Origin of the sequence: Endozoicomonas sp. ISHI1 (assembly GCF_024606225.1) — a bacterium.
In the GTDB taxonomy this organism is placed as follows: domain Bacteria; phylum Pseudomonadota; class Gammaproteobacteria; order Pseudomonadales; family Endozoicomonadaceae; genus Endozoicomonas_A.
Genome location: NZ_JAGRPU010000015.1, coordinates 1 through 57,671, shown reverse-complemented (window position 1 = coordinate 57,671; position 57,671 = coordinate 1). Strand labels below are relative to the sequence as shown.

47 protein-coding genes, 1 tRNA gene and 3 pseudogenes (1 of these 51 running past the window's edge) are annotated in these 57,671 nt (G+C 48.0%); 20 read left to right on the top strand and 31 right to left on the bottom strand.

Going from position 1 to position 57,671, the window contains the following annotated elements:
* The 3 genes from KBW69_RS11315 to KBW69_RS11305 form a co-directional block, all read left to right on the top strand.
* A protein-coding gene (locus KBW69_RS11315) for a hypothetical protein (RefSeq protein ID WP_257280918.1) crosses the window boundary here: on the top strand, window positions 1–220 show its final stretch. It extends 3,863 nt beyond the left edge of the window; the window shows 220 of its 4,083 coding nt (coding positions 3,864–4,083); the start codon falls outside the window, past its left edge; its stop codon occupies window positions 218–220.
* 262 nt (window positions 221–482) lie between these two features.
* Window positions 483–2,714 carry a hypothetical protein gene (locus KBW69_RS11310; RefSeq protein WP_257280916.1) on the top strand — a complete coding sequence of 744 codons (2,232 nt, stop codon included), beginning with the start codon at window positions 483–485 and terminating at the stop codon, window positions 2,712–2,714.
* A gap of 653 nt (window positions 2,715–3,367) precedes the next feature.
* Window positions 3,368–6,862 carry a WD40 repeat domain-containing protein gene (locus KBW69_RS11305; RefSeq protein ID WP_257280915.1) on the top strand — a complete coding sequence of 1,165 codons (3,495 nt, stop codon included), beginning with the start codon at window positions 3,368–3,370 and terminating at the stop codon, window positions 6,860–6,862.
* Between the two features lie 176 nt (window positions 6,863–7,038).
* On the opposite strand, the gene KBW69_RS11300 is transcribed toward KBW69_RS11305, so the two are convergent.
* The gene (locus KBW69_RS11300; RefSeq protein ID WP_257280914.1) at window positions 7,039–7,491 is read right to left on the bottom strand and encodes a hypothetical protein; all 453 of its coding nucleotides are present in this window, start codon (window positions 7,489–7,491) and stop codon (window positions 7,039–7,041) included.
* Window positions 7,492–7,565: 74 nt separating this feature from the next.
* On the opposite strand from KBW69_RS11300, the gene KBW69_RS11295 reads away from it, so the two are divergent.
* Together KBW69_RS11295 and KBW69_RS11290 are read left to right on the top strand one after the other, a co-directional pair.
* Entirely contained in the window at window positions 7,566–7,997 is a 432-nt protein-coding gene (locus tag KBW69_RS11295) for a secondary thiamine-phosphate synthase enzyme YjbQ (RefSeq protein WP_257276384.1), read from the top strand.
* A 166-nt stretch (window positions 7,998–8,163) separates the two neighbouring features.
* Complete coding sequence (locus KBW69_RS11290; RefSeq protein WP_257276385.1) at window positions 8,164–8,409, top strand: hypothetical protein; 246 nt, start codon at window positions 8,164–8,166, stop codon at window positions 8,407–8,409.
* Window positions 8,410–8,455: 46 nt separating this feature from the next.
* On the opposite strand, the gene selD is transcribed toward KBW69_RS11290, so the two are convergent.
* From selD to KBW69_RS11265, 5 genes are all read right to left on the bottom strand, one after another.
* On the bottom strand, window positions 8,456–9,508 hold the full coding sequence (gene selD / locus KBW69_RS11285; protein WP_257280913.1) for a selenide, water dikinase SelD: 1,053 nt from the start codon (window positions 9,506–9,508) through the stop codon (window positions 8,456–8,458).
* 325 nt (window positions 9,509–9,833) lie between these two features.
* Window positions 9,834–10,160: a hypothetical protein gene (locus KBW69_RS11280; protein WP_257280912.1), complete on the bottom strand. Its 327-nt coding sequence runs from the start codon at window positions 10,158–10,160 to the stop codon at window positions 9,834–9,836.
* Window positions 10,161–10,376: 216 nt separating this feature from the next.
* Window positions 10,377–10,862, bottom strand: coding sequence for a hypothetical protein (locus KBW69_RS11275; protein ID WP_257280911.1), 486 nt, complete (start codon window positions 10,860–10,862; stop codon window positions 10,377–10,379).
* A gap of 210 nt (window positions 10,863–11,072) precedes the next feature.
* A complete protein-coding gene (locus KBW69_RS11270) occupies window positions 11,073–11,597 on the bottom strand; it encodes a DUF2878 domain-containing protein (RefSeq protein ID WP_257276389.1) in 525 nt (174 codons plus the stop codon).
* Between the two features lie 24 nt (window positions 11,598–11,621).
* Complete coding sequence (locus KBW69_RS11265; protein ID WP_257276390.1) at window positions 11,622–13,019, bottom strand: PLP-dependent aminotransferase family protein; 1,398 nt, start codon at window positions 13,017–13,019, stop codon at window positions 11,622–11,624.
* Window positions 13,020–13,300: 281 nt separating this feature from the next.
* Between KBW69_RS11265 and KBW69_RS11260 the strand changes: the two genes are divergently transcribed.
* From KBW69_RS11260 to KBW69_RS11250, 3 genes are read left to right on the top strand one after another with little or no spacing between them, the layout of a single operon-like run.
* Entirely contained in the window at window positions 13,301–14,107 is an 807-nt protein-coding gene (locus KBW69_RS11260) for a PhzF family phenazine biosynthesis protein (RefSeq protein WP_257276391.1), read from the top strand.
* Window positions 14,107–14,724 (top strand): LysE family translocator, encoded by a 618-nt coding sequence (locus tag KBW69_RS11255; RefSeq protein ID WP_257276392.1) that lies wholly within the window; start codon window positions 14,107–14,109, stop codon window positions 14,722–14,724. Before KBW69_RS11260 ends, KBW69_RS11255 begins: the two co-directional genes overlap by 1 nt.
* A 10-nt stretch (window positions 14,725–14,734) precedes the next feature.
* On the top strand, window positions 14,735–15,673 hold the full coding sequence (locus KBW69_RS11250) for a universal stress protein (RefSeq protein WP_257276393.1): 939 nt from the start codon (window positions 14,735–14,737) through the stop codon (window positions 15,671–15,673).
* A gap of 22 nt (window positions 15,674–15,695) precedes the next feature.
* Here KBW69_RS11250 and KBW69_RS11245 read toward each other — a convergent pair whose 3' ends face one another.
* From KBW69_RS11245 to KBW69_RS23780, 3 genes and pseudogenes are all read right to left on the bottom strand, one after another.
* Window positions 15,696–16,145 carry a c-type cytochrome gene (locus KBW69_RS11245; protein ID WP_257280910.1) on the bottom strand — a complete coding sequence of 150 codons (450 nt, stop codon included), beginning with the start codon at window positions 16,143–16,145 and terminating at the stop codon, window positions 15,696–15,698.
* Between the two features lie 495 nt (window positions 16,146–16,640).
* Window positions 16,641–16,883: a hypothetical protein gene (locus KBW69_RS11240; RefSeq protein WP_257280909.1), complete on the bottom strand. Its 243-nt coding sequence runs from the start codon at window positions 16,881–16,883 to the stop codon at window positions 16,641–16,643.
* Window positions 16,884–17,000: 117 nt separating this feature from the next.
* Window positions 17,001–17,186: pseudogene (locus tag KBW69_RS23780) on the bottom strand (RING finger domain-containing protein); the annotation flags it as partial.
* 480 nt (window positions 17,187–17,666) lie between these two features.
* On the opposite strand from KBW69_RS23780, the gene KBW69_RS11235 reads away from it, so the two are divergent.
* Window positions 17,667–17,741: transfer RNA gene (locus tag KBW69_RS11235), tRNA-Arg, on the top strand.
* Between the two features lie 239 nt (window positions 17,742–17,980).
* Window positions 17,981–18,496 carry a hypothetical protein gene (locus KBW69_RS11230; RefSeq protein ID WP_257280908.1) on the top strand — a complete coding sequence of 172 codons (516 nt, stop codon included), beginning with the start codon at window positions 17,981–17,983 and terminating at the stop codon, window positions 18,494–18,496.
* 28 nt (window positions 18,497–18,524) lie between these two features.
* Here KBW69_RS11230 and KBW69_RS11225 read toward each other — a convergent pair whose 3' ends face one another.
* Window positions 18,525–20,180, bottom strand: a complete 1,656-nt coding sequence (locus KBW69_RS11225) for a VRR-NUC domain-containing protein (protein WP_257280907.1) — start codon at window positions 20,178–20,180, stop codon at window positions 18,525–18,527.
* Window positions 20,181–20,246: 66 nt separating this feature from the next.
* Here KBW69_RS11225 and KBW69_RS11220 point away from each other — a divergent pair, with 66 nt between their 5' ends.
* Complete coding sequence (locus KBW69_RS11220; RefSeq protein ID WP_257280906.1) at window positions 20,247–20,510, top strand: hypothetical protein; 264 nt, start codon at window positions 20,247–20,249, stop codon at window positions 20,508–20,510.
* A gap of 26 nt (window positions 20,511–20,536) precedes the next feature.
* Here KBW69_RS11220 and KBW69_RS11215 read toward each other — a convergent pair whose 3' ends face one another.
* On the bottom strand, window positions 20,537–21,031 hold the full coding sequence (locus tag KBW69_RS11215) for a threonine/serine exporter family protein (protein ID WP_257274858.1): 495 nt from the start codon (window positions 21,029–21,031) through the stop codon (window positions 20,537–20,539).
* Complete coding sequence (locus tag KBW69_RS11210; RefSeq protein ID WP_257280905.1) at window positions 21,028–21,819, bottom strand: threonine/serine exporter ThrE family protein; 792 nt, start codon at window positions 21,817–21,819, stop codon at window positions 21,028–21,030. The genes KBW69_RS11215 and KBW69_RS11210 overlap by 4 nt, the downstream gene beginning before the upstream one ends.
* Before the next feature lie 532 nt (window positions 21,820–22,351).
* Here KBW69_RS11210 and KBW69_RS11205 point away from each other — a divergent pair.
* The 3 genes and pseudogenes from KBW69_RS11205 to KBW69_RS23775 form a co-directional block, all read left to right on the top strand.
* Window positions 22,352–23,035, top strand: a complete 684-nt coding sequence (locus KBW69_RS11205; RefSeq protein ID WP_257275854.1) for a zinc metallopeptidase — start codon at window positions 22,352–22,354, stop codon at window positions 23,033–23,035.
* 142 nt (window positions 23,036–23,177) lie between these two features.
* A pseudogene (locus tag KBW69_RS11200) lies at window positions 23,178–24,221 on the top strand (UPF0149 family protein); the annotation flags it as partial.
* Window positions 24,222–24,443: 222 nt separating this feature from the next.
* Window positions 24,444–24,512: pseudogene (locus KBW69_RS23775) on the top strand (SEC-C metal-binding domain-containing protein); the annotation flags it as partial.
* Between the two features lie 87 nt (window positions 24,513–24,599).
* On the opposite strand, the gene KBW69_RS11195 reads toward KBW69_RS23775, so the two are convergent.
* Window positions 24,600–25,595 (bottom strand): GTP-binding protein, encoded by a 996-nt coding sequence (locus KBW69_RS11195; RefSeq protein ID WP_257280903.1) that lies wholly within the window; start codon window positions 25,593–25,595, stop codon window positions 24,600–24,602.
* A 156-nt stretch (window positions 25,596–25,751) separates the two neighbouring features.
* On the opposite strand from KBW69_RS11195, the gene KBW69_RS11190 reads away from it, so the two are divergent.
* Window positions 25,752–26,669: a hypothetical protein gene (locus KBW69_RS11190; protein WP_257280902.1), complete on the top strand. Its 918-nt coding sequence runs from the start codon at window positions 25,752–25,754 to the stop codon at window positions 26,667–26,669.
* On the opposite strand, the gene KBW69_RS11185 is transcribed toward KBW69_RS11190, so the two are convergent.
* Both KBW69_RS11185 and chrA read right to left on the bottom strand, forming a co-directional pair.
* Window positions 26,664–27,122, bottom strand: a complete 459-nt coding sequence (locus tag KBW69_RS11185) for a hypothetical protein (RefSeq protein WP_257275616.1) — start codon at window positions 27,120–27,122, stop codon at window positions 26,664–26,666. The two genes, KBW69_RS11190 and KBW69_RS11185, sit on opposite strands and share 6 nt — an antisense overlap.
* Before the next feature lie 81 nt (window positions 27,123–27,203).
* Window positions 27,204–28,379, bottom strand: a complete 1,176-nt coding sequence (chrA, locus tag KBW69_RS11180; RefSeq protein WP_257280901.1) for a chromate efflux transporter — start codon at window positions 28,377–28,379, stop codon at window positions 27,204–27,206.
* Between the two features lie 213 nt (window positions 28,380–28,592).
* On the opposite strand from chrA, the gene tatA reads away from it, so the two are divergent.
* Both tatA and tatC read left to right on the top strand, forming a co-directional pair.
* Window positions 28,593–28,808, top strand: coding sequence for a twin-arginine translocase TatA/TatE family subunit (tatA, locus tag KBW69_RS11175; RefSeq protein WP_257276486.1), 216 nt, complete (start codon window positions 28,593–28,595; stop codon window positions 28,806–28,808).
* 66 nt (window positions 28,809–28,874) lie between these two features.
* Entirely contained in the window at window positions 28,875–29,633 is a 759-nt protein-coding gene (tatC, locus tag KBW69_RS11170; protein WP_257280900.1) for a twin-arginine translocase subunit TatC, read from the top strand.
* A 12-nt stretch (window positions 29,634–29,645) separates the two neighbouring features.
* On the opposite strand, the gene KBW69_RS11165 is transcribed toward tatC, so the two are convergent.
* Window positions 29,646–30,200, bottom strand: coding sequence for a sugar O-acetyltransferase (locus KBW69_RS11165; protein ID WP_306671227.1), 555 nt, complete (start codon window positions 30,198–30,200; stop codon window positions 29,646–29,648).
* Between the two features lie 237 nt (window positions 30,201–30,437).
* Here KBW69_RS11165 and KBW69_RS11160 point away from each other — a divergent pair, with 237 nt between their 5' ends.
* The gene (locus tag KBW69_RS11160) at window positions 30,438–31,121 is read left to right on the top strand and encodes a YdcF family protein (RefSeq protein WP_257280899.1); all 684 of its coding nucleotides are present in this window, start codon (window positions 30,438–30,440) and stop codon (window positions 31,119–31,121) included.
* 21 nt (window positions 31,122–31,142) lie between these two features.
* Here the strand turns inward: KBW69_RS11160 and KBW69_RS11155 are convergent, their stop codons facing one another.
* Complete coding sequence (locus KBW69_RS11155; RefSeq protein WP_257280956.1) at window positions 31,143–32,546, bottom strand: aspartate ammonia-lyase; 1,404 nt, start codon at window positions 32,544–32,546, stop codon at window positions 31,143–31,145.
* A 277-nt stretch (window positions 32,547–32,823) separates the two neighbouring features.
* On the opposite strand from KBW69_RS11155, the gene KBW69_RS11150 reads away from it, so the two are divergent.
* Window positions 32,824–33,663: an isopenicillin N synthase family oxygenase gene (locus KBW69_RS11150; protein ID WP_257280898.1), complete on the top strand. Its 840-nt coding sequence runs from the start codon at window positions 32,824–32,826 to the stop codon at window positions 33,661–33,663.
* Window positions 33,664–33,704: 41 nt separating this feature from the next.
* On the opposite strand, the gene lnt is transcribed toward KBW69_RS11150, so the two are convergent.
* From lnt to KBW69_RS11115, 6 genes are all read right to left on the bottom strand, one after another.
* Window positions 33,705–35,249: an apolipoprotein N-acyltransferase gene (lnt, locus tag KBW69_RS11145; RefSeq protein WP_257280897.1), complete on the bottom strand. Its 1,545-nt coding sequence runs from the start codon at window positions 35,247–35,249 to the stop codon at window positions 33,705–33,707.
* Window positions 35,250–35,352: 103 nt separating this feature from the next.
* Entirely contained in the window at window positions 35,353–36,192 is an 840-nt protein-coding gene (locus tag KBW69_RS11140) for an HlyC/CorC family transporter (protein ID WP_257280896.1), read from the bottom strand.
* A gap of 61 nt (window positions 36,193–36,253) precedes the next feature.
* Window positions 36,254–36,733 carry an rRNA maturation RNase YbeY gene (ybeY, locus tag KBW69_RS11135; protein ID WP_257280895.1) on the bottom strand — a complete coding sequence of 160 codons (480 nt, stop codon included), beginning with the start codon at window positions 36,731–36,733 and terminating at the stop codon, window positions 36,254–36,256.
* On the bottom strand, window positions 36,733–37,755 hold the full coding sequence (locus KBW69_RS11130; protein ID WP_257276496.1) for a PhoH family protein: 1,023 nt from the start codon (window positions 37,753–37,755) through the stop codon (window positions 36,733–36,735). The genes ybeY and KBW69_RS11130 overlap by 1 nt, the downstream gene beginning before the upstream one ends.
* 214 nt (window positions 37,756–37,969) lie before the next feature.
* A complete protein-coding gene (gene dapB / locus KBW69_RS11125) occupies window positions 37,970–38,707 on the bottom strand; it encodes a 4-hydroxy-tetrahydrodipicolinate reductase (protein WP_257280894.1) in 738 nt (245 codons plus the stop codon).
* A gap of 490 nt (window positions 38,708–39,197) precedes the next feature.
* Complete coding sequence (locus tag KBW69_RS11115) at window positions 39,198–39,608, bottom strand: RING finger domain-containing protein (protein WP_257280893.1); 411 nt, start codon at window positions 39,606–39,608, stop codon at window positions 39,198–39,200.
* A 1,045-nt stretch (window positions 39,609–40,653) separates the two neighbouring features.
* Between KBW69_RS11115 and KBW69_RS11110 the strand changes: the two genes are divergently transcribed.
* Window positions 40,654–42,444: a hypothetical protein gene (locus KBW69_RS11110; RefSeq protein ID WP_257280892.1), complete on the top strand. Its 1,791-nt coding sequence runs from the start codon at window positions 40,654–40,656 to the stop codon at window positions 42,442–42,444.
* A 152-nt stretch (window positions 42,445–42,596) separates the two neighbouring features.
* Here the strand turns inward: KBW69_RS11110 and miaB are convergent, their stop codons facing one another.
* The 8 genes from miaB to KBW69_RS11070 all read right to left on the bottom strand — a co-directional run.
* Window positions 42,597–43,952: a tRNA (N6-isopentenyl adenosine(37)-C2)-methylthiotransferase MiaB gene (miaB, locus tag KBW69_RS11105; protein WP_257280891.1), complete on the bottom strand. Its 1,356-nt coding sequence runs from the start codon at window positions 43,950–43,952 to the stop codon at window positions 42,597–42,599.
* A gap of 246 nt (window positions 43,953–44,198) precedes the next feature.
* Complete coding sequence (locus tag KBW69_RS11100; RefSeq protein ID WP_257274632.1) at window positions 44,199–45,374, bottom strand: hypothetical protein; 1,176 nt, start codon at window positions 45,372–45,374, stop codon at window positions 44,199–44,201.
* A gap of 257 nt (window positions 45,375–45,631) precedes the next feature.
* On the bottom strand, window positions 45,632–45,796 hold the full coding sequence (locus KBW69_RS11095; protein ID WP_257280889.1) for a hypothetical protein: 165 nt from the start codon (window positions 45,794–45,796) through the stop codon (window positions 45,632–45,634).
* A 141-nt stretch (window positions 45,797–45,937) separates the two neighbouring features.
* A complete protein-coding gene (locus KBW69_RS11090; RefSeq protein WP_257280888.1) occupies window positions 45,938–47,491 on the bottom strand; it encodes a zinc finger, RING-type domain-containing protein in 1,554 nt (517 codons plus the stop codon).
* A gap of 160 nt (window positions 47,492–47,651) precedes the next feature.
* Complete coding sequence (locus KBW69_RS11085; RefSeq protein WP_257280887.1) at window positions 47,652–48,986, bottom strand: TolC family outer membrane protein; 1,335 nt, start codon at window positions 48,984–48,986, stop codon at window positions 47,652–47,654.
* Window positions 48,987–49,037: 51 nt separating this feature from the next.
* The gene (locus KBW69_RS11080; protein WP_257275921.1) at window positions 49,038–50,363 is read right to left on the bottom strand and encodes an HlyD family type I secretion periplasmic adaptor subunit; all 1,326 of its coding nucleotides are present in this window, start codon (window positions 50,361–50,363) and stop codon (window positions 49,038–49,040) included.
* Window positions 50,360–52,543: a type I secretion system permease/ATPase gene (locus KBW69_RS11075; RefSeq protein WP_257280886.1), complete on the bottom strand. Its 2,184-nt coding sequence runs from the start codon at window positions 52,541–52,543 to the stop codon at window positions 50,360–50,362. Before KBW69_RS11075 ends, KBW69_RS11080 begins: the two co-directional genes overlap by 4 nt.
* A 74-nt stretch (window positions 52,544–52,617) precedes the next feature.
* A partial coding sequence (locus KBW69_RS11070; RefSeq protein ID WP_257280885.1) for a VCBS domain-containing protein occupies window positions 52,618–57,671 on the bottom strand: 5,054 nt, incomplete at its 5' end.

Sequence of the window (57,671 nt, the reverse complement as noted above, 5' to 3'; positions counted from 1 at the left end):
GAAGGGTATCCGGCATGTCCGGATGCAGGTGATTTCTCTGGGTCTTGACAACCTGCCGCCTTTATTGCGCGCAGAATTCCCGGATTGGGGTATTGGGCTTATTACAGCGGGTGCTGTGGTCATGGTTGCTGCGGTTTCAGCTATCGTAGCCGTTAAGAAGTTCAAGAGGAAACTACCCATTCCATTGGGTGATGCCGCAGATGGGAACGAGGAGTTATGATCATTAATAACCATCAAACACTCTGGTAACCAGATCAACTCGCTGATGATCCTCTGGCTGGCTTGCTGCAACAACATCAACATGCCACCAGCCCAATACCCGGGAACCTCAACCACCTTGACTTGGTTGCCGCTGACCGACAGCGGCAGGCATCTCAAATCTTTCCCTGTTTTTTAACAGGACGGCAGTGAATTTTGTGTCCATTTTCACTGCCTCAGATCACCAGGTGAAGAATCCAAAGCCGGAATTCTGGAGAGTGGTTATGGGCATTGCAAAGGGCTGGTCTATTGCGGGTTTGGTTATCCTGTTGGCAGCAAGCTTTCTGCAGGCAGTTGCTCAAACGTCTGTTACTGCCCTGCCAACAACGTCTGGTAATGCGACCGTGGGCCCTCTATTGATCCATGTGATTAATATGGATCCGAACATGTTGCCGGTAACGGCCGCTCCAACACCCACAGGCGGCGTTGTCCCACCAAGACATTGTCGGCCCTACTGGGCTACGAGTGTCTCATGGAATATGAACAGTATGCTGATGGCTGTGGGAATGGCTTCCGGCAAAGGCAATTCCGGATGTCCTTTTTCAGGGCCCGTACAAATCTTTAATATGAGTGACCCGGCGAGGCCCAGACTCCTGCACACGCTGAACAATTCTAAAGATTGGGTGAGGACTGTTGCTTTCAACCACGACGGCACCTGGCTGGCAGTCGGGGGGGATGATAAAAAGGTCAGGCTTTATGACCCAGTGAACCCGTCTACCCCCCTTGCCACCCTGTCAGATGCGACAGGCTTGATCATGAGCATTGACTTCAATCGCGACGACACCTGGCACGCCGTTGGGTCGAGTGATGATCGGGTTAAGATATATGACGTGTTGAATCTACCTGGCGTTATGTACAACATCACCGATGCGACAAAAGCCATACGGAGCGTTGCCTACAACCACGATGGCACCCTGCTGGCAGTTGGGGCGGAAGATGAAAAGGTCAGGATTTATCGGGTCGGTATAAGAGTGTCAGCGACAACATCGTCATCTGCACGTCTCTCAACCAGTAAACTTACCACTGCTTCGTCATTTGCACGCCTCTCAACCAGTAAACTCGCCACTACTTCTACAACCATTTCGCGAGCTCCATCAGTAAATTCAACGCTGATCAAACATTCATCGTCGTATAAAGCCCTGCCTGACAATACAGAAGCGCCCAGCCTGTCGGGTAGCTGCCCGCCACCAGAAGGGATACCCCTGTTTCAAGCGTATGATGCGAAAAATGAGCAGATATACGTTGTCATTCAGCCTGAGTCGCATTCCAAAAAGGTTAATCTGGCACGTTATAAAGGCTCTGAACTGGATAAACAATTTGGTCTGTGTGGCATCGTGACTTACACAACCTCTGACAGCCGTTTAAAAATGCTGGCCTCCTACCAGTCTCTGACTGGGCAGGTTATTCACGATACAACAGGCTCTCAGCTTGTCATTGTTGCAACGGCAACGTCCGGAGAAACGGTTCTGGTGGAGTTCCCCTTAGTTGCTATCAAGGGGGGACGGGCAGGATTAAGCGTAAATCACAATGTATTCCCCGGAGGGGTCCAAATTAATGATACCGCTCATCATCAGGGTGTCATGTACTTTACAGGAACAATCAATAACAAACTGTTGTTTAGTAGTTACCATAAAAAACGACTCCGGTTTCCTAAAAAATATTACAAAAATGATGAGGAAACAGGACTTCGCATAAGGGTCTCCCCAGATGGCGAAAAGCTCTATGTGACAGGCATAAGCAGTGATAAAAATGTCTCCTATCCTTTCTTTATCAGACAGTACGAAAAAAAGGAACTAAACCCCGCTGCCTCTTTTGGAGACAATGGCAGAGGGATCCTGATCGCTACAGACATGGGCACTGACAACATTCTGCAAGACATTCTGATTCAAAAGAACCATGTTTATGTTGCCGTATTCAACCCTGAGTCAGAGAAGCTTTCTATTCGCCGGTTCGCCACTGACAATGGACAGATGGATGGCGCTTTTATTATTGACGATACGATTCGTTTTTCTTCAGGCACATCGGGTACGTTTTTAACCGTTAGACTGGTGACTGCGAAAAATTATTTGTACACCATTATTTACAACAGTAATGGGCAACTGTCTTTCGTTACTTATGAAAACCAGGCCAATGTCCATCAATTTGACGCTGCATTCAAGACCCCGGCGACAAGGTCAATGCGCCCGGTTTTTGTGGGCAATAAAGCCTATCTGGCAGTTGCAGACGCTGATGTTGAGAAGGGTATCCGGCATGTCCGGATGCAGGTGATTTTTCTGAATTTTGAATACCTGCCGCCTATATCCCATCCAGAATTCCCAGACTGGGGTATTGGGCTTATTACAGCGGGTGTTGTGGTCTTGATTGCCGTGGTTTCAGCTATCGTAGCCGTTAAGAAGTTCAAGAGGAAACCACCCGTTCCCGTAAGTGATGCCACGAATGCGTACCAAGGGTTATGATCATTAATAACCACCAAACATTCAGGCAACCAGATCAACCCGCTGATGATCCTCTGGGATTAACGAGAAGACACCTAATATTCCTGTGCAGCGTATTAAAGCCCGGTATCAGCAAATAGGGCCAGCAACGCTTCCACATGAAATCGTATATATTTATCCATACCGATAATGGTGGTTTTTTTGAAGAATGTGCTTACGAGGAGCCAGTAATCTCAGTGCAGCGGCATTAACATCAGGGAATGAATGGAATTTCAGGTTGCAATGCAGTGGCTACTCAGATGATCCTTGTGTTCAGTAGTTTGCTCATATCCATCGTCAGTGACATGAAATTTTCAGCCATGATCTTGTTCAGTCTTCAAGCGATGAATGAATGGATTGATAGCTAACTACCTGAAAGTCGTCGTAAGATGCAGCTTTTAGCGGCAGATGATGAAGAGCTGATTGAATCGCCAACACCCACTGAGACTCACGTCTATTGTTCCTGTTTTCTGAAATAACAGTCTCGACAACTGTTATTTTACCGCTGATCGACAGCGACAGGCATCTCGAATCTTTCCCTGTTTTTTAACCGGACGGCAGTGAATTTTGTGTCCATTTTCACTGCCTCAGATCACCAAGTGAAGAATCCAAAGCCAGAATTCTGGAGAGAGGTTATGGGCATTGCGAAGGGCTGGTCTATTGCGGGTTTGGTTATCCTGTTGGCAGCAAGCTTTCTGCAGGCAGTTGCTCAGACGTCTGTTACTGCCCAGCCAACAACGTCTGGTAATGCAACCGTGAACCTTCTGTTGATCCATGTGATTAATATGGATCCGAACATGTTACCGGTAACGGCTGCTCCAACACCTACAGGAGGCGTTGTCCCTCCAAGACATTGTCGGCCCTACTGGGCTACGAGTGTCTCATGGAATATGAACACTATGCTGATGGCCGTGGGAATGGGCTCCGGCGAAGGCTATTCCGGATGTCCTTTTTCAGGCCCTGTACAAATCTTTAATATGAGTGACCCGGCGAGGCCCAGACTCCTGCACACCCTGAACGTTTCTAAAGACTGGGTGAGGACTGTTGCTTTTAACCACGACGGCACCTGGCTGGCAGTCGGGGGCGATGATAACAAGGTCAGGCTTTATGACCCGGTGAACCCGTCCACCCCCCTTGCCACCCTGTCAGATGCAACAGGCTGGATCATGAGTATTGACTTCAATCGCGACGACACCCGGCTCGCCGTTGGGTCGAGTGATGATCAGGTCAGGATATATGACATGTTGAATCTACCTGGCGTTACCTACAATATCTCCAATGCGACAAGAGCCAAACGGAGCGTTGCCTACAACCACTATGGCACCCTGCTGGCAGTTGGGGGTGAAGATGAAAAGGTCAGGATTTATCGGATCGGTATAAGAGCGTCAGCGACAACATCGTCATCTGCACGTCCCTCAACCATTAAACTTGCCACTGCTTCTACAACCATTTCGAAATTTCCATCAGGAAATTCAACGCTGATCAGGCATTCATCGTCGTATACAACCCAGCCAATAACGTCTGCTACTGCTCAGCCAACAACGCCTGGTATTACAAACGTGCGTCCTCTATTGATCCATGTGATTAATATAGATCCGAACGTATTGCCGGTTACGACCGCTCCAACACCCACAGGAGGCTTTGTTCCACCGAGACATTGTGGGCCCCACAGGGTTATGAGTGTCTCATGGAATATAAACAGTATGCTTATGGCCGTTGGAATAGCTTCCGGCAGAGCAGATCCCGGATGCCCTCATTCAGGCTCCGTACAAATCTTTGATATGAGTGACCCGGAGAGTCCCAGACTCCTGCATACCCTGAACGATTCTAAAGACTGGGTGAGGACTGTTGACTTCAACCACGACGGGACCCGGCTGGCAGTCGGGGGGCAAGATAAAAAGGTCAGGATTTATGACCCGGTGAACCCGTCCACCCCCCTTGTGACCCTGTCTGATGCGGCACGAGCGGTACGCAGCGTTAAATACAATCACGGCGGCTCTCAGCTGGCAGTCGGAGCACAAGATAACACGGTCAGGATTTATGACCCAAGGGATCTGTACATTCTACTGACAAATCTGACCAATCCATATGGTTGGGTAATGGACATTGACTACAACCACGACGATACCTTGATGGCAGTGGCAGCGAGAGATGGTTGGCTCAGGGTTTATGAGAAGGATCTGTCCGTTGTCCCGCGAGCTCTGCACCATTGGAGAAGTCAGGTACGGAGTGTTAAATTCAGCCACGACGGCAAGCTGCTGTCAGCTGGGGGGTCTGATAGTAGCGCTTCGGGGGAAAGGGTTGCGGTTTATGACATAAAGAACCTGACCAGCCCGAAGTATACTCTGTGGGGTGCGAGAGACTGGATCATGAGCATTGATATCAATCGCGACAGCACCCGACTCGCCGCTGGGTCGGGTGATCGAAGGGTTAGGATATATGGCTTGTCGAATCTACCTGGCCTCCCGCCCACTAGACTGCCGCCGGTCACCCTGGCGCCCCGAGCGATAAATTTACCTCGCCTGCTGTACACTCTCTCCGATGCGAAAAAAGATGTACGGAGTGTTGAATACAACCACGACGGCACCCTGCTGGCAGCCGGGGCGGAAGATGGAAAGGTCAGGATTTATCGGGTCGGTATAAGAACGTCAGCTACAACATCGTCATCTACACGTCTCTCAACCAGTCAACTCACCACTGCTTCGTCGTCTGCACGTCTCTCAACCAGCAAACTCGCCACTACTTCTACAACCATTTCGGGAGCTCCATCAGTAAGTTCAACACTGATCAAACACTCATCGTCGTATAAATCCCTGCCTGATAATACAGAAGCGCCCAGCCTGCCGGGTAGCTGCCCGCCACCAGAAGGGATACCCCTGTTTCAAGCGTATGATGCGAAAAATGAGCAGATATACGTTGTCATTCAGCCTGAGTCGCATTCCAAAAAGGTTAATCTGGCACGTTATAAAGGCTCTGAACTGGATAAACAATTTGGTCTGTGTGGCATCGTGACTTACACAACCTCTGACAGTCGTTTAAAAATGCTGGCCTCCTACCAGTCTCTGACTGGGCAGGTTATTCACGATACAACAGGCTCTCAGCTTGTCATTGTTGCAACGGCAACGTCCGGAGAAACGGTTCTGGTGGAGTTCCCCTTGGTTGCTATCCGGGGGGGGCGGGCAGGATATAGCGTGCATAACAATGTATTCCCTGGAGGGGTCCAAATTAATGATACCGCTCACCATCAGGGTGTCATGTACTTTACAGGAACAATCAATAACAAACTGTTGTTTAGTAGTTACCACAAAAAACGACTCCGGTTTCCTAAAAAATATTACAAGAATGATGAGGAAAGAGGACTTCGTATAAGGGTCTCCCCTGATGGCGAAAAGCTCTATGTAACAGGCACAAGCAGTGATAAAAATGTCTCCTATCCTTTCTTTATCAGACAGTACGAAAAAGAGGAACTAAACCCCGCTGCCTCTTTTGGAGACGATGGCAAAGGGATACTGATCACCACAGACCCGGGCATTGACAACATTCTGCAAGACATTCTGATTCAAAAGAACCATGTTTATGTTGCCGTATTCAACCCTGAGTCAGAGAAGCTTTCTATTCGCCGGTTCGCCACTGACAATGGACAGATGGATGGCGCTTTTATTCTTGACGATACAGTTTGTTTTTCTTCAGGCACATCGGATAGGTTTTTAACTCTTAGACTGGTGACTGCGAAAAATTCTTTGCACACCATTATTTACAACAGTAATGGGCAATTGTCTGTCGTTACTTATGAAAACCAGGTCAATGTCCATCGTGTTGACACCGCATTCAAGGCTCCGGCACGTAGGTCAATGCGCCCGGTCTTTGTGGGCAATAAAGCCTATCTGGCAGTTGCAGACGCTGATGTTGAGAAGGGTGTCCGGCATGTGCGGATGCAAGTGATTTCTCTGGGTCTTGACAAACTGCCGCCTGTATTGAGTCCAAAATTTCCAGACTGGTGTATTGGGCTTATTACCGCGGGTGTTGTGGTCTTGGTTGCCGTGGTTTCAGCTATCGTAGCCGTTAAGAAGTTCAAGAGGAAACTACCCGTTCCATTAGGTGATGCCGCGGATGGGTATCAAGAGTTATGATCATTTCTGCTGCGACATAAAAGATTGGCATAGCCTGTTGGTAGCAGTCTTCGTGAGTGGCTTCATTTATCACTTAAAAGGCTTCTGGAAATGGGGCAGTGGATTCCTGAATGAAGCTAACTTCCGGAGCTTCGCAGGTTCCTGGAGCGAGATGGGACGTCTTCATAGCTTTCAGGTTAAAGGCTATTGCCTGACTCTTGATCATTACATGAATGGCTGGTGTAGAATCGGGCAGCCATTGGCAGGCTTAGCCGAAAGGCTTCATCTTCGAAGCTTCTGTCAAGATAATGTTTTTCGAACTCCTTGTTTTCGATAGAGCCTTCTTCCAGCTGCCGGACATGGACCAGTTCGTGAGCCATGGTGACTCTTATTTCGCTGGGTTCCAGGCCTTCTGCCAGGGCTATAAGGTACTTTTTCGGCCCGAGTTGTTGGGTAAAACCCTTTATCTCAGGCGTATCCATTTTTTGAGTCAGATGAATAATAACGACATCACTGACTCCCAGCTCCTCCATGTAAAAAGTCTGCATGTCGAGAAAATCACAACCAAACTTATTCAAATCGTTGGCGTAGGACGATGTGGCCAGAAAAGAGAGAAACAGTAAAAGATTGAGCCAATATCTCTGAATCATTAAGCAGGCCCGTTAAGCTGAGTAAAAGGCTTCAATGGCTCAATGCAGTTCGGCAAGACAGGAGAAGACTTTATATGGCCTGGTATCAGAAATTGATTCTACTATCGGAAAAAGACAGGGGCTTTCATCTTATAACTGATGAGTTAGAGTCAAAGCTTCCCGAGCTTTCGAAGTATCAGATGGGTTTGGCTCATATCTTTATTCAGCATACGTCCGCATCCCTCACTCTGAATGAGAATACAGATCCGGATGTTCGTCACGATATGGAAATGTTTTCCCTTCAAGCTATTCCGGATGATGCCGACTACTATCGCCATGTTCTTGGCGGGGCTGATGATATGCCGGCCCATATAAAGTCGAGCCTGTGGGGCGCTGGTGTCATGGTGCCCATCACTGAGGGCCGATTCAATCTGGGAACCCGGCAGGGGCTCTGGTTGGGAGAGCACAAAGAGCGCGGTGGAAAACGTCTATTGATTGTGACTTTACAAGGTAATCTATATAGGTAATTATAAATTCATTGATTTTTTTAATAGCAGTATATTGACGGAGGACTCAGACCGACTGGCGTTTTAACAACGCTGGACTATAACTTAAAAAAATCGGAACTAAAGTCTAAAAATATGGGTTGGAGCACAGATTGCTCCATTGACCAGTATCCAAGAGGAAATAGCTATGGCACGGAAAACGCCGAAAAAAGCTGCTGCTGGTTTTGACGGGGTTGATATCAGTTTTCTGGGGAGTCGAGACGAACCCGCTGATCAGCGCACAGTAGAGTCCCGGAAAAAACTCAGAGAGAGTCTCAACGCTCAGGTAGAGGCCTTTCTTGAATCCGGTGGTGAGATAGAAGAAGTCCCATCAAACGTTACCGCTGATCCGCCCAAAAAGCCTTCGAGCGAATACGGTAACCGTACAATCTAACCCAATTTTAAAGCCCGACACTTCCGTCGGGCTTTTTTTGGGCCGCTTAAATCTGAATCCTCACCAAAGGGCCTTGTGCATACTTTTCCAGCTCACCAATAGGCTCTAGTGAAAGGCCATACTGGCGGGTAAGGGTCAGAAACGCTTTTTCACTCTCTCTATCAACAGCTACCAGTAAGCCACCACTGGTCTGTGGGTCGCACAGGAGCTGTTTTTGCTCTTTTGTGACCGCCCCGGCCTTATGTCCATAACTGTCAAAATTGCGTAAAGTGCCCCCCGGAATGCAGTCTTGAAGTTGGTATTCACTGACGTGTGGGAGCAGTGGCAGACTGTTCATTTTGATAGTGGCCGCTACTTTGCTGCCTTCACAGACTTCAATCAGGTGACCCAGCAGGCCAAATCCTGTGACATCAGTTATGGCACTGATACCCGGTAATTGCGCCAGTTCTGCGCCAATCTTGTTAAGAGTACACATGGCGTCACGAGCCAGGTGGCGGTGTTCATCCTTGAGCAGCTTTTTCTTCTGAGCTGTAGTCAGAATGCCCACACCAAGAGGTTTGGTGAGGTAAAGCCTGCTCCCTGCCCGGGCCTGGTCATTGCGCTTGAGCTGCTCCAGCGGTACCTTGCCGGTGACCGCCAGTCCGAAAATGGGTTCGGGAGCATCAATGCTGTGTCCACCTGCCAGAGGAATGCGGGCATCTGCGCAGGCTTGGCGACCCCCATCTACAACTTTTGCGGCAATTTCAGGGTGCAGAATTTTCACTGGCCAGCCCAGTATGGCAATAGCCATCATCGGCGTACCTCCCATGGCATAGATATCACTGATCGCATTGGTGGCAGCAATTCGGCCAAAATCGAAGGGATCATCAACAATAGGCATGAAAAAGTCGGTGGTGCTGATCACTCCTTCACCATTTCCCATATCAAAAACAGCAGCATCATCCTTACTGGAATTGCCGACAATCAGCCCCGGGAAGTCAGGCAACTGAAGGTTAGTTTTCAGAATGCCGTCAAGAATCTGAGGCGATATCTTGCAGCCGCAACCTGCGCCACTGCTGTATTCAGTCAGCTTGATGTTGTTGATGTCTATAGAACTCATCGGGGTGCTCAAGAAAGATAAGCGAAAAAAATGCGCACTTTAGCACTAACAGAAGTAGAAGTAATTAGGGAATAATGGGGGTTCGGGGAGTTTAATGTCAGGCAACGGGTCACCAGGTTTATGTTGCTGCCATTGTTGACATTTTTAAATGCCCTGGGTTGTCTCTGCGGTGCAGAAAGTTTTTTAGGAAAGTGATGTCTCAACCATCGTTTTGACTAATAAGGGTATGATCTTATATTCGATTATATTGACATTGCTAATTTCTTTTTGGGGGAGGGAGGTCAAAGTCCCTTTTAGTTAATGCAGTAGATTTTATATGTTTTTGTTAATGGGTGGTTGGAATTACCGGCAGGATTTTGTTAATTCCATCGGGTTCAATATATCGAATGGATGAGTCTTGCTTAATAAGGGTTTCAGGATCCAACAGTGCATCGGACAGAAAAATAATTCCGCAGGAACCGAAGGGGCGCAACAGTGACAGCGTTGTCTCTGAAGAGAGGCCATTCAACTTTTCAATAAGACGTTGTGCATCGCAGCTGTTAACAAGGCCAGTGTCAAATACAGCAACCCAGCGATGAGTAAATTGACCGAATTCTGCGTATGAGAAGAACGACAGTGAAGCAGTGAAGAAAAACAGGAGTAGACGATGCATATTGTTCCTTCAAAAGTGTTAGATGGCAGGAAAAACTAAAGTACTAACCCCGCGTTTTCCAGACTAAGAAAGCCCTGTCTGTTTCTATTAAGTACTAGCAAATATTGTATACATAGCCGGAAATAAAAAGAAAGGAGCCTTTGGTTACGAATAACTCAAATCAGGCTCCGGTTCTCATTAGTAATACTGCATGTGTCACGTTAATGAAACAATCCTTCAGTCGTCAAGCTCAGAGGAAATCAGTTGTTTATAGGCAAAGACAATTTTGATGGAAGGTCTTTTCAGAATCTTTTGAATCCAGAAGCTGAACCACTGTTGTGCGTTCATACCCTCTTCATCACAGTCGAACACCATCGGCAGGTATTCAATCGGGTGGGCTCTATTTTCGTCATCAATGACTGAGAAAAGCAAACCAGGTGGGTTGGCTATACCGTCATTGCTTAACCAGGGCTGGCAGAAAAAGCTCATTTCAAGGTCTATCGACCAGAGCTTAAAGCTCTTACTGACGATCAGTTTGAAACGAGCCTTGTTTTTGGCTTTACCCTGGCTGGGTATATATTCAAGAGGCTCTGCACGAGCCGGCATTTTACGAACATTCAGGCCCTCTATGGGTTGAGTGCCGGACTCATACCAGCACCTGATATCAGTTGCCTTTTGATTCAGGAAGTCACTGGCGTTAACAGGGGATGCTGAGACGGTCATAAAATACGTTCCTTTATTATTGTGCGCGCACTAGTAGCACTCATCGCCTGGAAATGCTGTCAGGCTACACAGAAATGACGTTATCTTGCAATATTTTATGTAAGGAAAGTGATGCTTTTATGTAAGTGTATTTTATACTGGGCTCCTTTCGGAGCTGTTTTTGTCGAAGAAATCCAGTGGCGGTGATTTTTCTGCCTCAGCAATGAGCGATCATTCGGTAGTCTGTCGTTCATATTTTTCTAGCCAGATATCAGAAAATGTCAGAATAATATTAATAACTAGTGTTGCGAATATTGAAAGAATAGCCACTGCCTGCCATGTTGGCAGATGGGAGGTAACATAGGTGAACTGTAACAACAGGAAGTAATGTACTGCGGTCAAAATAATAACAAACAAGTTACCAGTCAGTCTGTTTTTACCAAGCCAATTGAGACTATGACGAATGGTCAACCCTAGCATTAGCCAGATACAAGCCAGCCATGAAGGAAGAATTCGACTCTCACCGGAAAACTGAAGAACACTTATATTGCTCATCACACTATCCAGGGCGCTACCCAGAATCAGGGTGATAACCAGAATCTCCCGCTCTTTTTTCCAGTAACCGGAGGTGGAGAAATGGATCATTAGAATGACTACCGTCGCGGCGACAGCCCAGCTTGACTGGGTCGTCATGCAGATCAGCCAGCCTGCTAAAGCCAGGACACCGTTAAACCAGGAAGTGTTCAATTGTTTCATCTAAAAAACCATTCAATAGGCTATTTAAAAGACAATGGGTCTTAAAACAGGGTTGGGTTCAGAGGCCAGCATTGCGCTGATAGTTTCCAGACCTCTTCTGAGTTGATCTCTTGATGATGGACTGCTGATGCAGATTCTGACGGCCTGAGGTGCAGCCGAGCTGCCAACCGCAAACACTTCAGAGTGCAGCACTTTAACATTTTTACTTTCCAGCTGTTGGACAAATGTTTCTGCCCGCCAGGGTTCCGGCAGCTTGAGCCAGGCATAAAAACTGTAAGGCTGTGACTGGATATCCAGATGCCCGATAGTTTCTTCCAAAATGTGCTGCCGGTACAGAATTTCTTCCCGCTGCCAGACTGTCAGTTGCCGGGCTTCTCCGGAGTCAATCCATTCTGTTACTACTTCTGACATCAGCGGGGGAGTGCTCCAGCAGTTGTTTTGCATGGCGATCCTGATTTTCTGGTTAAGGTCTTCCGGGCTGCAAATAAAACCGACTCTCAGCCCTCCTGCCAGAGATTTGGAAAAGCTCGTAGTATAAACCACCCGTTCCGGGGCAAGACTGTAGAGAGATGGTAACCGCTCTTCAGGCGGAATAAACTGCACATCGTCTTCCAGAATCACAAGATTATGCACAGCAGCAACGTCCAGAATTTCCTGACGTCTGGCCAGTGGCATCAAAGTGGCCGTTGGGTTCTGAAGGTTTGGCATCAGATAAAGAAGGCGCGGTTTGAATTGATGGCAACATTGGTCCAGCGACTGAGGCGTCAGACCATGCTGGTCCATGGCCAACCCGATATGGCGAAGCTGCCACTGTCTGGCAGCATTAATAAATCCGCGGTAGGTCAAATGTTCTGATGCGATAACATCTCCGGGCCTCAGCAGTCCCTGGAGAGTGAGCATATTGGCGTTCTGTCCACCGGATGTTATCAGAATGTTGTCTGATTCCGCTTCCATACCGTGATAGCGCATCCAGCGCACCATGGTTTCACGATGCCGGGAGATGCCCGTTTCCGGGTGGTAGTCCAGTAAAGATGAAAGTTGTTGCCATTTTTCGGCCACTGAACTCAGGCTATTGGCCAGAATCTGCTCTCGGCTGGCCGGGACAGGCAAACTGAGGCTGAGGTCGATCAGGTCGGATGGCCGGGGCTGCGGAATTGAGAAGTCTCTTTTATTCCAGACCTTACCAAGAACAAAAGTACCGCTTCCCACTCTTGCGGTAACAAGCCGTCGTCGTTCAGCTTCAGCGTAGCCACGTGTAATTGTCCCGACGGTGACGCCCAGTTGGTCAGACAGAGAGCGATGTGTGGGCAGTCGATCGCCACTATTCAGCTCTCCCCCTGTTATGGCCTCTTCTATGGCGTCAGCCAAAGCTTTGTATTTGGGTCCGGAAAATCGATCCAGATTTGGTTGCCAGTCGATCATAGATTTAGTTTTTTTGCATGATTGTCATGGTGACAATAAAAGAGTTGATCGATTCTAAGCACCCTCTACACTGCAATCAAATGGAAAAGTAAAATAAAAATAAAATTGTATGGTGACAATTTATGCGTGAATCATTGGAACTTTCAGCTATGCAGAAGCAAGCATACGACAATAATCGTTTAAAAAGGGTTGGTCAGGGCCGCCAACGTTGAAAGCAAAGGCAAGCAAAACAAGAGAGTGTAAATCGCTTTTCACCAGGCAACATAAGAAAGGAATGAACAATGAAAGTGCTTCCCATCTATCAGGTCGATGCTTTTACCAGTGAACTGTTCCGAGGTAATCCAGCTGCTATCTGCCCGGTCGAAGAGATGCTGTCTGATGAACTGATGCAAAGCATAGCTCTGGAAAATAACCTTTCAGAAACAGCCTTTATTGCTGGCGCGGATGGACGTTATTACATTCGCTGGTTCACACCGGGTGCAGAGGTCAGTCTGTGTGGGCATGCGACACTGGCAGCCAGTTATGTGATCCGACATGAGCTGGGAGATCAATCAGAAGAGTTATCTTTTGATAGTTTATCCGGCCTTTTAAACGTCAGATTCAAAGAAGACCTGATTGAACTGGATTTTCCGGCGGCTTCCTTTGCTCATGAGCCCATTCCAGAAGAAGTTGCAAAACAGCTTCCCTTTGAAGCGTTGGATTCCGGATTCAATAAAGATGATCTGTTAATTGTTGCTCCCAATGAAGAAACAGTAGCCAGTCTGAACCTGGACTTCACCGGCCTGAAGAACAGCAGGGTGCGCGGTGTGGTTATTTCTGCTCGTTCGGAAAGAGTGGGTGTGGATTTCGTCTCCCGCTGGTTTGGCGGACCTGAGGTCGCCATAAAAGAAGATCCGGTCACTGGATCAGCTCATACTATGCTAACTCCTTACTGGTCTGAACTATTGGGCAAAAGAACACTCAAAGCTGAACAAATTTCCCCGAGAACAGGGCAACTGGAGTGTGAATGGTGTGAGGACAGGGTTTTGCTGCGTGGTCGCGCTGTACTCTACCTGAAAGGCCTGATAAACGTTACAGGAGGCTTATGATGAGTGGTGAGTTAAGTGTTGTTTTGTGGCCCCTGCTGGCTTTTGCTTTTTCCAGTACGATTACCCCGGGACCCAATAATGTCATGATCATGACCTCAGGTATGAATTATGGTACCCGGCAGAGCATCCCTCACTTTTTAGGCATCTGTCTGGGCTTTCCTTTGATGGTGCTGTTTGTGGGGTTGGGGCTGGGGGCGGTGTTTGATCTTTTTCCGGTTCTGCACGATATCATCAAGGTTCTGGGTGTCGCTTATCTTCTGTACCTTGCCTGGCTCATTGCAAAGTCTTCACCTGTCGATCTCAATGGCGGCAGATCCAGACCACTGACTTTTATACAGTCAGCCCTGTTTCAATGGGTAAACCCGAAAGCATGGATTATGGCGACAGGTGCCGTGGCTGCTTACACAACGGTGTCCGGAGATGTGTTTCTGCAAGTGCTTGTCATTGCGCTGGCCTTTCTGGTCGCTGCGGTTCCCTGTGTAGGTGTATGGTTATTCTTCGGTGTTCGTCTGAATAAGATGTTGCAACAGTCGTCTTATCAAAGGGCGTTTAACATCGCTATGGCGCTTTTACTGGTGCTGTCTATTATTCCGGTTATTGGTGAGATGATCTTATGAGGGGTTGACAATGCATGCCTTCAAGACCGTTATGGTTGCCATCACCGGAAGCCATACCAGCGAACTCGAGTTAAGACAGGCCTTCAGGCTGGTAGCTGACAATAACGCCAGACTGATCATGGCCTTTTTTGATCAAAGCCTGGAAGTCATGCGCAAGCTTCAGTTTATCCCTCTGGAAGGCAAGCTTGAGGCCGTTATGAAAAAACAGCTGGAGCTGGATGCCGAAAAGCTCAGGCAGCTGGCATGGGAAGAAGGCATTGATGCTGAAGTTCATATTGTCGCTGGCAAGCCCAGACAGCTCATCGCGGGTTTGATTGAAGAGTTCGGTGTGGATTTGGTCATCAAACTCGCGGATCCTAGCGGGGCACTGGTTCGTAATCAGTTAACGGGTAATGATCTCGCATTGCTGAGAAAATGTCCGGTTCCCGTATTGATGATGGCCTGCAGGGATCAGTTACCTGATTTCACTGGTAGAATTCTGGTAGCGGTCGATGTTGGTGATCCGGACAGTGATGCATTGGCCCTCAATAGAAGTCTGCTCCTCCATGGCCATTACCTCAGCAGTCAGGAAGATGCGGAGCTGCATATAGTGTCGGTCTGGAATCTACCATTGAACCAACCTGCATTAAGGATGTTGGGTGACGAAGAGGTCTATGATCTTCAGGAGAGTACCCATCAGCGCTACCAGCAGAGACTGGATAAAACACTGCTGGACGCGGGCATTGATCCTGACTCTGACAAGGTAAAAGTACATCTCTTGAAAGGCAGCGCTGCCAGAGAAATACAGAATTTAGCCAATGAAATTAATGTGGATCTGATCGTAATGGGAACTCTGAGCCGTCATGCCCGGGGAATGCTGATGGGGAATACGGCTGAGAATATTCTGAACAATATCTACTGTTCAATTCTGGCAGTGAAGCCGGAGGGTTTCGTCAGTCCACTGGCCTGAAGGCCTGTGGACTGAAAGCCTGTCAGGGCTTGAGGCCACTCATATATTCGATAGCGTGGCTGATCTCTTCGTCGGAGCAATCCATGCAGGTTCCCTTTGGAGGCATGCTGCCGACACCCTTGATGGCGCTAGCCAGTAGTTTATTGAAATCACCCGCTGCAGACAGTTTGGTTTCCCAGGTAGCCTTGTCACCTTTTTTCGGAGCGCCAAGCAGACCGGAAGTATGACAGGCTGTACAGAACTGATTGAAGATCTGCTCACCGGAACGAGGACCACTGCTGGTGCTGGCAGAAGCGCCCACATTGGCAGCGCACTCTTCACCTTGTTGACACACTGAGCCAACAGGTGCAATTCGCTCGGCTACTTCTTTACGGGAAATTTCATCCAGTTCAGCAGGCTTGGCGAACGCCAGAATAGAAAACAGGCCACCGACCAAGGCCATTAACGTACGTACTTGAGTTACCCGAGACACTCACTTATCCCCTATATCGACAAAGGTCTGCGGCACCATGTAATTAGCCAGCGGCTACGGCAGACATCTCAACGCTTATGCTGTTTATGGTTACATCTTGTGGACCTGAATAAACCATTGCGATGATTTTATTGATTGTGTGCTCAGGGCACCGCCAGTAACCGAATTCTTTTTAAGCAACGCGGATTATAGAACAAAACGTTTGTTATATCAGCTAATTGTTTAACTAATTGATTTTATTGTATATTTTATATAAATATAAACATTGGTACTTAGAGTCGTTCGATACAGCTGGGTAAACGAACACCTCTTTGAGTCTCTGGAAGAGGTTCGGGAGTATGCAACCGAATGGCCCCTGGTTTTACAACAGAATAAAACGTTCAAATGCTGGTTGACTTTGAGCAGCATGAAACGACGGAGTCGGCCATTATAAAGTTAAAGATAAGTTACTATTGCTATAACACTTACAGAACATGCACTCAATAAAACCAGCTGTCATTGCGTCTCTGTCTCTGGCTCGTTTAGAAAATTCACGAGCTCTTCAAGACCTTTTTCATATTTCGATTTATCGGCTTCGCTTAACTCTGATAAACGCTGAAAAAACAAAGTAGATAATGTTTCGTATAATTCTCTGCCAGTATCGTCTCTTGCTGGGAAATCTTTTTGTGATTCTACGAATGGAGCAGCATAAACCAGTAATTTTGGACTTGCCGGCCCTTTTTGTAGTACAGCAATCATTGATGCCTGAGACTCTGGTCTGGTAAGTGCCTGTGACATAGGTTCTTGCTCAAAACAAATTCTATGATCTGCTGAACTTGCACCACGATGTACTCGGGATCGTTGCCTACAAACCGGGCATAATAGATCATGATGATGTGATCGTAATGTCTCTATGCAATCCTCATGAAAATCATGTCCGCAGCAAAGGCTGGTACTTTGCTGACCACTGTCAATTTCATGTAGACAAATTGGACACACGTCCGCGTAGCCTATGCTGATTGTTAAACTTAAGTTGAAAACTAAAGAAAGAAACAAGCGCATAAACGGCTACACCATTTTAATTTTAATCAAGAGAACAAGCATTACAAAAAACTCCAAAGGAATGCATCAACTTCGGAGTCCCTGACTTTGTTATTAAATGATGCTTTCAGATTTACGCATTATGTATAGAGGCCAGTGTCATGTTTGTCCAGATCAGATTTCATATTATCCTCAATTCGCGTAAGACACCCTCTTCAGGTGGGGAAAGATGTCAATTGGCTATATGGAAGCGCCACGCTTTCTTTGCAAACTCTTGCCACGGGAAAGGTTATTTGTTGACGAATCTGCCAAAAGCTGTTCAGCTTTAGATACCAGTGACTAAAACCCTGTTTGCGGCAAAAAGCCATAGACAGACAGGAAGCTGATCAGTAATATTGGCCTCCGCTGAAAGCACTGTAGTAAAGTGGTTTCAAGCAGCCGCAGCTCAGCTGGATAAGAACTCTAACCGCATTCAGCCCTGTCGAAGCTGCGTTAGTTAATGCTCTCGTGGTGTAACGGATAACACGCGGCCCTCCGGAGGCTGAGATTGGGGTTCGATTCCCTACGAGAGCGCCATTTCATTGATTGGCCATGGTTACACCGAATAGCGATCCTTTCAGGGCTCAGTCAACTCCGCCACTTCACATATCAAAGACTACAGACAAGATTATCCGGCTGACCTTGTAGTGCCTGCTGCTCCGTGGTTATGACAGAGAGAAATATTCATTTTTTTCTAACAAAAAACTGAGGAACTTTTTTATTGTACTTAAGTCCAATTAAATAATCACGAAACAAAATATTAAAGGAGGTAGGTTATGCAGGCAGCAGGAAGTGCAACCGTAGTAGAATGCATTTGCCCAGACCCAACGTCGCAAAGTGCCAGAAAACACGCGATTTGTGGTGGAGTTTTTACAGGCTTAGGAGCTGCGCTTGGTGGATTTTCAGGGAATTTGATTGCTCTCGCAACAACTAATACTTACACAGGATTGATTGCCGGTTTTCCTACTGGTTCTTGTGTTGGTTGCCTGGCTTACACCGCTTACAATGCATATCAGAACGATGGCTGCAGTATCCGTTGCCGTCGTATAACTGAGGCAAGTGTTGCCTTTCAGAGGCATTTGCCAGTTACGAACCAGCCCGTAAGTGCCCCCGTGCTTGAGGATTTACCAGGGGCTGATGAAAATTCCGGTAGCTGTAATTATTCGCCCATTATTTCAATGCAACCGCCACCCTATCGAGAAATAGACACGCTAACTGCACCTGCAGACCCTCCACCGCCTTATCGAAGGAATAATCCAGAGTCGGATGGGCAAGAGGAAACTTTTGTATGAAATTTAGTCTGAAAAAGCATCTAAAGCATTAACCCTGATTCACATGCTTTGGGTGTTCCCTGACCCTTTTAAGCCAATCCACATAAATCACTTCAGCCGGCATATCGCGTTCAGCAAAAAAGGCAAGCCAGCGCTTCTGGTTTTCCTGAAGCCGGTCGCCAGGGCCTTTTACTTCCACCCATCGGTATTCCTGAGATTCTGGCTTGAACAGAATCAGGTCAGGGAAGCCAGTACGATTATGGGCAAAGTCGAAAACCAGCTTTGCCAGCATCGCTTTCAGGTGAGTCCAGGGAATCAGGTCGCAGGCGAGAGTGATTAACTTTTCTGACAGTCGAGGCCAATAGACTAACCGGTTGGCGATGCCCTGCTTTTGTTCGTAAATTGTCAGAGCCTCCCGGGTCACATTGGACGCTTCCAGTTGTCTGAATCTGTTTTCAAACAAGGCTTGTCGTTTACGATAAAAGTCGGGGGTCGATAAGTCAGCAGGCGCACTTTGGAAAGGGTGGAAAAAGGCGTCTGGAATATCGGCAAACAGAATGTCCCAGAACAGCAGACCCGCTAATCCACAGATCAGTGTGTTTTCTACATAGAACGTTTCCCAGCCTTTATTCTGGAAGTGTTTTTGAACCTGAAGTTCAACCCTTTCACTGTTGTCCGAAAGGGAAAGGTGTTTTTCAGAAAACCGGGGTTGTTTTCGTGAGGCTCTGTCGCCCTTTAATTTTCTGATAAATCGTTTGGCAAACTCCAGCTCCATATCGCTGGCAGGGTTGTTCACAATAGTTGTGCAAATAGCTTTGCTGGCTTCTATCTCTCCAAGTTTGTGGCGGATGCGAGCCATTCTTTCGGTGGCTGGAGGCAGGTTTGATTGTGCAAACAGCCTCAGAGCTTCATCAAACTGCTCTGTTCGCTCCAAGGCTCTGGCGATTCGGTTGACCAGGCGACTGAACCGTCTTTTTAGAATGGGGCTGGCAGGTTGATCGGGTAGTTCATGTTGTAAATAGCAGAGGGCTTTAGAGTCTTTTTCAAACTCTGCCTCGTAAGCGAGAATGCCTAATTGTGATAGTTTTAAAGCGTCGTTCAATTCTGATCGGGTTTTGAAAAGTCGACTGTTTTTTTCCAAAGAATAATTTTCAAACTTATTGAGCCCCAGGTCCTGCAGCACAAATTCAGTCAAATCCTGATGGAGATTGCCAAAAAAAAGGAACTGTAGATTCTTAACTTGTTCTGCGAAAAGAGGCTCATAGATATCAAAAGGCAGAGTGGGTGACTGAGAGACTTCGGTCACAATCCGTTCAACGAGATCAGGTCTTTTCAGCTTTGAGGAAATGTCACTGACTGAGCTGAACCACTTTAAAAGCTCCGCTTTGGTGCCAAGCTTCACCATTTCTGAGACGTCAGTATCAGTATTGATGGCCATTAACCCCAGTTTCTCAAGTTCACGGGCCGCCGGGGTTATGTCCAATATCTCCGGATATTTCAATGTGTCTGAACGAAACAAAGGTCCCTTTCTGCAAATCAGACGGACGTAGAGACGCCGGGCAGGTTCAGAGGCATTACGGAAGTGGTTGATAAAAGTGCTCTCATCATCCACCAAAAGGTCTTCATATTGATAAGTAACGAAATCCAGCAGCGACTGAAAGTTGATCAAATAATAGTCTTCCCGTATCTCAATCACTTCAGTCATCGCCAAGCTGCCAATCAATGGGTTAAAACGCTAAGATTAACTAATTTGTTCGTTTGGAAAACCGTTATGAGTGATGATGATCTGGTCACCGAGGCCCATTTGCTGGAAATCGTTGAAAATCAGGTGACTGAGAATAACCCCACAAGAGTCAAGGAGACGCTACTCAGGCTGACTATGACGGGTATGGAGAGACAGGAAGCCATGGACTACATCGCCTGCGCGCTCTCTGTTGAAATTATCGATGTCATTCAAAATAATGCATCGTTTAATCTGAGGAGATATGAGCAGAATCTCGACAAACTGCCTGAGACTCCCTGGATGACAGCTTAAGCCGCTGCGCATCTATGAAGGGGGCACTAAACTCTGGGTCGGCGGGATTTCAACAAACGGATGTCTTTGACGCTGCGATTCTTAAAGAGCAGGGATGGAATCGTGACACCGACGGCCAGGGATAAAAGAATAAATATCGTATTCAGCCCATCACTGATGGTCTGCATTAAAAGATCGCTTGAGAACGTGGCGGTCTGACTCATTTCTATGAGCCCCATCATACTTCTGTAGGCGTAGACACCCGGCACCATCGGAATAACGGCAGGTGCCATGAACACAGTTGTGGGCGTGTGCACCCAATGTGCTAACTGAATAGACAGCAGCCCGATGGTGCACGACGCCAGCAGTGTGGATGTCAGCATATCGAGACCAAAATGCAGAGCTATGCCTCTCAGTCCGTATCCCAGGGCGGCCAGAAAAGCCGAAGCCCAGAATGCCCGAAGGGGCGAAGTGAACAGTGTGGCAAAGCCCATTGCAGCCAGAGCAGCCCAAACACACTTTTCTAACAGCAATCCGCTCATAGTTGATGAACCCCCAACAGTGCGGAGCTGATGACGATACCCATGGCAATAGCCAATGCGATAACGATGCCATGGGTGACTCGTGCTTGTCCGACAATGATATGACCATGCAGAAGATCAATAACACCGTTGATCAGGGGCACGCCCGGAATCAAAAAAAGAACGGAAGTGGCCACGGCTATTTCCGGCGAATGTCCCCAGTGAAACACCAGCCCCAGTCCACTGAGAGTACTGGCGACAAAAGCAGCAGAGGCGATGCTCAGGGCAAGGTTATAACCCCTGGCCAACATTTGATTACGGGTGGCAAAGCCAATGGCGGTTGCCGCACCTGCCAGCAACATGGCTTGAATTTCTCCACCGGCCAGTCGACAAAAGGCCATACCCATCAGAGTTACCATGGCCAGTAATACCATTTTTGGGTAATGAGGAATGCTTCGGATACGCTCTATTTCTGTGGCAATATCGGTCAGAGGCCAGTTTTCAAAGGAGACCTTCCAGCTCATTCGACTAATGGCGGATACCACACTGAGGTTGACTGCGTAATGGCCGACTCCTCGAAAAGCCGTGTGTTGAAGGTGGGGGCTTTTCTGGTCAGATAGAGTCAAAGTAATCCCGGCAAAGGAGAAGAACAGTTCAATGTCATAACCCAGAGCATGGGAGATTCTTCGTACATTGCGATCGACCCGGTCTGTATGAGCGCCGGATGACATCAGCAGGGCAGCAATATCCAGCAGCAGGCGGGACACGGTATGGTGATCGTACTCGGGGACAGAATTGGGTATAGCCATGAAAAGCAGATTCTGGGGCCAGGCAAAATTATTAAGAAATATAGCGTCTCAGGATGCGAAGTTCCCTGATTCAGACAGGATTTGAGCAAATAGCAGGGAGAGAGAAATACCTTCATTGGCTTATACCAGCGATGGTCCCTATATGGGCTGGTGGCTCAGATATGATATAAAGCCTCACAACTATGAGTGAAAAAGTAAATGCATCCTCCCTGATGAAAGACTTTTCCATAAACAGTAAGCGGTAAGATGAGCTGAAAAACATGCTGCAATTTTTAAAAGATGTAAAAAATATGCACTGGGCTCCAAGGCTGATTCTGGCCCTGGTCGTCTTGAAAATGATTGCCGACGTGGTTCGTGAACAGGCCATTTTTTAATCCTGAAACTGCTTTGATGGCTCGCCTCAAAAGGTCAGGGTAAAATAAACCGGAAAGCGCATAAAGCCGCTTTAGATTGAGAGAGTAGCAGAGCAAAAAGCTCGATACTCTATAAAATTTCCGGGTTAAAAATTGGGTCAATGGATTGGGAGCACGAAATGGTCTTTGTCATCCTGGGATTATTGATTCTTGTTCTGGTGTTTGGTCCTCAGATCTGGGTAAAGCGAACACTCAGATTGCACAGCGGTGATCGTCCGGATCTTCAGGGAACCGGTGGCGAGTTGGCTGAACATCTTGTAGAGCGCTTTGGTCTTGAGGGCGTGAAGGTCGTCAAAGGCATCCAGGGAGAAGATTTCTACAACCCGGAAGAATTTCTGATTTCGCTTTCTCCAGAAAACTATGATGGACGCTCAGTTTCCGCAGTCGCAGTCGCGGCCCATGAAACCGGTCACGCGCTTCAGCATCAGGAGAAACATGCCGGATTTATGCTGCGCCAGAGACGGATACGTCTTGCCATGACTATAGAGCGCTTCAGTGCCATGGCGCTCATGATTACTCCGTTGGTTTTTGCTCTGACCCGGGTTCCTCACAGCGTTTTGCTAACGATTCTGATCGGTGTTTCCGGCATGATTGCGGCTATCTGGGTGCAGCTGATTAACCTGCCTGTAGAGCTGGATGCCAGCTTTAAAAAAGCCCTGCCCATTCTGGCGGAGGGTTACCTTTCAGAAAAAGATATGCCCGCTGCCAGAGACGTTTTAAAAGCGGCAGCCATGACGTATGTTGCCGCAGCACTGGGCAGCCTGCTCAATCTTGGCCGCTGGGTTGCTATCCTCAGGCGTTAAGTTAATCCTGCAAAGGATGACCTTGCCTGAGTCCATGAGTCTCTGGTTCGGGCTGCCCCGCCGGGCCAGGGGGTGTTGGATTCGTTGAACTGATCTACTATGATTGCGAGCCTTTGTATACAGATCACCTTCGGATATCTTCATGAGTCCCTACACCTCTCCCATTTCTGAACTTCTCGGCCTGGGCTACTGCGACTGGCAGGATTGGACGGATTACAGCCGTTTTGAATTTAATGAGTCGCATATCCCGGAGCTTCTGAAGCTGGCTCAGGATTGGGCCTCGTTTGATCATGACGATGCCGAAACTGTCTGGTCACCCGTTCACGCCTGGAGGGTTCTGGGTATTCTTCAGGCAAAAGAAGCGGTGGAGCCCCTGCTGGATCTGTTCTACAAGGATGATGAACACTTTGTGATTGCAGAGTATCTGCCTTCTGCGGTCGGTCGTCTTGGCGAAGTGGCCACCGATCGGCTTTGGGGTATTGCCAGGAACAACGAGGACAATGAGGATGCCCGGGATCTTGCAATAGAGTCTCTGCGCTGGAATGCAACTTACCATGAAGCGGATCGTGAAAAGACAGTGGCGGGCCTTCAGAAGCTTCTGGAAGACAGGGAAGATGATGGAACCTATCTCAATACGGCTCTGGTCGGTGCTCTGATTGATCTGCACGGTAAAGAAGCGGTTAAAGTCATTCGCGATGCCTTTGAGCGTGGTAAAGTCGATCGCGAGATTCATGGTGATATTGAAGACATAGAGATTGAGCTGGGTCTGAGACAGACTCGCTCCTTTATTCCTGACTGGCGTTTTGACGATGCCCAGAAAGACATGCTGGAGGCTATGCTGTCTGAGTATGGTCGCATGTCTTGTCAGGAAGTGGAAGGTTTCCTCTTTGGTATCTGGGGGTCACCTCAGCAAGTTCCACCCAATCGCTGGCTTAAAAAAATCTTTGGCGAAGTACCGGCTTTTAAGGATGAACAGCAGGAAAAAGACATTCATCGTATATTGTTCAATCTATACGACACCATTGAGCGTGCTGTTGAAATGGGGCTGGATATTATTCCTGAAGACTGTCTGTCAGAAACGCCAGAAGATGAACGGTTCCCGAATCTGCAACAGTGGTCCAAAGGTTTTGGTGAAGCCAATGCCATGCTGGTGAACTTCTGGGAGGAAGTCTTCCAGCACAAGGCTATGAAAGAGCTGGAAGAATCCTGGACAGCCTGCACCATTCTCCTGAGCGTCTGGTCTAACCCTGAACAGCTGCTGGAGAAAGCTAAAAAATCGGGTGGGCCGAACATCGAGAAGATGCTCTCTGCCGTGCCTTCTGTGGCTAGAGAACTGGCTTCCCTTGGTTCGGGAATACGCACCCGCTGGGATGCCATTATGGAAACGCCCGATCCGGTTTCTGTCACCAAAATTGGTCGGAACGACCCTTGTCCCTGTGGCAGTGGTAAGAAATATAAGAAGTGTTGTGGTGCTTGATTCTGGCAAATTTGTCATCCATTAAAAATCATCGCACTCTGGAAACGGGATCTGATTGAGATCCCGTTGTGGTATCTGAAACCACCTTCACTCGGAATCAGCTACCAATCCTGCCGCCCGGCACAGTGACTCTTCAATCTCATTCCATGCCAGAGGTTCATTGTGAATCACCTCAATACGGCTGTGCTCGCATTCTTCCAGCTCCATGATGCTGACAACGCCATCCTGGGCATTAAATGCCCGGGGTCCCAGGCTGGTATGAACCACAGCTTTCAGACGTTTGGCGGGTATGCTGTTGAACAGATGAAACAGTGCATCGAAAGAAAACACCAGCATTGAACTGTACAGCCAGCCACAGCTGAAATGGCCCTGCCCCTTGTTCTCCCGTCGGATAAACAGTTCGCCATCAGGCAGTTGCAGGGGAACCGTTTCCGGCATGGCGCTGTGAGAGTGGTGCGCATCAGGATGCAGAGCGACCTGATGACCTCTGGGCAGATCCAGCCATTGGTGCTCCAATGCACCATGAGCTACCCAGGCTGTCTTGAACGCTTTGTTTTTCATGGAGCGGCAGAATTCGTCAAAACGCGCCTTGTCGGAATCCTCACAACAGTCGGTTTTATTGGCCACGATGACATCTGCCAGGGCCATCTGGTCCTGAAAATTTTCGTTATCCAGGTAACGCTGGTCTTTCAGGTTCCTGGGGTCTACCAGACAGATAGTGGCTTTCAGATCCAGTACTTCTGAATAGTGCTCACCTGAAAGCGTTTGCAGGATTTGCTCAGGATGGCCCAGTCCGGTGGGTTCAATCAGAATACGGTCTGGCTTGCTGCGGGCAATCAGCATGTTCAACCCGATCTGCATCGGCAGTCCGGCAACACAGCACATGCAGCCACCGGGAACTTCCCGGACAACGGCTCCTTTGCCCGACATCATGGCGCCGTCGATGCCGATTTCGCCAAACTCATTCACCAGCACACCCCAAGTCTCGTCACTGGGCTTGTTGGCCAGCAGGTGAAGGATGGCAGTGGTTTTACCGGATCCCAGGAAACCGGTAATCAGGTTAGTGGGGATTGCTTTGATCATGACATCTGAAACTGATTGGATTTGTTACAATATAACGTTTTTGGGGAGAGTATGGGAGAAGAATTTCCATAGACTCCCTCTATTAATGGAAGAAACTGGAAAATTGTCGATAGTTAGATGTAAGCGATTTTCTGCTCTCAGGGAGGATAGTGAGCAATGGCTGGACCAATAAATTTTCTAAAAGGCTTGGTTGGGGCATCATCTTCACAGAGTCCAGAGAGTGTCAAAAGCGAAAGGGTTGGGCGATATAATCATCGTACTGCTGAGGCTCTGGATGGCAAACCCATCCTGAGGAAATCAAAAGAATACTATATCGCTGAAGCTAACAAGCTGAAAAAGCAGGCTGGGGAGTACAGATCGAGGTATGCGAAAGACAATGCACTTCAAAGAGCTCAAGAGGCAGAAAACCATGCCAAAAGTGCCAAAACCAATGCTGAGCTCCATGCTAAGCTCGATGCTGAGCTTGAGCAAGACATAAGGTTAGCTGAAAGCAGGAGAAAAAAGCATACGGTCCCTCTGGATCGGGTCAAAAGCAAGCAGGCTAAGGATGCAGGTGGCAGACCCATCCTTGAGGGCTCAAGAGAACAAATTATGGCTGAGGCTAAAAGGTGTGAAGAGCGGGCTGCAAAGTGTGTAACCCAGATGGAGAAAGACGTGGAGCTCATGAAGGCTCGCAGTCTGAAAATCGACGCTAGAAACGCTAAAACCAATGCTGAGCTCCATATTGAAAATAAGCTTGAGGAAGCCGAAAAACAAATGGCTGAAATGAGGAGAAAAAGGCATAGGAGTCCTCTGGATCAAATTAAAAAAGCGATGGGTAAGACTGTTGATACAGTCAAACATGAAGCAGAAGATTTTCTAGACGATTTGTCACAGGCTAAACGTTTGCATGATCGGAAAATTAAAATATCCAACGAAGAAGGTGTATTGAAGAATTTGATCAAACAAAGAGACACACTGAAGTGGTATAAGAACCCTAAAGAAAGCTTCAATCTGTGGCTGGATATTGGGACGAAGGAAGCCACTATCGCCGCTCTTAAGAAGGAAAATCATCAACATGGAATGCGTTCATAGGAAAGTTTTTTTATTGACATCCCTTAGCCCTTCAATGTGACTCCCCAGCCGCCAGATAATGAATAACCCTGCCAATGTGGCGGCTGATTCATAAATAAGTTCTGACTGTTCCATCGGCGCCAACGCCAATATTAAAAAGACCGGAAGGCAGAATACCAAGGTTCTCATGGTGACGACCCAACCTATTGAAATCAGTCGAGTCCAGAACTGTTCTCCCTGACGACCCCCGTTGCAAAGCCAGGCATAAAAGATAGCAATAAAGGGAATAGAGAGTTCTATTACTTCGAGCCAGCCCGAATGGGAAAAGCTGTCATTAATGTTTTCAGGAAAAAAAAACAAGGTTAGAAACACCAGCCAACATAACAGGTACAGGTAGGTTTCTTGACCAGAGAGAGGCTTCTGCCTCAGTCGCTCTTTTAACCAGTTAATATTCCAAAACACTACGAACTGCATAATCTTACCCTCCAAACAGCTTATATACCTTAGAGGCTCTGGGGAATGAATAGTTCCCCGAGCCTGTAAGGTGCCAGAAGATTAGATCAACAGAAAACCAATGCTTGCAAACAGGGGAACCATCCAGGCAATGGGCAGCTTCCAGACTGCCAGAAGCAGGTAAGCCATTAATGCCAGGGCAACGTCTTGGGCATCCTTGATGGCCAGAGTAATGACCGGGTTGTAAAAGGCTGCCAGAAGCAGGCCCACCACCGCGGCATTAATGCCATTGATAGCGGCTCTCAGCTTTGGCATCGACTTTAGACGATTCCAGAAAGGCCAGGCTGCTGCCAGCAGAAGGAAAGAGGGGGCAAAAATACCAAAAAGAGCGGCCAGTGCATGGGAAATATTGTAGGTGCCACCGTATACACCGCCCAGAAAAGGAGCCAGGGCAAACATAGGGCCGGGTACTGCCTGAGCGGCGCTGTAACCTACCAGGAAAGCATCTGGAGTAACACCGCCAGCATGCACAACTTCAGCCTGAAGCATTGGCAGAACGACATGGCCGCCGCCAAATACCAGGGCGCCGGCCCGATAGAAACTGTCAAAGAGGTTCAGGCTGGTTGAGTTTGCCATACCTGTTATGAAAGGCAGTAAGAGCAAACCGGCAAGGAACAGAACAAAGGCAGCACATGCCTGCCGTTTGCTGCCTTTCACCCGGGCGTGTTCGTCATCCACTGACTGATCTTTATAGATGATGAACCCAAAGGCTGCCGCCAAAACAATGACCCCAATCTGGGTGAATACATGGGGAAGCAGTAACATGGCTCCTGCTGACAGCACCGCTATCGTCACCCTGGGACGATCCGGACATAATGATTTGCCCATTTTGATAAGGGCATCAGCCACCACAGCGACGGCAAACAGCTTAATGCCCTGAAGCATTCCCATAGCGGCAGGGATGCCGGATATTTCGCTGTAGCCCAGTGCCAGCAGGATCATAATCAGGGCAGAAGGAAGGGTGAAACCCAGAAATGCAGCGATAGCACCCGGCAAGCCGGCACGTTCAAAGCCTATACTCATCCCTACCTGACTGCTGGCCGGTCCGGGCAGCATCTGGCAGAGGGCTACGGTGTCTGCGTAATCTCTTTCGCCAAGCCACTTGCGACGTTCTACAAACTCTTTATGAAAGTAGCCGATGTGGGCTGTGGGTCCTCCGAAGGAGTAGCAACCCAGCATCAGGAAACGCCAGAAGATCTCAAGAATTGAATGTCTCATAAGCCATCCTTATAAATATTGCCCGTTATTGTAAGGTTGGACATATCATTAATCGAATGAAATTGGTGATTGGAAAACCTCTGCGGTAGGGTTCTGTGCAGGTATGATGCCTGTTTTTTCGCAAATGGCGGCTGTCCCATTGAATCTACTGATTGTGAGCAGGGGTTGCAGTTGAGTATGCTTCATAGGGATTAACCATCGGAGTGAACAACAATGGGTCTTGGTGGAATCAGTATCTGGCAGCTATTAATTATTCTGTTGATTGTCGTAATGCTGTTCGGTACGAAAAAGCTGAAGAGTCTGGGCGCCGACCTGGGGGGAGCATTGAAAAGCTTCAAGCAGGCGTTGACCGAAGAAGAGAACGACGCCGCTGTAAAAAAGGCCGCACAGAACGACAGTGCTCAAAAAGAAGTTTCCCATAAAGCCTGATTGTGAGTCTAACTGGTCAGGCACTTGTGAACATATTTCAGCAGGGTTTGTCAGGATTATAAACAAATGTCATCTACCACCGAGAGCAATGACGAGCAGCAGTCGTTGGTTCAACATCTGCTTGAGCTGAGAACCCGTATCCTGCGCAGCATGGTTGTTGTGCTGATTATTTTTGCCGGGCTTTTCTATTTCTCCAGTTCGCTTTATGAATTCTTTTCAGAACCTCTGAGAGTGTTCCTGCCGGAAAACAGCACCATGATCGCAACGGATGTTGCCTCGCCTTTTCTGGCGCCATTCAAACTGACCATGGTATTGGCACTGTTTGCCTCTGTTCCATTTATTCTGCACCAGATATGGGGTTTTATTGCACCAGGGCTATACCAGCATGAGAAAAGGCTGGCAATACCGCTGCTGGTTGCCAGTGTCGTATTGTTTTATACCGGAGTTGCGTTTGCCTACTTCGTGGTCTTTCCGTTGATCTTTGGGTTCTTTACCAGTACCGGCCCTGAGAGTGTCACGGTGATGACCGATATAAACAGTTACCTGAATTTTATTCTGAAACTGTTTTTTGCCTTCGGTATGGCGTTTGAGATTCCTGTCGCCACATTGCTTCTGATCTGGTCTGGAATCTCAACCGTCGAGTCTATGTCCGGTAAGCGTCCTTATATTGTCGTAGGTTGCTTTGTTCTGGGCATGTTGCTTACACCTCCGGATGTGATTTCCCAGACTCTGCTGGCGGTCCCGATGTGGTTGCTCTTTGAGGTGGGCATTCTGTTTGCTCGTCTGACTTGTCGAAAATCAAAGAAAGTAGAAACGAAGTCGTGAATCCGGGGCTCTCTATGACAGAAGTGATTTAATCACTCGGCAGGGCGCACCCACTGCCACGCTGTTTGCCGGGATGTCACGAGTCACCACACTGCCCGCTCCAATCACAGAGTTATCGCCAACTGTGACTCCCGGATTGACGCTTACATTGGCTCCCAGCCAGACGTTATCACCCAGGGTGATGGGTTTGCAGAACTCCAGTCCTGTGTTTCGGGTGATTGCATCCAGAGGGTGTCCTGCAGTGCTAAGGGTGACATTGGGGCCAAACAGCACATTATTACCAATGGTGACTTTAGCGCCGTCGAGAATCGTGCAGTGATGATTGGCGTAGAAGTTCTCTCCCAGATGGATGTTATAACCATAATCACAATAAAAAAGGGGCTCTATCCAGACACCTGAAAGGGTGCCCAGAAGTTCATTGAGGATTTCTGCCTGTTGTGTCTTGTCGTCCGGTGAAACTTGATTAAAGCGGTGACACAGTCTCTTGGCCTCCAGGCGATCCTGAGTGAGTTCAGAATCAAATGCGAGGTAATCCAGTCCTGCGAGCATTTTCTCTTTTTCGGTCATGTGGCTACTCAAGGTTAAGCTTTTTTCTCAACGGTGGTGTTATATTGTGGGTGCTAATAGTAGGTCATCGGGCTGGCGAAAGCAGCCAATATCCCACATCTTCGCAGGCAATGGGTATAATCGACTGAGGATAGACGATTGCAGGGTTTTCTGAATGCCACAAGGTCACCGCTTCGGTCATTTCTCAAGCTAAGCCTGCTACCCCCCTTGAATATTGTATGGATGCTGATTGTGGGAATGATCTTTAAAACAACAATGGGCTGGCTGGCGTGGGTCGCTCTGATTTTTCTCTATCTACTCTCTGTTGCGCCTGTTGCTAACCTCTTGGCCAGGGGGCTGGAGATATATCCTCCTGTTGATATAGGTGTTTGTAAAAAGGCCGACGCCATGGTGCTACTGGGGGCTGGAAGGCCCAGAAGCTCTCCTGAACTGGAGGGCTATCAGCCCACCCCTCTGTCACTTGAACGCATTCGATATACTGCCTTGCTGCACCGGCAGTGTGAAGTCCCCATTCTGGTCGCTGGAGGAGGGAAACGACCTGAATCGGAAGTGATGGTCAGGGTTCTGAAGAATGACTACAACGTTGATGTGACATGGATAGAAACTCAGAGCACGTCAACCCGGCAAAATGCCCGAAACAGTCAAAAACTACTGAGCAAAGAGCTAAGGGGTAAAAAGCTACCGGGTAAAGAGCAGGTTGTCGTTGTCCTGATCACTCATGCCTGGCATATGCCCAGGTCAGTATTGAGTTTTGAAAGGGTTGGCTTCAAAGTGATTCCGGCTCCCATGTCATTTGCCTCGAAAGAGATTACCTGGCAGAAGGGGACTTACTGGATACCAAGGGTTCGAAATCTCAGGGTGAGTGAATTGGCCCTGCACGAATATCTGGGGCTTATCTGGTACCGGCTGACCAACCGTTAGAAAGAGTATCGAAGGACAGAGCTATTTGGCAACGCCGCCTTTGGTAGCCCGTCCCGGGTCCAGAATCTTCTTCAAAGCCTCTTCTGACATGCCGGTTTTTTCTTTAGCGACTTCGATGACCGGGCGTTTTTCACGATACGCCTGTTTGGCAATTTCTGCCGCCCTCATGTAGCCAATCAAGGGGTTCAACGCTGTCACCAGCACCGGATTGCGGCTCAGGGTCTCTTTGATATGAGCTTCTCTGACGGTAAAATTGGCTATAGCCTTATCGGCGAGAATCAGGCTGCTATTGCTGGCCAGGGTAATGCTATTGATCAGGTTGTTGGCGATCAGTGGCAGCATAACATTGAGCTGAAAATTACCAGATTGGGCTGCAATAACAATGGCTGCATCCAGTCCTGTGATTTGGGCGGCCGCCATAGTAACTGATTCACAGATAACCGGATTCACCTTACCTGGCATGATACTGGAGCCAGGCTGCAAGGTAGGCAGTTCAATTTCACCGAGCCCCGCCAAAGGTCCACTGTTCATCAGGCGCAGATCATTGGCGATCTTCATCAGTGACACCGCTACACTGCGAAGGTCAGAAGACAGTTCAAGTGCTGTGGCCGGCAGGCTTTGGGCAGCAAAGAAGTTACTGGCAGGCTTGAAAAGCAGGCCGGTATCCTGACTCAGCTGTTTGCTGACTTTTTTTGCAAAGTCTTCATGGGTGTTGGTTCCGGTTCCCACAGCGGTTCCACCCAGGGTGAGTTGAGAGAGACGCTCCAGGGTCTGCCTGATTCGCTGTCTGTCATTGTTGAGCAGCGCTATCCAACCACTGATTTCCTGACCAAAAGTCACTGGCATGGCATCCATCATATGGGTTCGGCCGGTTTTCACAGTATTCTCAAGCTCTATCCGACGCTTTTCCATGACCTTCAGAAGATGATCCAAAGCGGGCAGCAATTGATTATGAATCAGCAATGCAGACGATACATGAATAGCAGAAGGAATCACGTCGTTACTACTTTGGCCCATATTGACGTGATCATTGGGCGAGATTTTTAATCCGGAAGAACGATTGACCAGATTACTGATCACTTCGTTCACATTCATATTGCTGCTCGTTCCAGAACCAGTCTGAAAGACATCGATAGGAAACTGATCAGCGTATTTTCCTTCAATAAGAATGTCTGCCGCTTCAATAATGGCCAGAGCATTGTCATCAGCCAGTAACTCAAGTGACTGATTGGTTCGGGCTGCGGCTTTTTTGATGCGGACAATGGCTTCAATGAAAGGGTGAGGCAATGACTGGCCACTGACAGGAAAATTCTCAACCGCTCGCTGGGTCTGGGCACCGTACAGGGCATCCCTGGGAACAGTCACTTCTCCCAGACTATCTCGTTCAATTCGCACCCCGGATAGGGGTTCTGTAGAGCTGTACATGGCTGTCGACTGTCCCATTAGTAGTGCCAGAGTCAAATGTCGCCAGGGCTTTAGCATGAAGTTGGAGTTTTTCATTGAATCGGAACTCAATCCAGTCCGGAATTCGGACGCGAACGCCAATATCATAGATCCTTATAGCCTATCGGCGGTTGTTGAGAATAAAAAATCAATCTTTTGTATAAAGCCGGTTAAATGCCTTTATTGCTACGTAAAGCTTGTTCTTTTCTTTTACTAAACGATAATACTTCGTCACTTTTTTTCACCGGATATCAAGTTAATGGACGTTCAGGTAGTCGACTATACGGCCACAGATGCGGCTCAAAAATTTGTCGAATCGCTCCGCGAAACCGGTTTTGCGGTTTTAACCAATCACCCCCTGAGTCAGGATCTGGTTCAGTCAATTTACGATAACTGGTTGAATTTCTTTAATTCTCCGGCCAAACAGGATTTTCTGTTTGATGCCGTGAAACAGGACGGCTATTTCCCGCCAGAAGTGTCTGAAGTGGCCAAGGGGCATCAGAAGAAAGATATTAAAGAGTATTACCATATTTACCCTTGGGGAAGGATTCCTGCTGATCTGAAATCAGACATTACAGATTATTATGAGAAAGCCTCTGGTCTGGCGGGTGAGCTGCTGGGCTGGGTTGAAAGTAATGCACCTTCTGAAGTGTCTGAAGGCTTTTCCGAGCCGCTCTCCCGTATGATTGAGGATACGCCTAATACGCTGTTGAGAATACTTCACTATCCTCCGCTCACTGGCGAAGAAGAACCTGGAGCTATCCGCGCAGCGGCTCATGAAGACATCAATCTGCTGACTATTTTGCCAGCCGCCAGTGAGCCTGGCTTGCAGGTCAAGCTGAAAGATGGCCGCTGGGTCGATGTTCCTTCAAAGTTCGGCTACCTGATTATCAATACAGGGGATATGTTGCAGGAAGCTTCCGGTGGTTATTTCCCTTCCACCAGTCACAGGGTGATCAACCCTACTGGTGGTAAGAGTGGTAAATCCAGAATGTCCCTGCCTCTGTTCCTGCATCCACGCGATGAGGTGGTTTTGTCTGAGCGTCATACCCATCGCAGCTACCTGATGGAACGACTGAAAGAATTGGGTGTTGTTTAATGTTTTTTTAAATCAGAAGAGGGGCGGCTGACGGACCATTCTTATTGCTTTGAATCAGAGCCCGATCTTCTTGCGCACAGACCTGCCACTGCAATCATTAACAAACACAGGAATAAAACAGGCCAGGATCCCAATAACATGAATGGCGTACTGCCTGTCATGACTTCAGCAGTACCTCTCAGTACTCCGGGTTTGAAACGTTCGATACTTTCAACAACCTGACCCTTATCGTCTATCAGAGCACTGATGCCGTCGTTGGTCGCGCGAATCATGTATCGACCCGTTTCCAGTGAGCGCATACGGGCCATCTGGAAGTGTTGCTCAGGGCCAATGGATTTGCCAAACCAAGTGTCATTACTGATAGTAATTAACAACCCACTGTCTTTTGCCTGCTGGGCAGCAAAGTCAGGGTAGACCACCTCATAACAAATATAGGTGGTAATCACAGCGTTGGGGACTTGCAGTTTTTCCTGTTTGCTATGTCCCGGACTGAATGCCGACATAGGAAGGTCAAAGAAGCTGATCAGGCCACGCAGGGCTGAATCGAAAGGAACGTACTCCCCAAAGGGAACCAGCTTCTGCTTATAGTATCGACCTTCTCCCAGACCCATAGCGATGATGCCGTTGTAATATTTTTCTTCGAATAAAGATGGCGTGTCTTCAGATCGTTCATCAATAGGTAACCCGAGAATCAAGGCACTGCTGTGTTCAGCTGCCTTACGATTGAGCCGGTTGAGCACGGATCTGGCCTGACTGTAGAAAAGAGGTATGGCATTTTCAGGCCATATGATCAGCTCTTGGTCCCACTCGGCTTTAGACAGTCCATAGTAAGTATTGATTGTTTCCTCAACATAGCCAGGATCCCACTTCAAGAGCTGAGGGATGTTCCCCTGAACAGCACTGAAGTTAATCTCTCCTACGGGACGAGTCCACTGTACTTTACCCAGTGGAACCGATGCAAACCAGAGCGCTAAAGTGATTGACAGGGCGATCAGAGGTGGGTTCCGATCCGCGCGATCTGTGACCAGTGTCGCAGTAATCAGGGCAGCGGCGGTTGCCATGAGCAGGCTCAAGCCAAAAACACCTACGACAGGTGCCCACGACTGAACAGGTGTGTCAAGCAACGCGTAGCCTTCAAGAAGCCAGGGAAAGCCGGTAAGCAGCCAGCTGCGAACCCATTCAAACAGTGTCCATAATCCGGCAAAAAGCAGGGCCTGTCGCCAGGGTGCCCGAATATTGAATCGGTGTCTGAGTCTGGCATAGAGATAGAACAGCGGCATGACCATTAAGGCAGCCAGCATCATCACGAAAAGGGCTGTGAGCAGACTGGCCAGAGGCGCTGAGGCAGCACCAAAACGATGGATACTGACATAAACCCATGAAGTCCCTGTGCCGAAGAGGCCCAGTCCAAACAAAAAGCCTCGGACTGTGGTCGTTTTTACAGTTTCTGTACGTGTATAAGCAAAGCCTGCTGCTGTGGCAACGATCAGAACAGGCCAGATGTTAAAGGGACTAAAGCCCAGTGGAAACAAGCTTCCGGCCAAGAGCGTGGCAAAGTGACCGAAGTAAAGCGTTTTTTTGTTCATAAATGGAATACGGGAAAGTCAGTTTCCTCAGCAATGACTGGCCAAGAGAGTGTCTGAGTATTAAAGCCAGTCATCATGAGTCCTCTTGGCCAGTTTGCCAGAACTAGGCGGAGCTGACTCGCAACAGTCGAATTCGACGACCGTCAGAATTCAGAACATCAAATCGGAAGCCGTTAATTTCCACGAACTCATTCCTTTTAGGCATATGTCCAAACTCTCGCAGGACAATCCCACCAATGGTATCGAACTCTTCGTCGCTGAAGCTGGATTCAAAGTGTTCGTTGAAGTCTTCTATGGGGGTCAGGGCTTTGACTATAAAAGTACGGGACTGTTCCTCAACCGGTTTGATGAAACTGTCTTCTTCCACATCGTGTTCGTCTTCTATGTCCCCAACTATTTGCTCGAGAACGTCTTCAATCGTCACCAGACCGGCTACACCACCAAACTCATCAATGACGATAGCCATGTGATTACGGTTGGTCCGGAACTCTTTCAGGAGCACATTGAGACGTTTGCTTTCAGGGATGAAAGTGGCAGGACGAAGGTGGTCCTTGATATTGAATTTGCCATTCTGAAGAATCAGCGGAAGCAGATCCTTGGCCAGCAGAATACCGATAATCTCGTCTTTGGTATCGCCGATGACGGGAAAGCGGGAGTGGGCTGATTCGATCACTTTCGGCAGGAAGTCCCGGGGCGCCTGATCTTCATCAACGCAGACCATCTGCGAGCGTGGGATCATGATCTCCCTGGCCTGCATATCGGCTACCTGAACAGCTCCCTCGATAATACTGAGAGCTTCATGGTCAATAATGCCCCTGAGTCCGGCATCATTGAGCAGAGTCAGCAACTCATTCCGGTTTTGAGGGTCCTGAGTGAACAGAGCCGCCAGTTTGTCTTTCCATGTCGGGGCGGGCGAGTCGCCCGGAGCAGTGTCGTCGTTCATTACCTTGTATTACCGTGAAGGCCTTCTCATGGCAACATCTTCATGATTCGGCCAGCCTCTCCTATGATGATGATCCGCTCTTTTCAGACTGGTACGGATCAGGAAAACCCAGGCTCTCGAGAATCGCTGTTTCCAGAGATTCCATTGCCTCGGCTTCGTCTTCTTGAATGTGGTCATAACCCAGCAGGTGCAGTGTGCCATGAACCATCATGTGAGCCCAGTGTGCCTGAAGGGTTTTGTTCTGTTCCCTTGCTTCACGTTCAACGACGGGTGTGCAGATGACCAGATCGCCCAAAAGAGGCAGATTGAGTGCTTTCGGCAGGTCAGAGGGAAAAGACAGAACGTTGGTAGGCCCGTCTTTCTGACGCCATTGTCGATTGAGTTCTGCACCTTCGTCGCTGTCAACAATTCGCAGGCTGATTTCGGCTTCTTTGCGATGATCACCGATAGCCGCCGCTGCCCATTTATGCAGATCAGCTTCTGAGGGGAGCCTGGGGCTCTCGCTGGCTATTTGAATGTCGACATGGACGTTTGCAGACATTACTGCACCCCTGCAACAGACTTGTTCTGATTCGCCTGATCAAAGCGATCATAAGCCTGCACAATTCTCTGGACAATCGGGTGACGAACAACGTCTTTAGCGCTAAACCAGGTGAAACCGATACCGTCCACACCTTTGAGAACATCGATGGCATGAGCCAGACCAGAGCGGGTACCTCTGGGCAGGTCGACCTGGGTAATGTCACCGGTAATCACGGCCGTTGAGCCAAAGCCGATACGGGTCAGGAACATTTTCATCTGTTCCGGCGTCGTGTTCTGGGCTTCATCAAGAATAATGTATGAGTTGTTAAGGGTGCGACCACGCATGTAAGCGAGGGGTGCAACCTCGATCACATTTTTCTCGATCAGCTTGTCTACTCGTTCAAAGCCAAGCATTTCATAGAGTGCATCGTAGAGAGGGCGCAGATAAGGATCGATCTTTTGAGACAGGTCACCCGGCAGGAAACCCAGCTTTTCACCGGCTTCGACAGCAGGCCTGACCAACAGGATTCGACGTATTTCTTCGTCTTCCAGGGCCTGGACGGCGGCTGCAACAGCCAGATAGGTCTTGCCGGTGCCCGCCGGACCAATACCGAAATTGATATCGTGAGTAAGAATGGAGCGAACATATTTCTGCTGGTTCTCACCCCTTGGGGTGACTGTACCCTTGCGGGTTCGCAGAGCGATCAGGTTGTCGGACCTGGGTTCGTGGATCCATTCAACCGCAGACTCTTGGAGGTAGAGGTGCACTGTCTCAGCCGTCAGGTGTCCCGTTTTTCCGGTCTCCCTGTAGAGACGCTTGAGAATCTCAGAAGCCGCCTGGGCATTTCGATCTTCACCCCTGACCGTGAACTGGTTGCCACGATAACGAATATCAACGCCAAGGCGCTGTTCTATTTGTTTCAGGTGCTGATTGAATTGTCCGCAGAGCTCTGCGAATCGACGTGGATCGTCCGGTTCTAGGAGAAACTGGCAGGTCCTACCTGCATTTTTTGTCGGTGTTGCCTGGATCTGGGTATTCAAGTCGAGAGTTCAGCTCTTACTGCGATTCATATAGGGTAAGCATATACTGCAGTCCGATTCTTGCCGCATTTTATTCGCCATGGTTGTTTATTCGCTATGGCTGTCTTTTGCAGGATACTCATAGCGGGCATAAAGCGTGAATCAGACTGCCGACAAGTCTGATTTTACCGAAGGTTTTGATAATGTCATCTGTTAATCACTTCATTCTTTCTGATCAGAGAATATGTTCCAGCCCATAAACCAATTCAGCCTTGTCATGAATGTACTCACTGGCCATAAGAATGCCAGGCATATAGCTCGTGCGTTCAATGGAATCATGACGGATGGTCAGATATTGACCACTGTCGCCCAGGATCACTTCCTGAGACGCTACAAAGCCCGGCATACGTATAGCGTGAAGTTTTATTCCCTTGTAATCACCGCCTCGTGAGCCTTCAATGTTGGCAACCTGATCATGAGTTCCACTATTGAATTTCTCGCGCTCTTCGCTCATCAGTTCGGCTGTTTTTACGGCCGTGCCCGATGGAAAGTCCACTTTTTGCTGGTGGTGGTATTCAATGATCTCAGCGTATTCGTAATAACGAGCAGCCTGTTTGGCAAACTGCTGCATGAGTACGTTACCCACGATGAAATTAGGCGCAATAAAGCAGCCCTTGCCGGTTTCCCTGACCCAGCCACGAATAGTTTCCAGATCGTCAGGCGTAAAGCCGGTGGTGCCCACTACGGCAGAAGCACCAGAGAACAAGGTGTTCTTCACGGTTTCCATACGAATTTCCGGACGGGTGAAGTCAACCACAATATCGGCGGCGTTGTTTTTCACTTCCGCGGCCAGATCGTCGCCCAGATCGATAGTAGCGGCCAGTTCCAGACGGCTGTGTTTTTGAACAAACTCAACCACTGTTTGTCCCATTTTGCCCTTGGCTCCGTTCACAGCGACTCTCAAAACTGACATGGTATGCTCCGCAATATTGTCTGATGTCATGGGAATGCCGCCCGAGGGGCGTCAGGTGGCATGCAGGTGGAGTGAGGACACTGTAGCGGATCAGGTGAAACTGTCAATGGTCGACCGGATAGCCTGTAAGAAAAGAAAATAAGTTTCAACGCAATGTACTATTCTTTGAGCCTGTCAATGTCCCGGTTACTGATTAACCAGTAATGTTAAACAGTGGGTGGTGGATGTTTAATATGCCTCGCTATTCAAAGAAACGTAAATCTGCTGTTTTACAGAAGCTTCTATCCGCTTTGTAACGCCTGTACAACGGCACGAGAAAAGGGATCAAAAGATTCTTGAGCATCGGGACCGGGTTTACAGCATAGCTCGAGAAGCGAACCCTTCACGGTGGTCAGGGCAAACCAGTAACTGGCAACCTGCAGGAGCGGTAGCATTGAACCCGGAGAGAATTCCGGAGTCGGAGGCACGCTTGAAACAGGCGGCCTAAAATTCAGTTTGCGGGACAACTATCTTGAAAAACACCGACAGTCATAACATCATCAGTCCCAACCAAACAAGTGGCAATATTAATAATGCCAGAGGTACCAATAAAAGTTGCCCCAATAAGAGCAGAGCCAACAGCACCAATAAAAGCATAGGTAGCAATTTGAGATAATTTTCTGGTTACCCGTTCACGCAATGATCGAGGCATGTTCTCAAGAATATATGACGGCACTGCAGACCTACAACTAGGACAAGTCTCAGATTGGTCAAACCATTTAGCAATACATTTTCTTCCAAAAACATGAGATTCATGGCACGGAAGAATCACTTTTTTATTATCACATCGAAGATCTTCATTATCTTTTTCATTAAAAGAACCGAAACAGATTTGACATGCATCCGCAACACTCATTGTCATAAAATAAACTCCATTTCTGTTCATTAGTAAATAATGAGATAAAAAACTGGCAGAAAAGTTCCCCAATTTTTATGACTTACCCTGTGAAAAGCCATGACGATGCCAGGCGGAAGAACTGATGCCTCGTCATCGTCATTCCCGCCTTCATTCTCGTCATTCCCGCCTTCATTCTCGTCATTCCCGCCTTCATTCTCGTCATTCCCGCGAAGTAGGGCTTTTGCAACGCCCTCCTTCGCGGGAATGACGACCTCAGAGCATGGTAACGAGCTGTTGGAGTTTTGCGACACCCTCGATAGGGCGGGGAGTGTCAGAAAGCCATCAACTAAATCATGCTGTTTTATGAACGCGATAATCCCCTTTAGAACTCTGGAGTCAGAACATGGTAAATCAGACCACTTTACTTCGACACACCAGCAAGGTTTTTGAGTTGCAAGATTTAACCAAACTATATCAACTTCACCTGCCTTCTAACGAGCATAGTGTAAGTTTTCTATATCGGTATTATGTACCCACTGACTGAAGATTGCGGTTTCTGTCAGGGCCCCATTGCTTCATGGCTTTCCTCAACAGGACCAAAAAGAGCTGCCCTCATTGAAGGATTTGTAAGATATACCTTTAATGTCAAGAGATTGATCCTGGTTCGATTTTGGAGGGCTGACGCCTGCTTTAGCCATGCCGCCCAGGCACGGAACCGGAGGCATTTGGTCCGGCATGAGCATGAACTCATGGGGTGGAAGTCCCCCGTAGGTAAACCAGTATTCGATCTTGCGCCATCCTTCATCATTTTGTTGGGTCTAATGGACATTCTAACGGCCGACACATGAAATTCGTTGGTGTGCTGGCGAGTTTTTTCCCGGTTTTTGTAAGCAGGCATGAGTTGACCGTTTCAGTTAGGTTTGAGTGTCTGTTAAAACGGAGGAGGTTCACAGTCCCTGAAAAATTCTGTTAGGTGTTTTAACCATATGGTTAGGTTATCCGGGAAACTAACAAGCTACCCAACAATCTAAATGTCATGATATGAGAATTAAAGAAGGAGGAATGCAGTATGTTTGGAGCAATTGGTCAAAGTGTTGGTATGCAACAGTACTCTCATTGTGGGCTTGGAAGAGCAGACCTTCTATTAATGAGTATTGGTCCTGAGCGATACTCCTTAGAAAGATGGGAAGAAGTTTTGAAAAATATTAAGCCTGATATTTCTGATGCTGTTGGGATCAGTCCATTGCAGTATGTGATCCGTTCAATAGATTATTGCTCTACGGATAACGTACCTTCCGAAAAGCTGGTAAGCATTATTAAACTTTTGATTAGCTATGGGGCGGATTGCAATTATTCAAATGGCTCTCTTCATTCTCCTTTACACATGCTTTGCTCAAATAGATGGGATGATTTACCACACCTCAGAGAACTTGCTTTTGAACAAGTAAGAAATAATGGAATTGAACCTGACTCTCTTATGTCTGATGGCGAACCTCTACTTTTAGCTATGTCACATCATCCAGATCGGTGTTCTTTAATGGCTTGGGAAGCTGTATTGAATAAAGGGCTAAGTCCTAATGTTTCTGGTTATTTTGGAGAGACCCCATTGATTAAAGTAATACAAAGTAGCACTAAGTACGATGTTCCTTTTAAAGAACTAGCACCTATTATTGAACTTTTGATTAAGCGTGGAGCAGATTGCAATCAACTTAATAACACTGGTGATACTGTTCTACAAATACTCTGTTCAAAAGAATGGGGTAATTTTCCAAAGCTCATAGAACTTGCGTTTGAACAAGTAAGAAATAATGGAATTGAACCTGATTCTCTTATGTTTGATGACAAACCTCTACTTTTTGCTATGTCAATTCATCCAGATCGGTATTCTTTAACGGCTTGGGAAACTGTATTGAACAATGGGATAAATCCTAATATTTCTTATTGTGAAGAGATCCCATTGATTGAAGTAATACAAAGTAGCACTAATGAAAATGTTCCTTTTGAAGAACTAGTACCTATTATTGAGCTTTTGATTAAGCATGGAGCAGATTGCAATCAAGCAAATTACAATGGCGATACTGCTCTACAAATACTTTTCTCAAAAAAATGGGATGAATTTCCAAAGCTCAGAGAACTTGCGCTTGAACAAAAAAGAAATAATGGAATTGAATCTGACTCTCTTATGTCTAATGGCGAACGTCTACTTTTAGGTATGTCAATTTATCCAGATCGGTATTCTTTAATGACTTGGGAAACTGTGTTGCATAAAGGGCTAAATCCTAATATTTCTGATAGATTCGGAATCAGTCCATTGAGGTATGTGATCTATTCAATGGATCGTAACCCTATGGATGACGAACGTTCCCAAAAGCTGGAAAGCATTATTAAACTTTTGATTAAGTGTGGAGCAGATTGCAATGAAGCAAATGGCGCTGGTGATACTGCTCTAGAAAGTCTTTGCTTACAAAAATGGGATGATTTTCCAAAGCTCAGAGAACTTGCGTTTGAACAAATAAGGAATAATGGAATTGAGCCTGACTCTCTTATGGGTCATGGCAAACCTCTACTTACAGCTATGTCAGAGTATCCAGAGCAGCATTCTAAGTTAGGTCTCAGAAGCATTATTAGATATGGAGTTCTTCCTGTTTTGAAAGAAGATGCATCTGAAGAATCTGCAGCAGAAAAACCAAACTTGGACTGTGACTTTAACGATGAGTTAGAAAAACACAAAGCCTATTTTTGTGCTCGCCCTCTTGAATATCGCTGCATTTGTGCTGTAGATAGAAATTCAAGGGGACAGGAACTGACAATGCTTCCCAGACAAATGCAGAAAAATATTAAACACTTATTTTATTCATAAGTTTATTTTTTACGGAAACACCTGACAAGTCTGTAGAAAAACCACCCCAAACGGCATTTTAGGACATCCGCCTTGCCATTAGTTCAGTAAGACGGGAAAAGACAATTGATGGCTGACCCGGTGAGTTTGAGACCAGCCATCCTGACAAAGTATCAGGCCACGACACCCAATTCAGAATCAACCAGGCTGCCACGCAAACTGTGAGGGAAAGCCTCAACAATCTCAACCTCGGCAAATCGACCAATCAGTCGAGGCTCTGCACACTTGAAGTTAACGACACGATTACACTCTGTGCGGCCACTCAGTTCACCAGGGTCTTTCTTGGAGTAGCCCGTTACCAGAATTTTCTGAGTGCTGCCTACCAAACGACGACTGATTTGCATGGCTTGTTGATTGATTCGCTCCTGCAGAATTTGCAGTCGCTGCTTTTTGGTGGACTCAGGAACGTCATCGGACATATCCGATGCTGGTGTCCCCGGACGTTTGCTGTAGATGAAACTGAACGACGCATCGAAACCGATCTCGTTGATCAGGTTCATGGTGTCTTCAAAGTCTTCATCGGTTTCACCCGGGAAGCCTACGATAAAGTCTGAAGAGAGACTCAGGTCAGGACGGTGTTCACGCAACTGACGAATCTTGTCCCGGTATATCTCAACTTCGTGGTTACGTTTCATCAGGGAGAGAATCCGGTCAGATCCGGCCTGAACAGGAAGGTGCAGGTGGCTGACAAGCTCGGGCACTTCAGCGTAAACATCGATCAGGCTCTGGGAGAACTCTTTCGGATGAGACGTGGTGAAACGAATGCGATCTATGCCATCTATTGCCGCAACAATGGTGATCAGTTCAGCCAGATCACAAACAGTACCATCGTCTTTTTCGCCACGATAAGCGTTCACATTCTGACCCAGCAGATTGATTTCGCGAACCCCTTTCCCGGCCAGACCCACGCATTCGGCAATCACGTCATCCATGGGGCGGCTGACTTCTTCACCACGGGTGTAGGGGACGATACAGAATGTACAGTACTTGCTGCACCCTTCCATGATAGAAACGAAAGCGGTTGGTCCTTCCACAGAAGGCTCCGGAAGCCGGTCAAACTTTTCAATTTCCGGAAAGGTGACATCGACCACGGGAATATGATTGCTCTGGGTCGCATCAATCATTTCTGGCAGGCGATGCAGGGTTTGTGGTCCGAAGACAACGTCTACCTGTGGCGCACGCTTGCGGATGGCTTCCCCTTCCTGGCTGGCTACGCAGCCTCCCACTCCAATCACCAGGTCGGGATTGGCTTCTTTCAGTTTTTTCCAGCGACCCAACTGATGGAAGAGCTTTTCCTGGGCTTTTTCCCTGACAGAGCAGGTGTTAACCAGCACAACATCGGCTTCTTCCGGATTGTCTGTCAACTCCAGGGTGTGGGTTTCTCCGAGCAGATCAGCCATTCGGGCTGAGTCGTACTCGTTCATCTGGCAACCGTGGGTCTTGATATAAAGCTTTTTTGTTGCGCTCATGGTTTCGCTTTCTGGGCTCACGTCTGTTGTGATTTTTTCAGACGCCAAAACCGGATTCCTGTCTGCTGTGTAACGGGCCTGAGACCTTGAAGCTGCTATATTCAGGCATCAGGTGACTCAGGATAGCAAAACCAGTGATGACTGATCTGGCTGTTGAAAGCTGGCCATTATAGCGGCAGTGAGCACCGGAAGGTAGTGAGCAATATCTCTGACACTCCATGAAGGGATTACGTGATAAGCACCCGATTACAGTTCGTCATTTAATCCTGTTTTGGGGGTGTAGACAGGCATCAGTGTCATTTTTACTATCCCGGTGTTCATAATGACATAACTTTGTACGTTGGTTCTTTGCAGGCGAACGGTATCCAGAAGGTCGTCTGCATTCGTCCTGTCCAGGGCATCGTAGAAGTCTGTTTCTTCTGCTGAAGAGCGATTACTGAGGGTGCCAAGGGCATTCTGGATATGGTCTATTTCAGGATAACTGGCGCTGGCCATCTGCATTCCGATGGCTACAGCCTTGCTGAGAATTTTGCCGATCAGTCTGAAGGGGATTTCCCAGTCATTTTCCATCAGAGTCAGTTGCACAGAGTCTGCATCTAACCAGATAATCAGCTCTGTTTTGCCTTTATTGACGCCTTTTTCTTTTGCCCAGGGGATTTCAATCGTATCTTCACGAATTGGCTGGTCGCCATTGTAATAGGTCAGATGCATGTAGATCTCAGGCTTAGTGAAATATTCGCCGACCTTCCGGAGGTTCAGCTCCAGAAGATAAGCACGTTCAGGCAGGCGTTCTGTGGCGGTGGTATTGGGGTCGACAATAGGTTTTGTATGGACCACCGGAGTACTGAGTCGGGCAGGGCGATAAACCAGCAGGATGACATCTTTATCCAGGTCATCGACATTCTTTATGGTGAAGTCGCAGTGTTTATCCTGGCAGGATGAAGCACTGGCTACTTTCGCTTTGCGGGGCTGATCCCGCTCCTTTGGTAACAGAAAGCCAATATAGGGGCTACCGGTTTCCCTGACTCTGCGGTAACGCAGTTTCATCAGAGAGTCTTTGCTTCGTTTACCGAGGTGGAAACAGTCTGCCACTCTGTCGAGTTCTTCTATCTGCTCAGTGATATCTTCCTGAACGGTTTTGGGCACTTCCGGATAATTTTTTTGAATGATGTCAGGGATGCTCTGCAGGGTAAGATCCCCTGCTTCATCCAGTTGCGAGAGCTTGGTGGTCTCTTCACGAATATGATCCAGATGTTTCCATGGCTTGAGGGTGCCGATAAAGCGCTCTTTCATATCAGTCAACCTTTGCTCCTTCTCCTTCAGGCCCAGAGTGTTAATGTCAGAACATTCTTTGTCGGCAGAAGCATGAGCGACAGAAAGTGACAAAAATAAAGCAATAAACAGTGAGAGTCGTGTATTCATGGCGAGCCTAAAGAGGGTTTGAGAAATGAACACGCAAGGTGTTGAGAGGAAAACGGAACAGATAGAGTAATTAGGTTAGATTGTCGGATCTGTCAAATTCCGCCGTTGAATATCGGATTCAGTCTTAACACCAGTGTATTTCATCCATGCAGACTCGCTTTTCATTAGCTCATGACTGCCCTGTCTGTGACATGCCAGCTGCCTTTTTTATGCACGACAGATTTTCCAGGGTAAACTCAGGAGGGTTATCGACCCTTTTAATGGTCAATAATGATTTTCCCGAAAACAGGGCGCTTGCCAGTGGCTGTCGTGTTAAATGCTCTGTGGCAGGCTAAGGGGTGGTTTTTGAAGATTTCTTCTGGACCGATGAAGACTACCGCAGCGTGTTTTCTCAATCGGGTCTCAAGGTACTGGCCTGGCATCAGCCTCTGGGGAAACCTGAAGATGGTATGCCCTGGAAGGATGAGCTGCATTCACCTTTGTTCAGTATTTACATTTTGGGACGTTGACTGGCTCATGCAATACGGCTATTGGTGATCCTCGGGCTCAATAAACTCCTGTTGCTACCTGCATACGGGGCATTTCCATCTGGGCAGATCAATGGTGATTTCAAGTTTCGTTCCGCATTCGGGGCATTCGGACGTTTGAGGTTTGTTGAATTTTTTAAAACACGCACCACACAAGTAGTGAAAGCAACTGGTAATCTTGACAACACTGCTTTTGGTAAACTTGTCCAGGCAAACAGGGCAGCGATGTGAAAGATCGTCATTCCGGGTGTCAGGCCGAATACCAACAAAGTGATTATCCCTGAGTAGAAGTCCCAGATATACCGTTTCCTCTGAGGTATTGATAGCCGATGCTTGTGAGACTACGTGGACTTCAACATCACCAGAAGTGGCGTAGGTGAAAACCTGATCCTGAGTCAAGCCACTGGCCTGCAGATTGACAACGACAAATGTTTTCTTGAACAGGTAGCTCAGCAGTGGCAATAAAATATCGAAGTCTGGCCATTTATTTTCGAGGAGTTGTTGCCTGACCAGTTGGACCTTTTCCAAGCCCTTTGCCGTTACCCAGCCTGATAGAAAATCTGAAAGTTCAGTGTCCGGTTCCTGCTGATCATCATTTAAAGAATGGTTAATCATGACTTTGAGTATTTGAATCAGTGAGGAGACGCTTCGACCTCCGGATAAATGGATGGCATGTAGCCAGCAAAAGTTATCTTTGGGAGTGTGCATAATATGGAATCCCTCAAGATAATGGTTTAACAGCTGTTGAGGGTCGTCTTTTGTCAATTCGGGTTCAGAGCCGACTTGTTGGAGCTTTTGTATTTTAGCAGGTGGTTCCGGATCCTGAGTTGTGCTGTCAGCTTCTGCGATAACAGACCGACCTTCACCGGAGCGTTTGCGTTTGCGTCCTTTCGGAGCGCCTTGTGTTTTCTTCTGCGATGGGGGGTTGGTGTTTGCATAGGTTATGCCTGATCTGGTCGTTACGCTGGTGACTATTTTGGACAGAACCTCCCGGCAGGCTTCCATGGTGGTTGCCAGGCACAAGTCAGTATCAATAAGATGAAGTTGTTCCATAACAGAGCGGTCTGACTGGGTGTGAGAATCTTCACGGCGTCGTTTATATTCCTCCTCAATGTCTTTTTGCTCCCTGACGGAGATTCCCTCGGTTTTTGCAATGTGCATCCTTCGGGAACTGTCGTCGTCTATTACTTCTCCGGCGATCTTTATCTTCAGCCTGTTTGTGGGCATTTTTTTGATAGTAATTTTAAGAATTCGTTCTCTTTCAGCTTGCTGCTTTTTAAAAAAAGTTCGGTAATCGGAGAGGTTGTATTCCGGAAATAACAGCTCGGATCCATGGTTGTAGTGCAGGACAATACTCTGGTGAGGATCGGTTTTCAGGTAAAGAGGCTCTCCGGTGTCGAGCGCCACGCTGGTGATGGACTCCAGGCCAGAGCATTGCCAGGTTCTGTTCTCAGGAGTGTCTATAGGCTGACAAAGGGTATGCGGGTCGGCCACAGGTTTTGAGCCAGTGATAATAAAAGGATAATCCGATGAAACCTGAAGAAGCGGGTGATTGCCTGACTTCAGCCCGGTAGCCTTTTGCGGATCCAAGGGAAGTGGCTGCCTACCGTCTGCCAGAACAAACCTCCACTCTCACAGAATCTCTGGTGACACTGGGCCTACTGGCCATCAGGCAGCATGCCTGGCAGCCGCTCTCGCTTAATCCAGAAAAGGATGCCGGGCCTCAGCAGCCTGGCAATAACAAGTTCCTTCACGTTTCATCTACTTGTGGAATTGTTTTTCGTGGCCCTTTTTGCAAAAGTGGCAGCATAGTATTGATTCGCATCGCGCTCAGGATATTGCTTATGCTCGCAAGGACACGGTATTGGGCATAAATGTAATGATAATCAGCAGCGAGGTATCGCTTGCGTGCTTCAAACAGCTCGTTCTGAGTATCAAGTAAATCCAATAAAGTGCGCTGACCAGCCTTAAACTGCGCCAGATATAACTTCACACTCTCTTTAGATTGCTCAACATAATCACGCAAATGGACGCGTGATTGCTTCAGTGTTTCGAAAGCGTCCCACGATGACTGCGCATTGGCCTGCACCTCTCGATAAACCCTATTCGAAAGCATCCGAGAGGCTTCCTCCCGGTAAAGAGCACGACGATAACGAGAGCTGCTTTGTCCCCCGGAGTAGAGGTTCCAGTTCATTTCTACAAGCATTCGCCATTCGTCTTCCCGACCATCAAAACCAGACACATTATCTTTCCAACTACGATCTGCGACTAAGTCAAAGCTGGGATAGTTTTCAGAACGAACCCCCTTGACATTGGCTGCTGAAGCATTCACATCAAGTTTGCTGGCGATGAGCAGCTGATTATTCTGAAGTGCTAATTCAACGGCTCGATCATGGCTTTCAGGTAAGTAAGACTGATTAACCTCTGGACGGATAAAGTTGCCAGGTTGGTTACCAGTGAGCTGCTTGTATAAGGTTTCTGCATCGGACAGGTTGTTGTGGGCTGCAAGTAAATTAGCTCTGACTCTGGCAATGCGACCTTTAATTTGTGTAAGGTCGGATTTATCGGATATGCCCTGTCGCTTGCGTGCAGCCACCATATCGTAAGTTTCGAGATGTTGCTTCAGGTTTTCTTGCGACAAACGCAGCACCTCTTGAGCATTCATTACATTGGTATAGGCTTGCGCCACCTGTAAAGCGAGTGATTCAGCCTGTGCCAGTGTCTGATAATAATGAGCCCGCATGTTGAAGTCAGCGCGCGAGTATTCACTGGTATTGGCAAAGCCACGAAACAGCGGGAGTGAGAATTTCAGTCTGGCCTGCTTGCGAGTTTGATCGGTTTCTCCAACATTAGCCCGGTCCAGATCTTCCCGCCCACCATCAGCACTCAAATCAATACTTGGCAGGAACCTGCCCTCGGCAATGTCAAGTTCAGCCTGCGATGCGTAGTAAGCCTGTAACGTTGCAGCCATATCCGGATTGGTCTGTATGGCATCATTAACCGTTTGCTCCAGGCTTTGTGCACAAGTGTTGTTCCACCAGAACATACCAAGAACGATAAGCGTGGTGCGTAATGTTGGCTTCATTGTTATCAGCTCCGAATATAAACATATAATCGCCACTGCGTTAGATGGTCATCACTGTAAAGCTCTCAATAGTGGCTTCATGATGTACTGCAATACGCTGCGTTCTGCTACGCTAATGTCGACAGTTGCTTGCATGCCAGGAATGATATTCAGGTGGCTGTTACCCTCTCCAAAGTATGCTTTTTCGACTCTGACTTTGACTATGTAATAACTATTGCCATGCTGGTCAGTAATTGAGTCAGCGGAAATGGTCTGTACTCTGCCATCGAGACCACCATAAACCGCAAAATCAAACGCCGAAATTTTCACTTTTGCATGCTGGCCGTGCTGCACAAAACCAATATCTTTCGGTTTTACCTTGACCTCAACCATTAGCTCATCATCCACTGGCACAATATCAATAAGCTCAGCCCCTGGCTTTGCGACACCGCCAATCGTTGTGACATACAATTTTTGAATCACCCCATCAACCGGCGAATGCAGTTCGGTGTTTTGAACGCTTGCCTCATTGACGGTTTTTTTACCACGGGCAATACCAAGACGCGTTCGTACTTCAGATAGCTGTTCCTGAGCTTCTGCCCGGAAGCCTGACAAAGTACTGCCTTCTTCTTTCTTGAGACGCTGAATCTCTGCTTTCAGCTTTGGGATCTGATTGTTTGTTTTATTAACCTCTGATTGTGCTTGACTGAGTCGTTGTTTAATATCAATCACAGCAGACTCAGACACCGCACCCATTTTAAGTAAGGGCTCGTTCATTTTGAGCTGCTGCCGGATCAAATCAACCTGGCGCTGCTGGTCTTCCGCCTGCTGTTGAGCTGAGACAAGTTCCTGGCGAGCCTTACTTGTTTTCAGATAGATATTATCAAGCTGCATATGAAGCTCATCCTGTCTCACTTTATAAAGCTTTAACTGCGTGTCGATAAAAGTGTTGTGGGTGGCAACTTGTTCAGGGGCGAATTCAGGGCGAGTGCCTGCGACTTCTGCCGCAAGGCGAGTTTCTTCTGCAAGCAACGATGAAGTCTCCACGACCGATTGTGTCAATGAACCACTCGCTACCGTTGGATCAAGCTCCATGAGCAACTCCCCCTGCATAACAGACTGTCCTTCACGCACGTGGATTGCTTTAATTGTACCGCCTTCGAGGTTTTGAATGACTTGTGTACGGCTAATCGGGATCGCTTTACCCTGGCCGCGAACGATCTCATTGATGTTGGCGAAATAGGCCCAAAGGAGCAAAAACAACACCATGGCAAACAATATCCAGAGCGTCACTCTGGCTGCAGACGGTGTCCGCATTAACTCGCCTTGGGAGGCGTCCGTAATAAAATCGAGATCGGCTTGAGTGAATGATTTGCCTTTTAGCCTTGATAAACTCATACAGCTCTCTTCTGGCCGGGAGGCTCACCCGCAAGCTGATCAAGAATTTCTTGTTTCGTGCCTTTCATCAGTATCTCGCCATCATCCATAACTGCGATGGAATCGAGTAAACTCAATATGGCAAGCCGTTGTGTAAAAACAATGATGGTTTTATCAGGTGCCAGCCGGTTAAGGCGCTGTATAAGTTTCCTTTCCGAGTCTTGATCAAGTGCGCTGGTTGGCTCGTCAAAGATCAGAATTTTTGGATCTCGGAGCAAAGCGCGAGCGAGAGCCACGCACTGTCGTTGTCCTCCGGAAAGCATTCTGCCTTGCTCACCGCACTCCCGGTTCAAGCCCTCCGGGTGAGTTGCTGTAAATTCGACGACGCCCGCCATCTCAGCGGCTTTAAGAATCTGTGCGTCGGTAGCGTAGGGTGTACCCGTGGCGATGTTGTCACGAATCGTTCCAGAGAATAGGGTAGGTTGCTGCTCAACACAGCCTGTCATTTTGCGCAGGTCACTTGGATCAAGCTGACGAATATCGATACCATCAAGCTTAATGACACCTTCGGTAGGCGTATAAAGTCCCATTAAAAGCCTGAGCAGAGTGGTTTTTCCACAGCCAATACGACCGATTACCGCCAATCGACTTCCTGCGGGAATATTTATTGACACCGATTTGATCACAGGAACGGTATGCTCAGGAAACGTTAACGAAACATTTTCAAGCTGAAAATGGCCCTCAGTAAGGTCACACTGAAGGTACTGTTTTTCATCTTCGCGCTCGACAGGCATTGCCATAATACCGGCAATGCCGTTGTATGCTTCTTTGGTTTGTCCCCATCGTGCGATTAAGCCTGCTACCTGCGTCATTGGAGAAATTACACGCCCTGTTAACATGCTTACTGCAATCAACCCGCCCATGGTCAGGTCATGGTTCGCAATTTCATAGACACCCACAATAAGTAAGGCAACTGTCGTCATTTGCTGGATAAAGCCAGACGTGCTTGTACCAAACGTTGAATAAAGCCGGGAACGGTTGCTCCAGTATGAAGCTTCGCCAACATTCTGTTCCCACTTTCGCTGATTTAACCCCTCCATTCGGTTACTTTTAACAGTTTCCAGGCCATTAAGGGTCTCAATCAGCAAACCATTCTTTAGCGCGGATGCACCATAGCTATGGGAGATAGCCTCATCAACAGGTCGGCGGATCAACAGAGTGATGACTAAAATAATAAAAATTGAAACCACCGGAACAATAGCGAGGTAGCCACTGAATATATAAATGGCGATCAGGAAAATAATTACAAAAGGTATATCAACCAATGTAGTCAGTGTTGCAGAAGTGATAAAATCTCGAATACTCTCAAATTCGCTCACCCTTTTAGCAAATGAACCCACTGATCTGGGTCGGTGTTCTAATTTCAAAGCCTGAACATGAGCAAAAATCCTGGAAGAAAGAATGACGTCCGACTTCCTTCCCGCAACATCCAGGAAAAAGGTTCGGATCAATTTAAGCAAAAGATCGAAGGAAAAAATAATGGCTATCCCAATTGAAAATGCCCATAAGGTATCAAAGGCTGAGTTAGGGACGACCCGATCATAAATATTTCGGACATAAAAGGGGGTAGAGAGTACAAATAAATTAATAACAACAGAAGCAATGAGCACATCACGATAAATTGGGAAAGACAATCGCAAGGTGTCCCAAAACCAATGCTTGCCTGCTTCACCGGTCATCAGACGACGGTCTTTATCAAACTTGTAATCACGTTTAATGAAAAAACTGAAGCCGGTGTACAACACACGCAGATCATCAAGGTCCATTTCAGACATACCAAAGCCAGCTTCCGGGCGAATAATTGTGGCCTTATTCGCTGTAATGTCGAGCTTGGTCAGCACACAGGCATTGCCATTATGAAGCAACAAAATAGCAGGCAAGACTTCGGGAAGTATTGCATCGAGTTCGCGATTTAATAAGCGCGCAGATAAACTGGCCCGCTCTGCCGCCCGTGGCAGCAGGGCGGGGGTGAGCTTATTCTCAATCAAAGGCAAGCCAGCGCTCAAGGCAGTCACCGTACTTGGTCTATCATATAACTTGGTCACGATAACCAAACTGTCGAGCAAGGCATCAAAGTGTGTCGGCTCCGGAGATCCCGTATCCCATCGATCAGTGACCACATTGCTGTTCTGATCTGCCATTTATTCTCCAAAGTTTGAGTGTGGGAACTGTTCTTATCTGCGATCAACGTCTGCAACGATTGTCAGTTGTGCCGTTAAATCAGTGGTAAGGAGTCATCAGTGGGCTTTGGTACCAAACTATCTATGTGCGAGCCTGAGCTTCCTATGGTTGCATCACCATGGTCAGTATCTGCAGTTCTGCTTGCCAAAAGCTTTTCATCAGTCGACGGTGATGATTCGCCTTTTATCTCATTCGAAACGCTTTGTTCATCACTCTTCTTGCTTTGTTTTTCATTGAGATGTTGCTCAACCTGACGCAGTAAGGAGCCCCCGGCTTCATTTTCGGAAGCTCCGCTAAGGACGAACCCGGCATTTACAAGCTGAGCTCTGTCGATATCACCTGAGGCCAGAGCATGGGGTTGATTTTGATCACGCAGTGACTCCAGATTGATTTGAGGTTCTTTATCGGAAAGGCTACCTTCATGTGCCCGTATATCAAGTTGGTCGGTAACGTCAGAGCTTCTAATGTCTGGAGCCTGATCATGGTTCGAAATCGGGGGGGCTGGCAAGGGCTGAGTCGGGTCCATTATCAGCGGTGCAGAATGTTCACTCACAGCATCACCTCCTGCACCGGTGGTTGTTACGACTAGCCGGATATCCATATTTTGTGCATTCCCACCGGGTAACTGTGCTGTCACGCTGGTGGTCGTCCAGTTTTGAACATCGATATGTTCTGTCATTCGGCTAACAGTATGAGTGTGACCACGGCCATCACTTAATACCGTTCCGACATCAAAACCTGTGAGTTCAATCTTACTGATATGGTCTTGCGGATCAGCAGGTGGTGTTATCATTGGCTGTAAATGCAATAGTGCTGAGCTATTTGGAGTAGCGATATTGGTATCGACTAATACTTTCTGTTCGGTCAATGCTCCGGCCTGAGACAACTGATGGTGACCCGTTACATCGACGGGTGTGCCAGCCTGATCTGCTTGTATATCAAAAACCAGGCCTGCACTTTTTGATATAACTTTGCCAAGGGGAGAATGAGCCAACAGAGTTTTGTCAACATCGACATTAGCAGCCATCGCTGCGCTGAATATCTGACCATGATAGGCATCATTAGGGTTAAATCCATGGTTCCCTGTGGCAGCGGGCCCCGACTCTTCTGCATAATGATCCTGATCCTGGGCAAGAGCAAAAACGCCATGCCCCGGGATCTGATACCCTGTTGCGACGTTGTCATGACTATACGCGCTTTGGCCATCGACAAGAAGATCCAGGTGACCAGTCACTGAGTCCCATAATATTGAGTAGCGATGGCTATTTCCGTCAGTTGTATCGATGCCGGTAGCGTACTCATGGTGGCCTATTCCAAGGGTCAGGTTATCTGGTCTCCAGACAAAAAACTCATTTGGATCTGCGGGGACGGCATAACTTAGAAACGTAGCCCCATGATGAGCACTTGTGGCAACTTGCTGACTACCGATAACGTCAAACTCAACGGCCAACTTTGTAATATGATCTGGTGTATCAAGCTGACCCTGGTTCAAAACCCCCCCGGTTCCCGCATTGCCAAAGGTCATAACTTTTTGCTCAGCGGTAAAATTTAAATCAACTGACGCTGCATCGGTTACCGGGTTGGCCGTGACCGAAACAGCTTGGGGAGGAGAGGTAACAGATTGGCTGCCATCACTTGTCGTTGCACTGACGTATAACGGCATGGAGCCCTGATAATTCACCGGAGGTGTTAAAGTCAATGATGAGACATCGCCCGCATTTACCACCCACCCACCGGAACCATCGCTATGACCTGATGAAAACTGAGTACCTGCTAAAAAACCTTTGAGGGTAATGCTTTCCGGGGTATCACCGTGTGATGCAACAATCAGGTTTAGTGCGATGGCCTTATCTTCATCTCCTGCAGGTGGGGCACTTGTCGAAATGTCAGCGGCATCAACAATACTCGAAACACTGATGTTGCCGGTAGCAACGGCTGAATCTGCCGTACCATCGTTAACGGTATAAGCAAAATGCACATCGCCGTGAAAATTGGCGACCGGGGTGAATACTAAGTTGGGGATATCACCGGTCACTATATTCTGTCCGGCAGTGACATCTGCACCATTTAACTGGAGTTTGCCCTCATTGGCGTCAGGCAGCCGGGTGATGGTGAGATGGTCCAAAACTGCACCTGCGTCCACATCCTGAAAGCCAAAGTCACCGGCACTGAAGGTATAAGGTATGTCTTCAGTACCACTTAGAGCAACCGTCGCAATCGTGGGCGCATCATTAGTACCCGTGATGGTGATATTAACGGTTTGAGCATTGCCATCACTGGCCGTAAATGTATAAGAGTCTGTGACCTGGCGCTTGCTGGCATCCGCAGCAGACGGGTTTAGATCCTGCACCTTGCTCTGGTCAAGCAGATAGGTCCACAAGCCATTAACCATGGTGAAATGACCATAGGTCGTTGCCGTGGGCGACACATTCGGGAAAACGGGATTATCACCAACATCAACATCACTAATAGTGAGCATGCCTCTAACATTATTGATATCACCAATGTCACCTTCAGCAACGGTGGCAACAGTATTTCCGGATATAATCGAAAGATGATCAACAGCCGCCAGATTCATAGAAGCCGTTTGGGCAACAGAGGCTTGATGCTCGTCCTGCACTTCATAGCTAAATTGCACCGGGCCGTTGTAATTTGTAGTCGGGGTGAAGGTGTATGTGCCGTTACGGTTATCAGTAATCCGACCATGGTCTGCTGACAGGTTGTGAATACTAAGTCGGGCACGATGATCCACATCAGTCGCGTGAGCCAGAAGGTCTGACGCCTGTAGGGTAACCAACTGATCTTCTGTACCTGCGGGCAAAACGACTGTTGAAGAGACTGTTGGTGCGTCGTTGGTACCACTAACCGCCATCATCAAGGCTTTGGTATCAGAAGCGCCACTACCGTCAGTCACCGTGACCGGGATCACGATTCTTTGCGTATCGCCATGAGCCAAGCCATCGTAGGCCGGATCGGCCGGGTCGAAAGAGTAAGTGCCATCGGCATTCAACGTAAACCCTGCCACTTTCGTTGTGGTGGTGTAGCTTGCGGTGTCGCCCGTATCGACATCGGTGGAGGTAATGCTGCCAGTGATCAGCTGGCTGGCTCCCTCTGTTGCAGAGGCGGTGGAAATGGCGTTCAGTACCGGGCCATCGTTAGAACCGTTAATGGTGATAACAATATTATGCGTTGTGCCATCCGCACTCTGAATCCGGATTGTATCGGTCAGGCTGTTGGTGGTCGTTGCGCCAGCCCCCAGTGCCTGAACGTCGGCATGGGTGTTATCCAGGTTGTAAGCCCAGTGACCATCAGCATTAAGGTGTAAGGAGCCATGGGTCGCGTTGTAATTACCCGACTGGAAATGATCCTGCCCCGCATCCTTATCAGTGATACTCAGGATACCAGTGGCCTGTAATGAAGCATCCTCGGTGACGCTACCGGAGTCTGCTCCGGAAATCACCGCAGCATTAGGTTGACCGTGTACAGTAATAACCAGATTCCGGGTATCGGTGGCACCATGTTGATCGGTAACCGTAATGGGGATAGTCACCGTTTTATCCTGACCGGCCGCAAGGAACTGGTACGCGGCATGGCCCGGATCAAAAGTATATTGACCATTCTTGTTAAGCGTGAATCCATCAACCGGGGTAGTGATTGAATAAGCGACGGATGCATGGTTATCCGGGTCTTTTGAAGTGACCTGCCCGCTAAGTTGGCTGCCATTTTCTGTCGCGCTTTGTGCCTGTATCTGATCAAGCACGGGTGCGTCGTTGGTACCGCTAACCGCCATCACCAAGGCTTTAGTATCAGTAGCACCACTACCGTCAGTCACCGTGACCGGGATCACGATTCTTTGCGTATCGCCCTGAGCCAGGCCATCGTAGACCGGATCGGCCGGGTCGAAAGAGTAAGTGCCATCGGCATTCAACGTAAATCCTGCCACTGTCGCTGTGGTGGAGTAGGTTGCAGTGTCGCCGGTATCGACATCGCCAGAACCAATGCTTCCTGTGGTCGGCTGGCTGGCACCTTCTATTGCAGAGGCAGCGGAAATGGCGTTCAGCACCGGGCCATCGTTAGAACCGTTAATGGTGATAACAATATTATGCGTTGTGCCATCCGCACTCTGAATCCGGATCGTATCGGTCACGCTGTTGGTGGTCGTTGCGCCAGCCCCCAGCGCCTGAACGTCGGCATGGGCGTTATCCAGGTTGTAAGTCCAGTGACCATTAGCATTAAGGTGTAAGTTGCCATGGGTTGCTGTGAAGTTACCTGCCCGGAAGTGATCCTGCCCTGCATCTTTATCGCTGATACTCAGGGTACCAGTGACTTGTAATGAAGAATCCTCAGTGACGCTTCCGGAGTCTGCTCCGGCAATCACTGCAACATCCGATTGACCCTGAAGAGTAATGACCAGATTTTGCGTGTCTGTGGCTCCATGTTGATCAGTAACCGTAATGGGGATAGTCACTGTTTTATCCTGACCGGCCGCAATGGACTGGTAAGTGGCATGGCTCGGATCAAAAGTATATTGACCATCCCTGTTGAGTGTGAAGCCATCCACAGGAGTAGCGATTGAATAAGTGACGGATGCATGGTTATCCGGATCTTGTGAAGTGACCCGCCCGCTAAGTTGGCTGCCATCTTCCGTCGCGCTTTGCGCCTGTATCTGATCAAGCACGGGTGCGTCGTTGGTACCGCTAACCGCCACCACCAAAGCTTTAGTGTCAGAAGCGCCACTACCGTCAGTCACCGTGACCGGGATCACGATTCTTTGCGTATCGCCCAGAGCCAAGCCATCGTAAGCCGGATCGGCCGGGTCGAAAGAGTAAGTGCCATCGGCATTCAATGCGAACCCTGCAATTGTCGCCGTGGTGGAGTAAGTTGCAGTGTCGCCCTTATCGACATCGGCGGAAGTAATACTTCCCGTGGTCAACTGGCTGGCACCTTCTGTTGCAGAAGCGGCGGAAATGGCGTTTAGTACCGGGCCATCGTTAGAGCCGTTAATGGTGATAACAACATCATGCGTTGTGCCATCCGCACTCTGAATCTGAATGGTATCGGTCAGGCTGTTGCTGGTCGTTGCGCCAG

What these genes read in the sequence shown, in the direction of transcription:
- KBW69_RS11310 (WP_257280916.1), top strand. Translation starts at nt 483, where the DNA reads ATGGGCATTGCAAAGGGCTGGTCTATTGCGGGTTTGGTTATCCTGTTG.
- KBW69_RS11305 (WP_257280915.1), top strand. Translation starts at nt 3,368, where the DNA reads ATGGGCATTGCGAAGGGCTGGTCTATTGCGGGTTTGGTTATCCTGTTG.
- KBW69_RS11300 (WP_257280914.1), bottom strand. Translation starts at nt 7,491, where the DNA reads ATGATTCAGAGATATTGGCTCAATCTTTTACTGTTTCTCTCTTTTCTG.
- KBW69_RS11295 (WP_257276384.1), top strand. Translation starts at nt 7,566, where the DNA reads ATGGCCTGGTATCAGAAATTGATTCTACTATCGGAAAAAGACAGGGGC.
- KBW69_RS11290 (WP_257276385.1), top strand. Translation starts at nt 8,164, where the DNA reads ATGGCACGGAAAACGCCGAAAAAAGCTGCTGCTGGTTTTGACGGGGTT.
- selD (WP_257280913.1), bottom strand. Translation starts at nt 9,508, where the DNA reads ATGAGTTCTATAGACATCAACAACATCAAGCTGACTGAATACAGCAGT.
- KBW69_RS11280 (WP_257280912.1), bottom strand. Translation starts at nt 10,160, where the DNA reads ATGCATCGTCTACTCCTGTTTTTCTTCACTGCTTCACTGTCGTTCTTC.
- KBW69_RS11275 (WP_257280911.1), bottom strand. Translation starts at nt 10,862, where the DNA reads ATGACCGTCTCAGCATCCCCTGTTAACGCCAGTGACTTCCTGAATCAA.
- KBW69_RS11270 (WP_257276389.1), bottom strand. Translation starts at nt 11,597, where the DNA reads ATGAAACAATTGAACACTTCCTGGTTTAACGGTGTCCTGGCTTTAGCA.
- KBW69_RS11265 (WP_257276390.1), bottom strand. Translation starts at nt 13,019, where the DNA reads ATGATCGACTGGCAACCAAATCTGGATCGATTTTCCGGACCCAAATAC.
- KBW69_RS11260 (WP_257276391.1), top strand. Translation starts at nt 13,301, where the DNA reads ATGAAAGTGCTTCCCATCTATCAGGTCGATGCTTTTACCAGTGAACTG.
- KBW69_RS11255 (WP_257276392.1), top strand. Translation starts at nt 14,107, where the DNA reads ATGAGTGGTGAGTTAAGTGTTGTTTTGTGGCCCCTGCTGGCTTTTGCT.
- KBW69_RS11250 (WP_257276393.1), top strand. Translation starts at nt 14,735, where the DNA reads ATGCATGCCTTCAAGACCGTTATGGTTGCCATCACCGGAAGCCATACC.
- KBW69_RS11240 (WP_257280909.1), bottom strand. Translation starts at nt 16,883, where the DNA reads ATGATTGCTGTACTACAAAAAGGGCCGGCAAGTCCAAAATTACTGGTT.
- KBW69_RS11230 (WP_257280908.1), top strand. Translation starts at nt 17,981, where the DNA reads ATGCAGGCAGCAGGAAGTGCAACCGTAGTAGAATGCATTTGCCCAGAC.
- KBW69_RS11225 (WP_257280907.1), bottom strand. Translation starts at nt 20,180, where the DNA reads ATGACTGAAGTGATTGAGATACGGGAAGACTATTATTTGATCAACTTT.
- KBW69_RS11220 (WP_257280906.1), top strand. Translation starts at nt 20,247, where the DNA reads ATGAGTGATGATGATCTGGTCACCGAGGCCCATTTGCTGGAAATCGTT.
- KBW69_RS11215 (WP_257274858.1), bottom strand. Translation starts at nt 21,031, where the DNA reads ATGAGCGGATTGCTGTTAGAAAAGTGTGTTTGGGCTGCTCTGGCTGCA.
- KBW69_RS11210 (WP_257280905.1), bottom strand. Translation starts at nt 21,819, where the DNA reads ATGGCTATACCCAATTCTGTCCCCGAGTACGATCACCATACCGTGTCC.
- KBW69_RS11205 (WP_257275854.1), top strand. Translation starts at nt 22,352, where the DNA reads ATGGTCTTTGTCATCCTGGGATTATTGATTCTTGTTCTGGTGTTTGGT.
- KBW69_RS11195 (WP_257280903.1), bottom strand. Translation starts at nt 25,595, where the DNA reads ATGATCAAAGCAATCCCCACTAACCTGATTACCGGTTTCCTGGGATCC.
- KBW69_RS11190 (WP_257280902.1), top strand. Translation starts at nt 25,752, where the DNA reads ATGGCTGGACCAATAAATTTTCTAAAAGGCTTGGTTGGGGCATCATCT.
- KBW69_RS11185 (WP_257275616.1), bottom strand. Translation starts at nt 27,122, where the DNA reads ATGCAGTTCGTAGTGTTTTGGAATATTAACTGGTTAAAAGAGCGACTG.
- chrA (WP_257280901.1), bottom strand. Translation starts at nt 28,379, where the DNA reads ATGAGACATTCAATTCTTGAGATCTTCTGGCGTTTCCTGATGCTGGGT.
- tatA (WP_257276486.1), top strand. Translation starts at nt 28,593, where the DNA reads ATGGGTCTTGGTGGAATCAGTATCTGGCAGCTATTAATTATTCTGTTG.
- tatC (WP_257280900.1), top strand. Translation starts at nt 28,875, where the DNA reads ATGTCATCTACCACCGAGAGCAATGACGAGCAGCAGTCGTTGGTTCAA.
- KBW69_RS11165 (WP_306671227.1), bottom strand. Translation starts at nt 30,200, where the DNA reads ATGACCGAAAAAGAGAAAATGCTCGCAGGACTGGATTACCTCGCATTT.
- KBW69_RS11160 (WP_257280899.1), top strand. Translation starts at nt 30,438, where the DNA reads ATGATCTTTAAAACAACAATGGGCTGGCTGGCGTGGGTCGCTCTGATT.
- KBW69_RS11155 (WP_257280956.1), bottom strand. Translation starts at nt 32,546, where the DNA reads ATGTACAGCTCTACAGAACCCCTATCCGGGGTGCGAATTGAACGAGAT.
- KBW69_RS11150 (WP_257280898.1), top strand. Translation starts at nt 32,824, where the DNA reads ATGGACGTTCAGGTAGTCGACTATACGGCCACAGATGCGGCTCAAAAA.
- lnt (WP_257280897.1), bottom strand. Translation starts at nt 35,249, where the DNA reads ATGAACAAAAAAACGCTTTACTTCGGTCACTTTGCCACGCTCTTGGCC.
- KBW69_RS11140 (WP_257280896.1), bottom strand. Translation starts at nt 36,192, where the DNA reads ATGAACGACGACACTGCTCCGGGCGACTCGCCCGCCCCGACATGGAAA.
- ybeY (WP_257280895.1), bottom strand. Translation starts at nt 36,733, where the DNA reads ATGTCTGCAAACGTCCATGTCGACATTCAAATAGCCAGCGAGAGCCCC.
- dapB (WP_257280894.1), bottom strand. Translation starts at nt 38,707, where the DNA reads ATGTCAGTTTTGAGAGTCGCTGTGAACGGAGCCAAGGGCAAAATGGGA.
- KBW69_RS11115 (WP_257280893.1), bottom strand. Translation starts at nt 39,608, where the DNA reads ATGACAATGAGTGTTGCGGATGCATGTCAAATCTGTTTCGGTTCTTTT.
- KBW69_RS11110 (WP_257280892.1), top strand. Translation starts at nt 40,654, where the DNA reads ATGTTTGGAGCAATTGGTCAAAGTGTTGGTATGCAACAGTACTCTCAT.
- miaB (WP_257280891.1), bottom strand. Translation starts at nt 43,952, where the DNA reads ATGAGCGCAACAAAAAAGCTTTATATCAAGACCCACGGTTGCCAGATG.
- KBW69_RS11100 (WP_257274632.1), bottom strand. Translation starts at nt 45,374, where the DNA reads ATGAATACACGACTCTCACTGTTTATTGCTTTATTTTTGTCACTTTCT.
- KBW69_RS11095 (WP_257280889.1), bottom strand. Translation starts at nt 45,796, where the DNA reads ATGCCAGGCCAGTACCTTGAGACCCGATTGAGAAAACACGCTGCGGTA.
- KBW69_RS11085 (WP_257280887.1), bottom strand. Translation starts at nt 48,986, where the DNA reads ATGAAGCCAACATTACGCACCACGCTTATCGTTCTTGGTATGTTCTGG.
- KBW69_RS11080 (WP_257275921.1), bottom strand. Translation starts at nt 50,363, where the DNA reads ATGAGTTTATCAAGGCTAAAAGGCAAATCATTCACTCAAGCCGATCTC.
- KBW69_RS11075 (WP_257280886.1), bottom strand. Translation starts at nt 52,543, where the DNA reads ATGGCAGATCAGAACAGCAATGTGGTCACTGATCGATGGGATACGGGA.